This is a genomic window from Streptomyces sp. AM25 (assembly GCF_058146165.1).
The window spans coordinates 1-56390 of record NZ_JBKIWN010000004.1 but is presented as its reverse complement, the minus strand read 5'-3'; the positions used below and the strand labels follow the sequence as shown (position 1 = coordinate 56390).

At 73.0% G+C, this 56390-nt stretch carries 51 protein-coding genes (1 of these 51 running past the window's edge); 23 read left to right on the top strand and 28 right to left on the bottom strand.

Annotated features, from left to right (window positions below; translation table 11 throughout):
* Positions 1-919: the 3' portion of a phosphotransferase family protein gene (locus tag ACLHRZ_RS06355; protein ID WP_490417276.1), read on the top strand. It extends 122 nt beyond the left edge of the window; 919 of the gene's 1041 nt are visible here — the last part of the coding sequence; the start codon falls outside the window, past its left edge; the stop codon is at positions 917-919.
* Positions 920-922: 3 nt separating this feature from the next.
* Positions 923-2137, top strand: coding sequence for an acyl-CoA dehydrogenase family protein (locus ACLHRZ_RS06350; RefSeq protein ID WP_490417275.1), 1215 nt, complete (start codon positions 923-925; stop codon positions 2135-2137).
* Positions 2138-2182: 45 nt separating this feature from the next.
* Here ACLHRZ_RS06350 and ACLHRZ_RS06345 read toward each other — a convergent pair whose 3' ends face one another.
* On the bottom strand, positions 2183-2767 hold the full coding sequence (locus tag ACLHRZ_RS06345) for a TetR/AcrR family transcriptional regulator (protein ID WP_490417480.1): 585 nt from the start codon (positions 2765-2767) through the stop codon (positions 2183-2185).
* Between the two features lie 8 nt (positions 2768-2775).
* Entirely contained in the window at positions 2776-3534 is a 759-nt protein-coding gene (locus ACLHRZ_RS06340) for an SDR family NAD(P)-dependent oxidoreductase (RefSeq protein WP_490417274.1), read from the bottom strand.
* 176 nt (positions 3535-3710) lie between these two features.
* On the opposite strand from ACLHRZ_RS06340, the gene ACLHRZ_RS06335 reads away from it, so the two are divergent.
* Both ACLHRZ_RS06335 and ACLHRZ_RS06330 read left to right on the top strand, forming a co-directional pair.
* Positions 3711-5045 (top strand): serine-threonine protein kinase, encoded by a 1335-nt coding sequence (locus ACLHRZ_RS06335; RefSeq protein ID WP_490417273.1) that lies wholly within the window; start codon positions 3711-3713, stop codon positions 5043-5045.
* A 399-nt stretch (positions 5046-5444) separates the two neighbouring features.
* Positions 5445-6056 carry a hypothetical protein gene (locus ACLHRZ_RS06330; protein WP_490417272.1) on the top strand — a complete coding sequence of 204 codons (612 nt, stop codon included), beginning with the start codon at positions 5445-5447 and terminating at the stop codon, positions 6054-6056.
* A gap of 68 nt (positions 6057-6124) precedes the next feature.
* Here the strand turns inward: ACLHRZ_RS06330 and soxR are convergent, their stop codons facing one another.
* Complete coding sequence (soxR, locus tag ACLHRZ_RS06325; RefSeq protein WP_490417271.1) at positions 6125-6586, bottom strand: redox-sensitive transcriptional activator SoxR; 462 nt, start codon at positions 6584-6586, stop codon at positions 6125-6127.
* 56 nt (positions 6587-6642) lie between these two features.
* Here soxR and ACLHRZ_RS06320 point away from each other — a divergent pair, with 56 nt between their 5' ends.
* Positions 6643-7107 (top strand): MaoC family dehydratase, encoded by a 465-nt coding sequence (locus tag ACLHRZ_RS06320; RefSeq protein WP_490417270.1) that lies wholly within the window; start codon positions 6643-6645, stop codon positions 7105-7107.
* Here the strand turns inward: ACLHRZ_RS06320 and ACLHRZ_RS06315 are convergent.
* Positions 7092-7721 (bottom strand): TetR/AcrR family transcriptional regulator, encoded by a 630-nt coding sequence (locus ACLHRZ_RS06315; RefSeq protein WP_490417269.1) that lies wholly within the window; start codon positions 7719-7721, stop codon positions 7092-7094. The genes ACLHRZ_RS06320 and ACLHRZ_RS06315 overlap by 16 nt on opposite strands.
* A 147-nt stretch (positions 7722-7868) precedes the next feature.
* Between ACLHRZ_RS06315 and ACLHRZ_RS06310 the strand changes: the two genes are divergently transcribed.
* From ACLHRZ_RS06310 to ACLHRZ_RS06300, 3 genes are all read left to right on the top strand, one after another.
* Positions 7869-8417, top strand: a complete 549-nt coding sequence (locus ACLHRZ_RS06310; RefSeq protein ID WP_490417268.1) for a DUF2165 domain-containing protein — start codon at positions 7869-7871, stop codon at positions 8415-8417.
* 74 nt (positions 8418-8491) lie between these two features.
* Complete coding sequence (gene hmgA, locus ACLHRZ_RS06305) at positions 8492-9841, top strand: homogentisate 1,2-dioxygenase (RefSeq protein WP_490417267.1); 1350 nt, start codon at positions 8492-8494, stop codon at positions 9839-9841.
* Positions 9842-10038: 197 nt separating this feature from the next.
* Positions 10039-10788, top strand: a complete 750-nt coding sequence (locus ACLHRZ_RS06300; protein WP_490417266.1) for a GntR family transcriptional regulator — start codon at positions 10039-10041, stop codon at positions 10786-10788.
* An 87-nt stretch (positions 10789-10875) separates the two neighbouring features.
* On the opposite strand, the gene ACLHRZ_RS06295 is transcribed toward ACLHRZ_RS06300, so the two are convergent.
* Positions 10876-11157 (bottom strand): hypothetical protein, encoded by a 282-nt coding sequence (locus ACLHRZ_RS06295; protein ID WP_490417265.1) that lies wholly within the window; start codon positions 11155-11157, stop codon positions 10876-10878.
* A 238-nt stretch (positions 11158-11395) separates the two neighbouring features.
* Between ACLHRZ_RS06295 and ACLHRZ_RS06290 the strand changes: the two genes are divergently transcribed.
* A complete protein-coding gene (locus ACLHRZ_RS06290; RefSeq protein WP_490417264.1) occupies positions 11396-12985 on the top strand; it encodes a serine/threonine-protein kinase in 1590 nt (529 codons plus the stop codon).
* Here ACLHRZ_RS06290 and ACLHRZ_RS06285 read toward each other — a convergent pair.
* Positions 12971-13774, bottom strand: coding sequence for an SGNH/GDSL hydrolase family protein (locus ACLHRZ_RS06285; protein ID WP_490417263.1), 804 nt, complete (start codon positions 13772-13774; stop codon positions 12971-12973). The genes ACLHRZ_RS06290 and ACLHRZ_RS06285 overlap by 15 nt on opposite strands.
* A 235-nt stretch (positions 13775-14009) precedes the next feature.
* Between ACLHRZ_RS06285 and ACLHRZ_RS06280 the strand changes: the two genes are divergently transcribed.
* The 6 genes from ACLHRZ_RS06280 (at position 14010) to ACLHRZ_RS06255 (ending at position 22286) form a co-directional block, all read left to right on the top strand.
* Positions 14010-14456: a hypothetical protein gene (locus ACLHRZ_RS06280; RefSeq protein WP_490417262.1), complete on the top strand. Its 447-nt coding sequence runs from the start codon at positions 14010-14012 to the stop codon at positions 14454-14456.
* Between the two features lies 1 nt (position 14457).
* A complete protein-coding gene (locus ACLHRZ_RS06275; RefSeq protein WP_490417261.1) occupies positions 14458-15552 on the top strand; it encodes a GNAT family N-acetyltransferase in 1095 nt (364 codons plus the stop codon).
* Between the two features lie 405 nt (positions 15553-15957).
* The gene (locus ACLHRZ_RS06270) at positions 15958-16794 is read left to right on the top strand and encodes a glycosyltransferase family 2 protein (RefSeq protein WP_490417260.1); all 837 of its coding nucleotides are present in this window, start codon (positions 15958-15960) and stop codon (positions 16792-16794) included.
* Positions 16791-17825 (top strand): glycosyltransferase family 2 protein, encoded by a 1035-nt coding sequence (locus ACLHRZ_RS06265; RefSeq protein ID WP_490417259.1) that lies wholly within the window; start codon positions 16791-16793, stop codon positions 17823-17825. Before ACLHRZ_RS06270 ends, ACLHRZ_RS06265 begins: the two co-directional genes overlap by 4 nt.
* Positions 17822-18622 carry a polysaccharide deacetylase family protein gene (locus ACLHRZ_RS06260; RefSeq protein ID WP_490417258.1) on the top strand — a complete coding sequence of 267 codons (801 nt, stop codon included), beginning with the start codon at positions 17822-17824 and terminating at the stop codon, positions 18620-18622. Before ACLHRZ_RS06265 ends, ACLHRZ_RS06260 begins: the two co-directional genes overlap by 4 nt.
* Positions 18615-22286, top strand: a complete 3672-nt coding sequence (locus ACLHRZ_RS06255) for a lipopolysaccharide biosynthesis protein (protein WP_490417257.1) — start codon at positions 18615-18617, stop codon at positions 22284-22286. The genes ACLHRZ_RS06260 and ACLHRZ_RS06255 overlap by 8 nt, the downstream gene beginning before the upstream one ends.
* An 80-nt stretch (positions 22287-22366) precedes the next feature.
* Here ACLHRZ_RS06255 and ACLHRZ_RS06250 read toward each other — a convergent pair whose 3' ends face one another.
* The 5 genes from ACLHRZ_RS06250 to asnB form a co-directional block, all read right to left on the bottom strand.
* On the bottom strand, positions 22367-22969 hold the full coding sequence (locus tag ACLHRZ_RS06250) for a hypothetical protein (RefSeq protein ID WP_490417256.1): 603 nt from the start codon (positions 22967-22969) through the stop codon (positions 22367-22369).
* A complete protein-coding gene (locus tag ACLHRZ_RS06245) occupies positions 22966-23223 on the bottom strand; it encodes a hypothetical protein (RefSeq protein ID WP_490417255.1) in 258 nt (85 codons plus the stop codon). Before ACLHRZ_RS06245 ends, ACLHRZ_RS06250 begins: the two co-directional genes overlap by 4 nt.
* A gap of 123 nt (positions 23224-23346) precedes the next feature.
* On the bottom strand, positions 23347-24708 hold the full coding sequence (locus ACLHRZ_RS06240) for a xylan 1,4-beta-xylosidase (RefSeq protein WP_490417254.1): 1362 nt from the start codon (positions 24706-24708) through the stop codon (positions 23347-23349).
* Between the two features lie 117 nt (positions 24709-24825).
* Entirely contained in the window at positions 24826-25200 is a 375-nt protein-coding gene (locus tag ACLHRZ_RS06235) for a GntR family transcriptional regulator (protein ID WP_490417253.1), read from the bottom strand.
* A 51-nt stretch (positions 25201-25251) separates the two neighbouring features.
* Entirely contained in the window at positions 25252-27105 is a 1854-nt protein-coding gene (asnB, locus tag ACLHRZ_RS06230; protein WP_490417252.1) for an asparagine synthase (glutamine-hydrolyzing), read from the bottom strand.
* A 120-nt stretch (positions 27106-27225) separates the two neighbouring features.
* Here asnB and ACLHRZ_RS06225 point away from each other — a divergent pair, with 120 nt between their 5' ends.
* On the top strand, positions 27226-28167 hold the full coding sequence (locus ACLHRZ_RS06225; protein ID WP_490417251.1) for a GNAT family N-acetyltransferase: 942 nt from the start codon (positions 27226-27228) through the stop codon (positions 28165-28167).
* 314 nt (positions 28168-28481) lie between these two features.
* Here ACLHRZ_RS06225 and ACLHRZ_RS06220 read toward each other — a convergent pair whose 3' ends face one another.
* From ACLHRZ_RS06220 to ACLHRZ_RS06185, 8 genes are all read right to left on the bottom strand, one after another.
* Positions 28482-29966: a carboxyl transferase domain-containing protein gene (locus ACLHRZ_RS06220; protein WP_490417250.1), complete on the bottom strand. Its 1485-nt coding sequence runs from the start codon at positions 29964-29966 to the stop codon at positions 28482-28484.
* Between the two features lie 4 nt (positions 29967-29970).
* Positions 29971-30462 carry a ribonuclease FAU-1 family protein gene (locus ACLHRZ_RS06215; protein ID WP_490417249.1) on the bottom strand — a complete coding sequence of 164 codons (492 nt, stop codon included), beginning with the start codon at positions 30460-30462 and terminating at the stop codon, positions 29971-29973.
* 110 nt (positions 30463-30572) lie between these two features.
* Positions 30573-31466: a lipase family alpha/beta hydrolase gene (locus ACLHRZ_RS06210; RefSeq protein WP_490417479.1), complete on the bottom strand. Its 894-nt coding sequence runs from the start codon at positions 31464-31466 to the stop codon at positions 30573-30575.
* 221 nt (positions 31467-31687) lie between these two features.
* On the bottom strand, positions 31688-32767 hold the full coding sequence (locus tag ACLHRZ_RS06205) for a DNA polymerase Y family protein (RefSeq protein WP_490417248.1): 1080 nt from the start codon (positions 32765-32767) through the stop codon (positions 31688-31690).
* Complete coding sequence (locus ACLHRZ_RS06200) at positions 32764-36222, bottom strand: DNA polymerase III subunit alpha (protein WP_490417247.1); 3459 nt, start codon at positions 36220-36222, stop codon at positions 32764-32766. The genes ACLHRZ_RS06205 and ACLHRZ_RS06200 overlap by 4 nt, the downstream gene beginning before the upstream one ends.
* Before the next feature lie 165 nt (positions 36223-36387).
* Positions 36388-37257 (bottom strand): S41 family peptidase, encoded by an 870-nt coding sequence (locus ACLHRZ_RS06195; RefSeq protein ID WP_490417246.1) that lies wholly within the window; start codon positions 37255-37257, stop codon positions 36388-36390.
* A 145-nt stretch (positions 37258-37402) separates the two neighbouring features.
* Positions 37403-38311, bottom strand: coding sequence for a DMT family transporter (locus ACLHRZ_RS06190; protein WP_490417245.1), 909 nt, complete (start codon positions 38309-38311; stop codon positions 37403-37405).
* A 148-nt stretch (positions 38312-38459) separates the two neighbouring features.
* Positions 38460-39752 (bottom strand): MFS transporter, encoded by a 1293-nt coding sequence (locus ACLHRZ_RS06185; protein ID WP_490417244.1) that lies wholly within the window; start codon positions 39750-39752, stop codon positions 38460-38462.
* A 79-nt stretch (positions 39753-39831) separates the two neighbouring features.
* On the opposite strand from ACLHRZ_RS06185, the gene ACLHRZ_RS06180 reads away from it, so the two are divergent.
* The 6 genes from ACLHRZ_RS06180 to ACLHRZ_RS06155 all read left to right on the top strand — a co-directional run bounded on the left by ACLHRZ_RS06180 (position 39832) and on the right by ACLHRZ_RS06155 (position 44176).
* A complete protein-coding gene (locus ACLHRZ_RS06180; RefSeq protein ID WP_490417243.1) occupies positions 39832-40710 on the top strand; it encodes a LysR family transcriptional regulator in 879 nt (292 codons plus the stop codon).
* A 4-nt stretch (positions 40711-40714) separates the two neighbouring features.
* Positions 40715-41533, top strand: a complete 819-nt coding sequence (locus ACLHRZ_RS06175; RefSeq protein WP_490417242.1) for a maleylpyruvate isomerase family mycothiol-dependent enzyme — start codon at positions 40715-40717, stop codon at positions 41531-41533.
* A gap of 91 nt (positions 41534-41624) precedes the next feature.
* Positions 41625-41987 (top strand): ArsR/SmtB family transcription factor, encoded by a 363-nt coding sequence (locus ACLHRZ_RS06170; protein WP_490417241.1) that lies wholly within the window; start codon positions 41625-41627, stop codon positions 41985-41987.
* Positions 41984-42118: a DUF6126 family protein gene (locus tag ACLHRZ_RS06165; RefSeq protein WP_490417240.1), complete on the top strand. Its 135-nt coding sequence runs from the start codon at positions 41984-41986 to the stop codon at positions 42116-42118. The genes ACLHRZ_RS06170 and ACLHRZ_RS06165 overlap by 4 nt, the downstream gene beginning before the upstream one ends.
* Before the next feature lie 67 nt (positions 42119-42185).
* Positions 42186-43181: a DUF3533 domain-containing protein gene (locus ACLHRZ_RS06160; RefSeq protein ID WP_490417239.1), complete on the top strand. Its 996-nt coding sequence runs from the start codon at positions 42186-42188 to the stop codon at positions 43179-43181.
* 545 nt (positions 43182-43726) lie between these two features.
* The gene (locus ACLHRZ_RS06155; RefSeq protein WP_490417238.1) at positions 43727-44176 is read left to right on the top strand and encodes a subtilase-type protease inhibitor; all 450 of its coding nucleotides are present in this window, start codon (positions 43727-43729) and stop codon (positions 44174-44176) included.
* 93 nt (positions 44177-44269) lie between these two features.
* On the opposite strand, the gene ACLHRZ_RS06150 is transcribed toward ACLHRZ_RS06155, so the two are convergent.
* The 8 genes from ACLHRZ_RS06150 to ACLHRZ_RS06115 form a co-directional block, all read right to left on the bottom strand.
* Complete coding sequence (locus ACLHRZ_RS06150) at positions 44270-45370, bottom strand: S1 family peptidase (protein ID WP_490417237.1); 1101 nt, start codon at positions 45368-45370, stop codon at positions 44270-44272.
* A gap of 240 nt (positions 45371-45610) precedes the next feature.
* Positions 45611-46468: a slipin family protein gene (locus tag ACLHRZ_RS06145; RefSeq protein ID WP_490417236.1), complete on the bottom strand. Its 858-nt coding sequence runs from the start codon at positions 46466-46468 to the stop codon at positions 45611-45613.
* A 168-nt stretch (positions 46469-46636) separates the two neighbouring features.
* The gene (locus tag ACLHRZ_RS06140) at positions 46637-47515 is read right to left on the bottom strand and encodes a S1 family peptidase (RefSeq protein WP_490417235.1); all 879 of its coding nucleotides are present in this window, start codon (positions 47513-47515) and stop codon (positions 46637-46639) included.
* A gap of 208 nt (positions 47516-47723) precedes the next feature.
* Complete coding sequence (locus ACLHRZ_RS06135; RefSeq protein ID WP_490417234.1) at positions 47724-48515, bottom strand: DUF1684 domain-containing protein; 792 nt, start codon at positions 48513-48515, stop codon at positions 47724-47726.
* A gap of 5 nt (positions 48516-48520) precedes the next feature.
* On the bottom strand, positions 48521-49825 hold the full coding sequence (locus ACLHRZ_RS06130) for an NtaA/DmoA family FMN-dependent monooxygenase (protein ID WP_490417233.1): 1305 nt from the start codon (positions 49823-49825) through the stop codon (positions 48521-48523).
* Complete coding sequence (locus ACLHRZ_RS06125) at positions 49822-50832, bottom strand: LLM class flavin-dependent oxidoreductase (protein WP_490417232.1); 1011 nt, start codon at positions 50830-50832, stop codon at positions 49822-49824. The genes ACLHRZ_RS06130 and ACLHRZ_RS06125 overlap by 4 nt, the downstream gene beginning before the upstream one ends.
* A gap of 27 nt (positions 50833-50859) precedes the next feature.
* Positions 50860-52719 (bottom strand): FAD/NAD(P)-binding protein, encoded by a 1860-nt coding sequence (locus ACLHRZ_RS06120; protein WP_490417231.1) that lies wholly within the window; start codon positions 52717-52719, stop codon positions 50860-50862.
* Between the two features lie 286 nt (positions 52720-53005).
* A complete protein-coding gene (locus ACLHRZ_RS06115; protein WP_490417230.1) occupies positions 53006-54190 on the bottom strand; it encodes a DUF5685 family protein in 1185 nt (394 codons plus the stop codon).
* A gap of 346 nt (positions 54191-54536) precedes the next feature.
* Between ACLHRZ_RS06115 and ACLHRZ_RS06110 the strand changes: the two genes are divergently transcribed.
* The gene (locus ACLHRZ_RS06110; protein ID WP_490417229.1) at positions 54537-54971 is read left to right on the top strand and encodes a cell division protein SepF; all 435 of its coding nucleotides are present in this window, start codon (positions 54537-54539) and stop codon (positions 54969-54971) included.
* A 90-nt stretch (positions 54972-55061) separates the two neighbouring features.
* On the opposite strand, the gene ACLHRZ_RS06105 is transcribed toward ACLHRZ_RS06110, so the two are convergent.
* Positions 55062-56240, bottom strand: a complete 1179-nt coding sequence (locus ACLHRZ_RS06105) for an acyl-CoA dehydrogenase family protein (protein ID WP_490417228.1) — start codon at positions 56238-56240, stop codon at positions 55062-55064.
* Positions 56241-56390 lie beyond the last annotated feature (150 nt).

Sequence of the window (56390 nt, the reverse complement as noted above, 5' to 3'; positions counted from 1 at the left end):
CCAGGGCGGGCGGTCCAACCTCACGTACAGCGTCACCGACGGCACCGGCCGCTGGGCGGTGCGCCGGCCCCCGCTGGGCCATGTGCTCGCCACCGCCCACGACATGGCGCGCGAACACCGGGTGATCAGCGCCCTGCACGGCACCGCCGTGCCCGTGCCGGAGCCGCTGCTGCTGTGCGAGGACGAGGACGTCATCGGGGCGCCCTTCTACGTCATGGAGTTCGTGACGGGCACCCCGTACCGCTCGGCCGCGGAGCTCGCCGCGATCGGGCCCGACCGGACGCGGAAGGTGGTGCTGCAGCTCGCCGACACGCTCGCGGATCTGCACGCCGTCGACCCGGCGGCCGCCGGGCTCGGGGACTTCGGGCGGCCGGAGGGGTTCCTGGAGCGCCAGCTGCGGCGCTGGGAGAAGCAGTTGGAGTCCTCCCGGAGCCGCGAGCTGCCCGGCATCGAGGAACTGCACGCCGGCCTGGCCGAGGCGCTGCCCGACTCCCCGGCGCCCACGGTCGTGCACGGCGACTACCGGCTCGACAACGTGCTCGTCGGGCCCGACGACACCGTACGGGCCGTCCTGGACTGGGAGATGTCCACCCTCGGCGACCCGCTCACCGACCTCGGCCTGCTGGTGATGTACAGCGAGCAGCGGAACGTCCCCGGCTCGCCGCTCGCCACCACGCGCGAGGCGCCCGGCCACCCGGAGACCGCCGAACTCGTCGAGCGCTACGCCGCGTTGTCCGGCCGCGACGTCTCCGCGCTGCCCTGGTACACGGCCTTCGCCTACTTCAAGCTCGCCGTGATCCTGGAGGGCATCCACTACCGCTACACCCTCGGCCGCACGGTCGGCCCCGGCTTCGGGGGCATCGGGGCGCTGGTGCCGCTCTTCGTGGGCAACGGCCTGACCATACTCAAGAAGGGCTGAGCCGTGGACTTCGCCTTCGACGCACGCACCGAGGAACTGCGCGGCAGACTGCTGGCGTTCATGGACGAGCACGTGTACCCGGCGGAAGCCGTGGCCGACGAGCAGCGGGCCGCGCTCGCCTCGCCGTGGCAGACCCCGCCGGTCGTCGAGGAACTCAAGGCGGAGGCGCGGCGGCGGGGGTTGTGGAACCTCTTCTTGCCGGATACGGAGTACGGGGCCGGGCTGACCAACCTCCAGTACGCACCCCTCGCCGAGATCACCGGCCGCAGCCCGCAGCTCGCCCCCACCGCGCTCAACTGCGCCGCCCCCGACACCGGGAACATGGAGCTGCTCGCCCAGTTCGGCACCGACGAGCAGCGCAAGCAGTGGCTGGAGCCGCTGCTCGACGGCCGCATCCGGTCCGCCTTCGCGATGACCGAACCGGAGGTGGCGTCGTCCGACGCCACCAACATCGGGACGCGCATCGAGCGGGACGGCGACGCCTACGTGATCACCGGCCGCAAGTGGTACATCTCCGGGGCGATGAACCCCGACTGCGCGGTCTTCATCGTCATGGGCAAGACGGACCCGGACGCGGAGGACGTGCGCCGGCAGCAGTCGATGGTGCTGGTGCCGCGGGACACCCCCGGCGTCGAAGTGCGCCGCGCCATGCGGGTGTACGGCTACGAGGACCACTACCACGGCGGCCACGCCGAGGTCGTCCTCGACCGGGCCCGGGTGCCGGTGTCGCACCTGGTCGGCGAGGAGGGCGGCGGCTTCGCCATCGCCCAGGCCCGCCTGGGCCCCGGGCGCATCCACCACTGCATGCGGCTGATCGGCATGGCGGAACGCGCGATCGAGCTGATGTGCCGCAGGGCGCTGACCCGGGAGGCGTTCGGCAAGCCGCTGGCCCACCAGGGCGTGGTGCAGGAGTGGATCGCGGACTCCCGGGTGGCCGTGGAGCAGTTGCGGCTGCTGGTGCTCAAGACGGCGTGGCTGATGGACACGGTGGGGAACCGCGGGGCGCACACCGAGATCCAGGCCATCAAGATCGCGACGCCGCGGACGGTGGTGGGGATCATCGACCGGGCCGTGCAGCTGCACGGGGCGGGCGGGGTGAGCCAGGACTTCCCGCTGGCGGAGCTGTGGGCCGCGGCGCGGACGCTGCGGTTGGCGGACGGCCCGGACGAGGTGCACCAACGGTCGCTGGCGCGGAGGGAGTTGCGGAGGTACGCGTAGGGCGGCGTCGGGGCCCGGGGGCAGAGCCCCCGGGCCTCACCACCCCTACGGCCGCAGCGCCCGCAGCAGCAAGTCGGCCAGGTGCGCCGCCACTTCCTCGGCCCCCAGCGGGCCCCCCGGCCGGTACCACGCGCTCAAGTGGTGCACCGACCCGAAGTGGTAGTCCACCACCAGGTCCGCGGGGGTCGCCGCGCTGAAGACCCCCGTGCGCTGCCCCTCCTCGACGAGCGCGCGGAAGCGCTCGTGGTAGCGGCGCCGTTCCGCGCGCACCTGCTTGAGCTTCTCCTGGCCCAGGTGGTGCATCGACCGGAAGAAGATCGTCGTGTCGTCGAGGTTCTCGATCGTCGTCACCACGACGTCCGCCGCCGCTTCCCGCAGCCTCCGCTCCACCGGTGCGTCCGAGCGCGCGAACGCGTCGAGCCGCTCCTGCTGGAGGCGCAGGACGCGCCCGTAGACCTCGTGCAGCAGGTCGTCCTTCGAGCCGAAGTAGTGGTAGAGCGCGCCCTTGGTGACGCCGGCCGCCTCCACGATCTCCTGGACGGAGGTCCGGTCGTAGCCCTGCTCGGCGAACAGCCGGGTGGCGGCGGCCAGGAGGCGCCTGGGGACGGGACGTACGCAGTCGTCCGTCATGGCGGCGTTCACGAAGCCTCCAGCGTGCGCTGCAGCTTGTTCATGCCGGTGAGCCAGCGGTCCGGGTCGGCGGCCCGGCCCGCGTAGTAGGCCGCGGCCTCGGGGTGCGGGAGGATCAGGAAGCGGTCGGCGGCCATCCCCTCGAAGAGGGCGTCGGCCACCTGCTCCGGCTCGACGGCCGTGGGGACCAGCAGCGCCTCGCCGATCGCCCCGGTGGCGCGCAGCATGTCCGTGCGCACGCCCAGCGGGCAGACGGCGTGGACGGCGATGCCCCGGTGGCGGTACGTCGCCGAGAGCCACTCGGCGAAGGCGAACGCGGCGTGCTTGGAGACGCTGTAGGGCGCCGAGCCGAGCATGGTGAGGAGCCCGGCGGCGGAGACGGTGGCGACGAAGCGGCCGTCGCCGCGCTCCAGCCAGTCGGGCAGCAGGGCGCGGGCGGCGCGGACGTGCGCCATGACGTTGACGTCCCACGCGGAGGCCCAGGCGTCCTCGGGCGCCTCGGGGCCGCCGGAGGGGGCGACGCCGGCGTTGGCGCAGTAGATGTCGATCGTGCCGCCGAGCGCCGCGCGGGCGGCCGGCACCACCTCGGAGGCGTCGCCCGGGACGGCGGTCGCGCCGGTCTCCGCGGCGACGGCCGCGGCCTTGTCCGCATCGAGGTCGTTGACCACGACGCGGGCACCCTCGGCCGCGAAGCGCCGGGCGAGCGCGGCTCCGATGCCGCCCCCCGCTCCCGTGACCACAACTCCCGCGTCCCGCACGGCATTCACTGTCGGCCTCCTCGGCTCGGCTGCACCGGCACACCAACCATTCGGTATGTGAGGGTGCTTAGCACACGCGTACCCCTCAGGCCGAGCGAACACATGAACCCGTCACAGAAAGGCTGGACGCACCCCCTTGACGGCAGGACGATGCGCGCACATCTGACCTTCTCCAGGGGGACGCCATGGCGGGCACAGGCGTGCAGCCGTACTGGGAGCTGACCTTCGACGCGGAAGGGGACGTCGATCCCCACGAGCACGAACGACTGGTCCAGGGCGTCCTGGAGCACAATCTCACCGATCTGGTGGTCTTCGCGCACGGCTGGAACAACGACCGCTCGTCGGCCACCGGCCTGTACCGCCATTTCTACGCCCCCTTCCCCGGCCTGCTCGGCCACGCCTCCCACGACGTCCGGTTCGGCTACTGCGGAATCATCTGGCCGTCGATGCGATTCACCGACGAGCCCATCCCCCACTTCCCGCAGCAGGCGTCCGGCGCGGCCGCCGGTCCCGGGCTCCCTCCGGGCACCCGGGAGGCCCTGCTCAAGGTCTTCCCCGGCAGCCGGGCCGCGGTGACCCGGCTGGCCGAACTGGCCGAGGAGCAGCCGGAGGACGCGGCGCGGCTGGAGGAGTTCGTCGCCCTCGTGCGCACCCTGGTCTTCGAGCAGCGGCGCCGGGTCGCGGTGGCGGGCGCCGCGCCCGACGCGTTCGTCCCCGACCTGGAGCCGCCCGCCGCCGAACCGCCGGGCGCGGAGCCGCTGATGCTCACCGAGGACGCGGAGCGGGTGTGCGCCCGGTTCGCCGACGCCCTGGAGCGGACGGGGGCGCGGACGGCCGCCGTGTTCGGCAGCGCGCTGAAGCGGCTGTGGGGCGGGGCCCTCGAGGTGCTGCGCCAGGGCTCGTACTGGGAGATGAAGCGGCGGGCCGGCACGGTCGGCCAGGCCGGGCTGGGCCCGGCGCTCGCGGCGCTCGTGCACACGGCTCCGGGGGTGCGCGTGCACCTCGCGGGGCACAGTTTCGGCGCCCGGCTCGTGTCGTTCGCGCTGCGCGGCCTGCCGGACGGTGCGGGCGCCGTCCGCTCCGTCACTCTGCTCCAAGGCGCCTTCTCGCACTACGTCTTCACGCCCCGGCTGCCCTTCGACCACGGCCGGGCCGGCGTGCTGCACGGGCTGGAGCGCCGGGTCGGCGGGCCGCTGGTGTGCTGCTATTCGCGCCACGACACCGCGCTCGGGGTGTTCTATCCGCTCGCCTCGATGATGGTGGACGACACGGCCTCGCTGTTCGGCCGGGACGACGACCGCTGGGGGGCGCTGGGCCACGACGGCATCCTGTCCGTGACGCCCGTCTCCCGGATCTCCCTGGACCGGGCGCTGGCGGGTGCATTGCCGTCGCACGGCTTCGCCAGCGTCGACACCTCCGCAGTCGTCCGGCACGGGGGCCCGCCGACGGGTGCGCACGGCGACATCTGCCACCCCGAACTGGCCCGTCTCATTCTGGTCGCCGGGGGGATCGTGGGCTGAGCGGAGGGTAGGCCGTGTCCGACGGGTCAGTACGGGCCCCGCGGCGTCTGGTGCTGGGGGCACCTCCTGGGGGCACCCCCAGCGGTAGCTGGGGCAGGTAGCTGGGGGAGGATCGCAAGGCGGAGCATTACCCGCGTACTGGGCGTACTCGGGTGATGCGACAACGCGGCGAGGCGCCGTACCAGACGCCGCGGGGCCCGTGCTGACCCGTCGGACACGGCCGAGGATCCGCCAGGTTCCTGTGTATCTCACATCGCCGCGCGCAACGGGGGTAGCAGAGCGGAGTCGGCCGTGACCGCGGCGGCGGCCGACGGGTCCGAATTTCCGATGGATCCGATTGGCGACGTCTTACGTCCCTTCCATGTCGATCCGAGTCCGCGCTGCCGGAGGTGGGATGCAGTGGCAGGTTTCAGAGCTCTGGCCCGAGAGGTGCGCAATCCACGGAACACGATCGCTCTGCGACGTACCTCTTTGCGCAAGTGTCTCGAGCGTTTCGCCCCGTACGGGCACCGCGCCACCTGGCGCCATCTGTGCACCCGGGCCGGACTGGCCCCCGACGACCGGTCCCCGGACCCGGAGCGGCTCGTCGCGGCGCTGGCCGAGCTCGAGGAGGCCCGTGAGGTCTGGCTGGCCTACGAGGTCGAATTCGCCGTACGGCGCCGGCGCGAGAAGCACGACGGCATCCGCCAGCCCAGCGCCGTGGACGACTGGCACCGCAACACCTGGGGCGGCTGCGACATCGTGCCGTGCGCGTCCCCCGACGTGCAGCCGGCCGCGAGCCTCGCGGAGGTGCTGCGCCGGGTGATCCGGGCCATGGAGTCCGCACCGGGCATCGCCTGCCCGGTCTGCGCGCAGGAGCGCATCGAATGGCGCTCCGACCTGGAGCGCTACCCGCTGCAGGGACCCGTCTGCACCGACTGCGGCATCGTCGTGCCGGAGTCCGTGCTCACCACCGCCGCCCTGTCGGCGGCCCGCCGCTACGCCCTGGCCGGACGGTACGCGGCGGTGTGAGAAGAGAGCGCCGGGGGCTTGCGGGCGTTCCGCCGAGGCTCCCCGGCGCGCAGTGCCGGCCCGTGTCCTCAGGAACCCGGTTCGCTGTAGAGCCGCGAGCCGGTGACGAGGCCGCCGAAGCGGTCGTCCGGGTTGGAGAGGGCGCACTTGTCGAGCGAGAGGCAGCCGCAGCCGATGCACTGGTCGAGGCTGTCGCGCAGCCGGCCGAGCTGCTCGATCCGCCGGTCCAGCTCCGCGCGCCAGCTCTCCGAGAGCCGTGCCCAGTCCGCGCGGTTGGGGGTGCGCTCGTCGGGCAGCCCGGCCAGCGCCTCGCGGATCGTGGCGAGCGGGATGCCGACGCGCTGGGCGGCCCGTATGAAGGCGACCCGGCGCAGCGCGTCGCGGTCGTAGCGGCGCTGGTTGCCGGAGGTCCTGCGGCTGCTGATGAGGCCCTTGGACTCGTAGAAGTGCAGTGCGGACACTGCCGCCCCGCTGCGGGCGGAGAGCTGGCCCACGGTGAGTTCCTGGACCTTCTGGGGGATCTGCGGCACGTGCCGACTGTACGCTCTCGGGCGATGTGCCCAGGCGAGCAGGAGGCGACACGGACATGACCGAGCCCCGGATCTTCACTTCGCCCGAGGCCCTGCGGGCCGCCGTCGGCGAGGAGCTCGGCCCGAGCGGCTGGCTGGAGGTGGACCAGCGGCGGATCGACCTCTTCGCGGAGGCGACCGGGGACCACCAGTGGATCCACGTGGACCCCGCGCGGGCGGCCGCCGGCCCGTTCGGCACCACGATCGCGCACGGCTATCTGACACTGTCGCTGCTGCCGTCGTTCGTGCCGATGCTGCTGCGGGTGGAGAACGTCCGGATGGGCATCAACTACGGCGTGAACAAGGTCCGTTTCCCCGCCCCCGTCCCGGTGGGCTCGCGGCTGCGGGCGCGGGCCCGGCTCGCGGAGGTGACGGAGACCGAGGGCGGAGTGCAGCTGACGGCCGTGGTGACCGTCGAGCGCGAGGGCGGCGGGAAGCCGGTGTGCGTGGCGGAGTCGGTCAGCCGCTATCTCTGGGCGTAGCCGACCATGCGCAGGGCGAGGCCGGCGTAGAGCTCGCCCACCTCGCCGGGGGTGTGCTTGCCGTCCTCGCGGAACCAGCGGGCCACGTCGATGCACAGGGAGAGCACGGCGCGGGTGGTGCCGCGGACGTCCGGGACGTCGAACTCCCCCGCCGCGACGCCGTCCTCGACGATCGAGCGGACCGCGGCGTCGGTCTCCCGGCGCAGGGCGGTGATCTCGGCGTGGTGCTCCTCGCCGAGCGCGCCGAGCTCGTACTGCACGACGCGTGCGGTGGTGTGGTGCTCGGCGTGCCAGCGCACGAAGGCCTGCACGGCGGCGGACAGCCGGCCGGCCGGGTCTCCCCCGCCGTCGCGGGCCCGGCTCACGATGTCGAGGGCGAGGCGGTGGCCGATGCCGCTGATGCGGTAGAGGAGTTCTTCCTTGGTGCGGTAGTGGATGTAGAGCGCGGCGGGGCTCATGCCGGCGCGGCCGGCGATGTCCCGGGTGGTGGTGGCGTGGTAGCCGCGCTCGGCGAAGGCCTGTACGGCGGCGGTCAGCAGCCGCCGGGCGGCGTCGGGGGTGACGTCCGCCCACTCCTCGGACCGGCCCGCGTCCCGCTGCGTCCGCTCGTCCATCCCGCGCCCTGCCCTCCCGGCCCGTCGCGGGCCCTCCGCCGACAGAACGACCACCATACCGCCGAAGGTGAGCAAGCGCTTAGGGGGAGTGGCGGACCGATCCCCCGGGCAGCATTCCCGCAGGTCCGGAGCACAGGAGGTCCTCGCATGCCCGACAAACAACCCGGCGCCCTGCCCGTGGCGGCCGCCGCGCTGACCGCGACGGTGGCGCTCTACACATCTCTCGTCGTCTTCGGCAACATCACCGACTTCGACACCAACCGGCAGTTCGTGCGGCACGTGCTGGCGATGGACACCACGTTCCAGGACAAGGCCCTGATGTGGCGGGCGATCACGAACCATGTGCTGCAGGACATCGCGTACGTCGCCGTGATCGTCTGGGAGGCGGTGACGGCCCTGGCGCTCCTCCGGGCGACGGAGCTGTGGGCCAGGGCACTGCGGCGTGCGCGGCGCGGGGGCACGGCGGAGTACGGTGCGGCGCGCCGGGCGAGCACCCTGGGGCTGCTGCTGCTGATGCTGCTGTTCGGGGCGGGGTTCATCGCCATCGGCGGCGAGTGGTTCGCCATGTGGCAGTCGGCGAAGTGGAACGGGCTGACGGCGGCCGCGCGGAACTTCTTCGTGGCCGGATTCGTGCTGGTCCTGGTGCAGCTGCCGTCGCCGCAGTGGGGAGGGAAGCGGGCCGCCGAACGCGTCTGATCCGATCCATTGACTCGCACCGCCGCGAATCCTACGGTCATGCATAGGAATCCTCGGCGGGTGGGAGTCGTGCCATGACCAGTACGGGCAGCGAGCAGGTACGCAAGACGGCGGAGGGGCTGGAGTACCTGTCCGGCTTCGGCAACGAGCACAGCAGCGAGGCCGTTCCGGGGGCCCTTCCGCACGGGCGCAACTCGCCGCAGCGCGCTCCTCTCGGGCTGTACGCGGAGCAGCTGAGCGGCACCGCCTTCACCGAGCCCCGGCACAGCAACCGCAGGTCGTGGCTGTACCGCATCCGCCCCTCGGCGGCGCACCCGGCGTTCGCACGCATCGGCAACGGGGCGCTGGGCAGCGCCCCGTTCGCGGACGGCCCGGCCGACCCCAACCGGCTGCGCTGGAACCCGCTGCCCGAGCCCGCCGGGGGCACGGACTTCCTGGCCGGCCTGTGGACCCTGGGCGGCAACGGCGACGCCGCCCAGCGCTCGGGCATGGCCGTGCACCTGTACGCCGCCAACACCTCCATGGCCGGGCGGGTGTTCAGCGACTCCGACGGCGAGCTGCTGATCGTGCCCGAGCGCGGCGGGCTGCTGCTGCGCACCGAGTTCGGGCTGCTGCGCGCCGAGCCGGGGCACGTGGCGCTGATACCGCGCGGGGTGCGCTTCCGGGTGGAACTGCTGGAGGCGGTGTCAGATGGCGGGCAGAGCCCGACGGCCCGCGGCTACGTCTGCGAGAACTACGGTCAGCCCTTCGTCCTGCCCGAACTGGGGCCGATCGGCGCCAACGGGCTGGCCAACGCGCGGGACTTCCTCGCCCCGGTCGCCGCCTACGAGGATGTCGAGGGACCGGTCGAGGTGGTCACCAAGTACTGCGGCAACCTCTGGTCGGCCACGTACGACCACTCGCCGCTGGACGTCGTCGCCTGGCACGGCAATCTGGTCCCGTACGTCTACGACCTGCGCCGTTTCAATGTCATCGGCTCGATCAGCTACGACCACCCCGACCCGTCGGTCTTCACCGTGCTGACCTCGCCGTCGGACACCCCGGGGCTGGCCGGCGTCGACTTCGTGGTCTTCGCGCCGCGCTGGCTGGTCGGCGAGGACACCTTCCGGCCGCCGTACTTCCACCGGAACGTGATGAGCGAATACATGGGCCTGATCGAGGGCGCCTATGACGCGAAGGCCGAAGGCTTCGTGCCCGGCGGCGGCTCGCTGCACAACATGATGTCGGCGCACGGCCCGGACCGGGACACCTTCGAGAAGGCGAGCGCGGCCGAGCTGCGGCCGCAGAAGCTGGACGACGGGCTGGCCTTCATGTTCGAGACCCGCTGGCCGGTGACGCTGACCGCGCAGGCGGCGCAGGCGGGTCACCTTCAGCGGGACTACGACGGTGTGTGGCAGGGTCTGGAGCGTCACTTCCGGGCCTAGAGCCACGACGCGCCCGCACCGGGCGCCCCGTCAGGGGCGCGGGGAACTGCGCGACCAGCCACGGCCGGCCCGCATCCGACGCGCCACCCCAGGGGTCCGGGGCGGAGCCCCGGGATCTCGACTGCAGGCGCATCGTGGCTGAGCGCGCAGTTCCCCGCGCCCCTGACGGGGCGCATGACCCCATAGGATCCCTCGCCGTGAGCACCTTCGCCCCCGACTCCCTCACGCTCAACCGCAAGCTGCCGCTGTGGTACCAGGTGTCGCAGTCGCTGCGCGCCTCGATACTCGGCCGCCGGCCCGAGGACCCGCTGCGGCTGCCCACCGAGGACGCCCTCGCCGCGCACTACGGCGTCAGCGTCCTCACCATGCGGCAGGCGCTCAAGGAGCTGGAGGCGGAGGGGCTCATCACCCGGCACCGGCGGCGCGGCACCTTCATCGAGCCGAGCGCGCGCAGCGGTGCGCCCGTGCGGCTGCTGGGGTCGGTGGACGCGATCGTCGCCCAGCAGTCCGGGGAGCGCACGGAGGTGCTGAGCCACGGGCCGGTCGCGGTGCCGGGCGCGCTGGCCGAGTACTTCCCCGGCCTGCCCGAGGCGGTGCACTACCGGCGGCTGCGCTGCGACGAGACGACCGGCGAGCCGGTGAACTGGGCGGAGAACTTCGTCCGCCCCGAACTGGCCGGGCGCATCGGCCCCGCGGACCTGGAGCGCTGGCCGATGACCAAGGTGCTGCGGGACGTGGCGGGCGTGCGCATCGGCCGGATCACCGACACGGTGCAGGCGCGGCTGGCGGACCCGGAGACGGCGCGGCTGCTCCAGGTGCCGCTGCTCAGCCCGATCCTGCACTACACGGGCGTCACGAGGGACGAGAGCGGCCGGGTGGTCGACGTCGCCCTGATCCGCTACCGCGGGGACCGGTTCTCCTTCAGCGTCACCGTCGAGGCGCAGTAGCGACGACGGTCGCGTGGGCGGGTGTGCCGGAGGATCCGGCCGACCCCGGGGAAAGGGCAGGCCGTGCCGTACGGGCCGGGGCCGGGCTCAGGCGGTGTGGCTGCTGCGGCTGCCGAAGAGCGAGCGCCGCAGCCGGCGCAGCGGGGCCAGCAGGGAGACCCGGGCGGTACGGCCCCGGCTCTTCGCGGCACGGGCGTGATCACGTGACGTGATCTCGCGCATCAGCACGGTCGCACCCTCGACCTCCCGCTGCGGCAGGGCGGGACCGCCCAGTACCGCGAGATGACGGTCGAGGCGCGCACTGGACGCACTGCTCCCGTAGCTGATCGCAGGCACACGCGGCCTGCTGCGCATTGCTATCTGGTCCATTGAGACTCCCCACCCGTACGAGGCACCCGGCCAAGGCAGAGTAACCCTATCGCCCCATCGCGTCACCCGCGCATCGGCGGGGTGGATTCACCACCCCGTCAAGGGCGTTGACGTACCTGGCGTGAACCTGACGCAACGGACGGCGAGTTGGCCGGTACGAACAGAAACCGGAGAGGAGGCAATCACGCTCCGTTGCGGTACATTCACCCCGAATTGCTCTCTCGGCGGAGGGACGCACATGAGCGGGGAACCGGGTGCCGGGCGGCTTCTGGCGGGCCGTTACCGGCTGCTGGACGGACTCGGACAGGGCGGGATGGGGACGGTCTGGCGGGCGCGGGACGAGGTCCTGGACCGCGACGTGGCCGTCAAGGAGGTCCGGGCGCCGGACGGAATGCCTGGTGAGGAGGTACGCACCCTCTACGTCCGGCTGGAGCGGGAGGGGCGCGCGGCGGCCCGCGTGGCACACCGCAACGTCGTCGGCGTGCACGACGTGATCACCGAGGACGGCCGGCCCTGGATCGTCATGGAGCTGGTGCGCGGGCTCTCGCTCGCACAGATCCTGGACATGGAGGGCCCGCTCACGCCCGCGCGCACCGCGCACATCGGCGCAGAGGTGCTCGCCGCGCTCCGGGCGGCGCACGCCGTGGGCGTGCTGCACCGGGACGTAAAACCGGGAAACGTACTCGTCTCCAACGACGGGCGTGTCGTCCTCACCGACTTCGGCATCGCGACGGTCGCCGGCACCTCCACGCTGACGTCGGCCGGACAGCTCCTCGGCTCGCCGGAGTTCCTGGCCCCCGAGCGCGCGCTGGGCGGCCCGCCGGGAGCGGAGTCGGACCTGTGGTCGCTGGGGGTGACGCTGTACGCGGCGGTGGAGGGCTACTCGCCGTTCCGTCAGGACACCGCGCTGAGCACGCTGCGCGCCGTGGTGGACCAGGAGCTGCCGCCGCCGCGCCGGGCCGGCGGGCTCGCGCCCGTCCTGGAGGGCCTGCTGCGCAAGGACCCGCAGCTGCGCATGGGGGCCGAGGAGGCGACGCACCTGCTGCGGACCGCGGCCGCGGGCGGTGCGCCGCGCGCGGTGCCGGCCGCCTACGCCCCGACGGTGGCCGCGCCGCCCCCGGAGCCCCCGCAGGAACCCGGGCCGGCCACCACGGCCGCCGTTCCGGAGCAGCCGCGCCGGGGGCGGGCGGCGCTGATCGTGGCCGGCGTGCTCGTCGCGGCACTCGCGGTGGGCGGGCTGGTGTGGGCGCTGGCGGACCGCGGAAGTTCGGAGAACAAGGGCAGCACCTCCTCGTCGGGCAGCTCGGCGCCGGCCGACGACGGGAAGAAGGCGACGCCGTCGGGCGGCACCCCGGAGACGGGCGGGGAGTCCGCCGCCCCCGGCGGCCCCGCCTCCGTCGACGTCACCCTCACCGCGGTGCGCGACCACTACAACGGACCCTGCCCGCCGCCGGACGCCGCCGCCCCCTCCTTCACCGCGGCCCTCACGGTGACCCACGCCCCGGCGGACGTGGTCTACCGCTGGGTGACGAACAGCGGGTACGGCGACTGGCAGACCGTCAGGTTCACGGACACCCGGCCCCGGATCGTGCAGCACGCGGAGACGGGCACGGACTCGGGCAGGGGCTGGGTCGCCGTCGAGGTGAAGAGCCCGCGGACGACGACGTCCCACCACATCCCCTTCACGCTGACGTGCCGGGCGACGCCGCCGAGCAGCCCCCCGGCGTCCGGTACGCCCTCGGGGTCGTCGGGCCCGACGAGTTCGGCGTCCCCCTCACCGGGCCCGGCGACCGCTTACCACGGCGCGTACGGATCAGGCGACCGATGAGAACACCGGCAGGTATCCGCCGGACTGCCCGTCGGCGGTGGGGTGGTAGGACTCGTCGACGGGGAAGGTCAGGCTGTTGAGCCAGGGGTTGTCGGAGCAGATCTCGTGCCCGGCGAAGGCGGAGTTGACGTCGCCGTAGGCGAAGCCGTGGTCGGCGGCGTGCTTGGCGATGACGGAGTCGAGGAAGTCGGCCGCGTCGTTGATGGCCGACCTCTTGGTGTCGCTCAGCCCGACGCAGTCACCTCCGGTTCTGTAGAAGCGGGGGTAGCCGAGGACGACCACGTGCGCCGCGGGGGCCTTGGCGCTGATCGCGGAGTAGACGCTGTCGAGCTGTGCGGGCAGCTGGTTCTGGACATATGTGCGGGCCTGGTCGATCCGGTCCAGGCAGGAGCTGTCGGAGCCCAGCACACAGCTGGACATGACGTCCGAGAAGCCCGCGTCGTTGCCGCCGATCGTGATGCTGACGAGCCCGGTGGAGGTGGAGAGCGGGCCCAGCTGACCACTGAGGACGTCACCCGTCCGGGCTCCCGAACAGGCGGTGAAGGCGAAGTCCGCGGGGGAGTTCGCGGCGGCCCAGAGCGCGGGGTAGGCCTTGGTGCTGCGCTTGCAGTCGCCGCTGCCGGAGTCGTAGTCGCCCGCTCCGACGCCGGACGAATACGAGTCACCGAGGGCCACGTAGGCGGGAGTTGCGTCCTGCCCCGCAGCGTGTGCGGTGCCGGCCCCGCCGAGGGCGAGGGCGGCGGTCAGGGCCAGGGCGGTGAGGGCGCCCTGGAGCCGGGACGGATTCATGGAACCTCCTCTACCAGGCTTTTCTCCTACCTCGGTGGTAGCAGCGACCTGGTGTCGCTGGAAGTGTCCATGCCAAAAGTAATCCTTGATCTCTCCCCCGGGAGGCAGGCGTTTAACGGGAGTTGACGGTTCGGTGTCCGGAAGCCGCTTACGTGGTCTTCACACCTTGACGGGCCTCCGGCGACTGCGCGACATTGAAGCCCGGCATCCGGCGCTTCGGGGGGCAAAGTCGCCAATGCAGAGCTTCACGGAACTCCACGGTCCCGCCGAACCGGCAGAATCCGGCGGCACGGACGAGCGCACCGGGAGGAGGCCGCCGCTCGGGGACTCCCTCCCCGTGGTCGCGGGGGCCGCCGCGGCCATCGCGGGAGCGGGCTGGGCCCTGGCCCTCGCCGACATCGGCTCGCCGCTGCGCGCACCCTTCACCCTGTTCTTCCTGATCGTGGCGCCGGCGTGCGCCGTGGGGGCCGCGCTGCACGACCTCGACCCGCTGAGCCGGTCGGTGGTGGCCGCCGGCGGGGCCGTCGCCGTGGACCTGCTGGTCGCGCAGACCATGCTCGCGCTGCACGCCTGGACCGTGCGGGGCGGTGTCGCCGCGGTCGCGGCCGTCAGCCTCCTCGTGTTCCTGCTGGCCCACGTGCGGCGCCACCGGAGCCGCTCGGCGAGAAGTCGGGCTTCCTGACGTGGACATCAGCGTGTACCGGCCCGGTGATCTCACGGCGGCCGACCGAGCTGCGTGGTCCGCCCTGCAGTCGCAGGCGGTCGAGGACGGCTCCCCGCAGCTCGCGAATCCTTTCCTCGCACCCGAGTTCGCCCTCGCGGTGGGGCGCACCCGGCACGGCACCCGCATCGCGGCCGTGCGGGAGGACGGCGAACCGGTGGCGTACTTCCCCTTCCAGCGCTCGCGGCTGGGCGTGGGCCGGGCCGTGGGGCTGGGCGTGTCGGACGCCCAGGGGCTGGTGCACCGGCCGGGCTTCCAGTGGGACAGCCGTGAACTGCTGCACGCCTGCGGGCTGTCGCTGTGGGAGTTCGACCACCTGGTGGAGGGCCAGAAGCCGTTCGAGGTCGCGGCCTCCGGCTCCTTCGCCTCCCCCGTCATCGACGTCGACCAGGGCTTCGCCCACTATCTGCAGGCGCTGCGCAAGCAGTCGCCGAAGTTCACCCGCACCACCCTGGCCAAGGAACGCCGGCTCGGCCGGGACGTGGGCGAGGTGCGCTACGTGCACGACGAGCGCGATCCGGCCGTTCTGCGCGTCCTGACGGGCTGGAAGTCGGCGCAGTACCGAAGAACGGGACGCAGCGACCGCTTCGCCCGGCCCTGGATATCCCACCTCGTCGAGCAGCTCTTCCACACCCGCACGGCGTCCTTCTCCGGGCTGCTGTCCGTGCTCTACGCGGGTGGCCGGCCGGTCGCCGCGCACTTCGGGCTGCGCACGCCGACGGTGCTGGCCTGCTGGTTCCCCGCGTACGACCCGCGGTTCGCCCGGTACTCGCCGGGGCTGGTGCTGCACCTGCGGATGGCCGAGGGGGCGGCCGCCGCGGGAACGGCCTATCTGGACCTGGGCCGGGGCGGCAAGGCGTACAAGGACTCCCTGAAGACCCGTGAACTCTGCGTCTCCGAGGGCTGGGTGACGAGGCGTCATCCCGTCGCCCTGGGCTACCGGGCACGCCGCGCGCCGGTGCGTGCGCTGCGCAACACCGTGCTCGCGCGGCCCGGGCTCTTCGACCCCGCCGACCGACTGCTCAAGCGCGTGGGGCGCATCCGCGAGGGCGGCTGAACCCCCTCGGGTGCCCTGTTCCACGCCCAACTGCCCGTGCAACCATGGGTGGTTGCATCGGGCATAAACACACCAAAGGAGGAGTCTCCGCCTCAGCTCTTGCCATTCAGTCTCAAGCTTCAATACCGTCGTACATCTACCCGCATCGGCCCATCATGTCCAAGCGGCTCGGGGAGGGCTCACAGCGTCGCCATGATGTCCGGCGCGGGGCGCGGCAGGGGGTGCCGCGCTCGGCCGTCAGCACTGCCGAGTCGCGTGCCGCGCGGCCGTAACACTTGCCAACTCGCCCAGGACCGACGGCGGTTCCCCGCCGGGCGGACGGGGCGGGTACCCCCTTTTCGAACCGGACAACCACCGGACCGCCCTTGGGCGGGCGGTCCCCCGGACGAGAGGGAAACAGGACTCATGAGTGCGTTCCTGCGCCCGGCGGCGAGTCAGGACCAGGATCCCGACCCGGAGCCATCCGGACGCCGATACCGCCCGGTGACCTCGCAGATCGCTATAAGGCCACCGGTGAGCGTGGTGATTCCCGCCATGAACGAGGCGGAGAACCTTCCGTACGTCTTCAAGACGCTTCCCGACTGGATCCATGAAGTGGTCCTGGTCGACGGCAACTCCACCGACGACACCGTCCAGGTCGCCCGCGACCTGTGCCCGGACGTCAAGGTGGTCCAGCAGCTGGGCAAGGGCAAGGGCGATGCCCTGATCACCGGCTTCGCCGCCTGCACCGGCGAGATCATCGTCATGGTCGACGCCGACGGCTCCGCGGACGGGGGCGAGATCCTGCGCTACGTCTCCGCCCTCGTCGGGGGCGCCGACTTCGCCAAGGGATCCCGCTTCGCCAACGGCGGCGGCACCGACGACATGACGCTCATCCGCAAGCTCGGCAACCGTGTGCTGTGCTCCATCGTCAATCACAAATTCGGGGCCCGCTACACCGACCTTTGCTACGGCTACAACGCGTTCTGGAAGCGCTGCCTGGACGAGATCGCCCTGGACTGCGCCGGGTTCGAGGTCGAGACGCTGATGAACATCAGAGTGGTCAAAGCGGGCCTGCGGGTCCAGGAGATTCCCAGCCATGAGTTCGTCAGGATCCACGGCACCAGCAATCTGCGGGCCGTGCGCGACGGACTGCGGGTGCTGAAGGTGATCCTCCGCGAGCGCGGCGACCGCCGGGGCCGGCCCCGTCCGCAGCCCCGGCTCGCGATCGCACCGGCCGCCAACCGCGGGGACGTCTCTTGACCACCGCGGGCGCGGACCCGTCCGTCTCGGTGGTCATCTGCGTCTACACCGAGGACCGCTGGGGCGACATCCTCGCCGCGGTGGCCTCGGTGCGCGGCCAGTCCCACCCGGCGCTGGAGACACTGGTCGTCGTCGACCACAACCCGGCCCTGCTGCGCCGCCTGGCCAAGGCCTTCGGCGACGACGGCGCAGGTGCGGAGGCGGGCCGGGTGCGCATCCTCGCCAACACCGGCCCGCGCGGCCTGTCCGCCGGGCGCAACACCGGCACGGAAGCCGCCGAGGGCGAGGTGATCGCCTTCCTCGACGACGACGCGGTGGCCGAGCGGGACTGGCTGCTGCACTTCGCCGAGGGTTACGCCGACCCCCGGGTCATGGCGGTCGGCGGGCGCACCATGCCCGTCTGGGCGTCCAGGCAGAGGCCCGCCTGGTTCCCCGAGGAGTTCGACTGGGTCGTGGGCTGCACCTATCGCGGCCTGCCCCCCGGCCGGGTGCAGGTGCGCAACGTCCTCGGCGGCAACGCCTCCTTCCGCAAGTCGGCCCTCACCGCGGTCGGCGGCTTCGCCAGCGGCATCGGGCGCGACGGCCAGCGGCTGCCGCTGGGCGGCGAGGAGACCGAGCTGTGCATCCGGCTGACCAGGGCCGTGCCCGACGCGGTGCTGCTCATCGACGACCGCTCGGTGATCCACCACCGGGTGCCCGCCGCCCGCGAGCGGTTCGGCTACTTCCGCACCCGGGCCTACGCCGAGGGCCTCTCCAAGGCGCTCGTGGCGCGAAGTGTCGGCCCACAGAAGGGACTTGCCTCCGAGCGCCGCTACACCACGCGGGTGCTGCCCGCGGGCGTGGCCCGCGGGCTGCGGGACGCCCTGCTGGGCCGGCCCGGGGGCGCGGGCCGGGCCGGGGCCATCGTGGCCGGGCTGGCCGTCACCACCGGCGGCTACGCCCTGGGCAGCCTCCGGGCGCGCCGCGGGCAGCGGTTCGCGGTGGCACGGCCGGTGCCGCCGGGGGCGAGAGCCGGGGAGGCGGGAGCATGAGCGGCGGCCCCGTCCCGATCCTGATGTACCACGCCGTGGGCCACGCGCCGGCCCGCGCGGCCTACGGCCTGTCGGTCTCCCCGGAGGCCTTCGCCGAACAGATGCGGCTGCTGCACGGTTTCGGATTCACCCCGGTGACGGCCGCACAGCTGGCCGCCGCCTGGCGCGAGGGGCGCGCGTTGCCGCCCAAGCCGGTACTCATCACCTTCGACGACGGTTATGAGGGCGTGCACCGCCACGCCCTCCCCGCCCTCGTCGAACACGGCTTCCCCGCCACGCTGTTCGCCTCCACGGGCTGGCTGCGCGGCGAGCACGACACGGGCGGCGCGCTCGACCTCATGCTCGACTGGGAGCAGATCCGCGAACTCGCGGCGGCCGGCGTCGAGATAGGCGGCCACAGTCACACGCATCCGCAACTCGACCAGCTGTCCGAGGAGAAGCTGGCGTTCGAGGTGGAGCGCTGCCACGAGCTGATCACCGCCGAACTCGGCCGCCCGCCGGTGTCGTTCGCCTATCCGTACGGGTATTCCACCCGGCGGGTGCGCGGGGCGGTGCGGGCGGCCGGCTTCTCCGTCTCGCTCGCCGTGGGCAACGGCATGGCCGTGCGCCGGCAGGGGCCGTACGCGCTGCAGCGGGTGACGGTGCGGCGCACGACGGGTATAGCCGACTTCGAGCGCATGGTGGAGGGCCGGTCCGTGGGGCGGCTGTTCGCCAGGGACCGGGCTCTGACGAAGGGGTACGCCATCGTCCGCAGGAGCCGCCAGGCCGTCAGGAAGGCAAGCGAAGCGCGTGTCTGACACGTCCACCCGGACCGAGGAGCGGGCAGTGGAGCCGAGCGGTCGCAGGCTGCGGCTGCCCGGGAGAGGAGGCGGCAGCCCGCTGTTCCGCAACGCCTTCGCGCTGATGCTCAACACCGGCATCAGCGCCGTCCTCGGTCTGGGCTACTGGCTCGTGGCCGCGCGCTACTACACGGAGTCGGCCGTCGGCCAGGGGTCGGCGGCCATCGCCGCGATGAAGCTCCTCGCGGGGATCACCGCGGTGACGCTCACCGGCGCGCTGGCCCGCTTCATCCCGGTCGCGGGGCGCACCACGGGCCGGCTCGTCTTCCGCACGTACGCGGCCAGTTCGCTGGTGGTGGCCACCGCGGCGGGCGTCTTCCTGCTCACGCTGGGGCTGTGGGGCCCGTCCTACCGGTCCCTGCAGGGGCTGCTGCCCGGGCTCGGCTTCGTCGTGGCCGTCGTGGCCTGGTCGGTCCTGACCCTGCAGGACGGGGTGCTGACGGGGCTGCGCAGCGCGCCGTGGGTGCCGGTGGGCAACACCGCCTTCTCGGCGGTGAAGCTGGCGCTGCTGGTCGGGCTGGCGACGGTGCTCCCGGTGTCCGGGGTGTTCGTCTCGTGGGTCGTCTCGATCGCCGTGTCGGTGCTGCCGCTGGGCTGGCTGGTCTTCCGGCGGCTGGTGCCCGCGCACGTACGGGCCACCGAGCAGACGGCCCGGCCCGCCTCCTACCGGGAGATGGGCCGCTTCCTCGCCGGGGACTGCACCGGCTCGCTGTTCTCCCTGGCCGTGGTCTATCTGATCCCGGTGATCGTCGCCGCGCAGGTGAGCTCTACCAACAACGCCTACTTCTACATCACCTCCACCATCGGCGGCACCGTCAACCTGCTCGCGATCAACATGGGCGCCTCGCTGACCGTCGAGGGCTCGCACGACCCGGCGCGGCTGGCGGAGAACTGCCGGGCCGCGCTGCGCCGGATGGCCAAGATCATGATCCCGGTCTGTCTGGTGATGTTCTTCCTCGCGCCGTACATCCTGGGGGTGTTCGGCGCGGGGTACGCCCATGCCGCGACGCCGCTGCTGCGCTGGTACGCGGTCGGGGCGGCGCTGCGCGTGGTGATGGAGGTCTACTTCGCGGTGCTGCGGGCGCAGAGCCGCACCGCCGGGCTCGCCTATCTGCAGGGGCTGCTCTGTGCGCTGGTGCTCGGGCTGACGCTGCTGCTGCTCCCCCGGATGGGGCTGACGGGCGAGGGCGTCGCGGAGGTCTCCAGCCTGGCGGTGATCTGCTCGGTCGCCGCGGTGCGGCTGCGGGCCGTGCTGCGGGGCTCCTCCCCCGCACCGGACGCCGCGGAGCGCGCCGACGGGGCCGCTCCCGACGGCGACCTGGCGGACCTGGCGGTGGACGGCGACCGCGCGGCCGCGCGGCACGAGGCACGCCGGGAGGCCGCGGAGGAGGAACCGCCCGCCGAGCGGGAGCGGTTGCGCGACAGCACCGTCCGGGTGCTGCGCGCCGCACTCGACGTGGACACCATCCCGCTGGGCGTCCGGGTGGACTTCGACCACCCGGAACGGCGCCCGGACATCCGCCGGATGCCGCCGTCCGACCCTCCACCGTCCCCTCCGCCCGCCCCGGTGCCCGAGCAGGCGGCCGCGCCGCCCTCCCCGGCCGGGGAGCGGCGCCCCCGGCGCCGGATCCGGCCCGGGGCCGCCCTCTGGGGGCTGCTCGTCGCCGCCCTGGCACTGTACTGGGTGCCGCTGTGGGCGGCGGGCACGGTGGACCTGGACGGCATGGGCGGGCTCGGGCTGATCTCCGTCCTGCCGGTGGCGACGCTCGTGGGCGCGGCGCTGCTGGTGCTCTCGTTCGCCTCCGCCCTGTGGACGGCCCGGCCGCACACCCGGCTGCTGACGGCCGTCCTGCTGCTGACGGTCGTCTCGCTGCACGCGGTGCCCGCCCTGCTGGAGGGGCAGCCGCGGTTCGCCACGGCCTGGCAGCACGCGGGCTTCATGGACTACATCGACCGCACCGGGGTGGCCGCCCCCGATCTCGACGCGCGCTGGAGCTGGCCCGGCTTCTTCGCCCTCGCCGCGTTCGCGGCCCGCGCCTGCGGCGTCACCGACCTCACCGAGGTGCTGCGCTGGTGGCCGCTGGCGATGCAGCTGCTGTGCCTCGCGCCGCTGGCGCTGCTGCTGCGGGCGGTGCGCGCGGACTGGCGGGCGAAGTGGACGGCGCTGTGGCTGTTCGTGCTGTGCGGCTGGGTCGGGCAGGACTACTTCTCGCCGCAGTCGCTCAACTACGTGTTCTACCTGCTGTTCGTGGCCGTGCTGCTGGTGTGGTTCCGCTGGCCCGGCCAGCTGCGCGGGAAGCGGCTGCCCGGCGAGCAGGAGACCGCCCCCCTCGGACACGGGCAGCAGGCGGTGCTGCTGGCGCTGCTGGTCGCCCTGTTCGCCGCGTCGGTCTCCAGCCACCAGCTGACGCCGTTCGTGATGCTGGGCGTGCTCACCGTGCTGGTGCTGGTGCGCCGTTCGACCCTGCGCGGGCTGCCGCTGCTGTGCGGCGTGATGCTGGCGGTCTGGATCGGCTTCCTGGCCGAGCCCTACTGGTCGGGCCACTTCAAGGAGCTGTTCGGCGGCATCGGTTCGCTCGGCGGCAACGTCTCCTCGTCCGTCTCGGGCCGCATCCAGGGCGGCAGCAGCACACACAAACTGGTGCTGTACGTACGGGTCCTGCTCGCCGGCGGCGTGCTGGCCTTCGCCGCCCTCGGCTGGTGGCGGCGGCGCCGCTCCGGGGTCGGCGACCTGTCGCTGCTGGTGCTGACCTGCGTGCCGTTCCTCGCCTTCGGCATGCAGTCCTACGGCGGCGAAGTCGCCCTGCGCGTCTTCCTGTTCGCCCTGCCCGGCGCGTGCATCCTCGCCGCGCTGGCCCTCTTCCCACGCGCGTACCCGGCGCAGGGCCGCGGCCCGGCCCTCCCGGTGGCGGCGGCGCTGCTCGCCGGGCTCGTCCTCGTCTTCGGCTTCCTCGTGGCCCGCTGGGGCAACGAGTCCTTCGAACAGGTCCGCCCCGGCGAGGTCGCCGCCATGAACTACGTCTACGCCCACGACAAGCCGACCGTGCGGCTGCTGTGGATGAGCAGCGACACCGTCAACGACGTCACCCCCGCCATGCCCTGGGGCTCGCGCGACATGGAACGGGTCTTCTACGACCCTGTCCTGGCGCCCCGCACGCCGGTCGACGCCCCCGGGGTGGTGACACGGCTGCGCGAGGCCGGGCCGAACGCGTACCTCATGATCAGCACCGGGCAGTCGATATACCTCGAAATGAGCGCCGGATACTCCCCCGACTGGGAGCAGAAGATGCGCAGCACCTTCGACAAGCGGCCGGAGCTGCGGCGGGTGCTGTCCAACGACGACGCGGTGCTGTACGAGCTGAAGCAGAAGCCGTCGGGTGAGGCGGCCCAGCCACGTCCGGGGCCGGCGGGGCCGCGGGTGACATGGACCCCGGCGTCGGTGATCGGCGGCCTCGCCGCGGTGGCCTTGCTGGTGCTGCTGACGGTACGCGAACTGGTACGGGTCGGCGCACGGCCGGGGGTGCGCCAACTGCACTGGATGCAGGGGTCGTTCTGGTTTGCGCTGCCGTTGCTGGGGGTGCTGGTGGCGGTGCTGGTGCAGCGGTTGGTGACGATGTCGTAGACGGTGCGGGGCGCCCCGTACCTGATGCGGCTCCGCCGCGTGGGCGCGACCGGCCACGACGCACCCGCAGATCGGCACGCTCAGTAGAGCGCGCGGTAGCAAAGCGCGGCCACCGCGTTCAGCCCCGGTGCCGGCCGGCCCGGACGGTGGTGCGGGACGGCGTTCCCCCTGAGGGCCGCAACCCCGGCCGCCGGGTAGCGGACGGGAGTCCCTCCGGCGCGGTCCCACCGCGGATCGCTCTCCAGCGCACCGAGCTCCGCCGGGCTCCGGCCGGCCAGATCCGGGTGGACGTGCAGCGGGCCGACCCCGCCGCAGGCCGTGGTGAGCAGCGTCAGGTCGCACTGTGCGGTATCGGTGTGCAGATACACCGCATCGTCACCCTCGTAGTAGCCGTAGGCCGCAAAGGTGGGCACCAGGAGCCGCCCGCTCAGGGCCCGTGCCGTGCCGGTCAGGGCCAGGTGCAGGCGGGCGAGCAGCGGGCCGGTGGCGGCCGGGGTGCCGGGACGCTGCCGGGCGGTGACGGGGGTGCGGGGTCCGTTCTCGGGTATCCGGGCGTGGGGGCGGCGCGCGCGGGCCTCCGCGGCGAGCCCGGCGGCCAGACCGCGGTCCCACAGGCCGGGGAGGCAGACGAATCCGTCGGCGACGAGGGCGCGTTGAGTGGCTCGGGTGACGGTGACCGTCACGTGGCGTCGGCGGCGTTCGGCCAGGACACGTCCGGCGTGTAGTGGGCCAGTTCGCCCTCGGCCGGGACGGTCAGCACGCCCGCGAAGCAATAGCCTTCGGCGAGCGGCACCTTGGCGTGGTCGGCCAGGCGCTCGGCTATCGCGTCCTTGGCCTCGGGGGCCGCTTTGGCCAGGGAGATGACCTCACCGGGCAGGACGTAGTAGTTGTCTTCCGCATCGACGATGACCAGCGCCTTGGTCGCGCTTTCGCACATGGGTGGAGCCTTTCGGACACAGCGGGGAGACGGGGCGATCCGGACGCCGCTCGCAGTGTTGCGGCGCCCGGGGGCGGAAGGCAACCGCCGGGACGGAGCCCCACCCGGCGCACGGGAGGCGCCCTAGGTCAGCCAGCGGACCTCGTACGCCCCCAGCCCGACGGCGTGCCCGTCCACCGTGGCGGTGACGGGCCGGTCCAGCGTGTTGACGACGAGCACCGTCCGGTCCGAGGCGAGGGTGCGCAGGTGGTCGGCGTCGGGCCCGCCGACGTCGGGCGTGCGCAGGTGTGTGCCGGGGTGGAAGGCCGCGGCGAAGCGCTGCAGCAGGTCCATCATCGGCAACTTGTCGCCACCGTTGGCGAGTTGGGTGGGGGTCCACAGGCAGCCCGGACAGTCGGCGGCCTCCTCCTCGGGGTTCCAGTAGAAGGCGCCGGCCACGCCGGCCCCGGCCAGCTCCATCATGGCCGTGGCCTGGACGGCGACGCGGTGCGGCTCGGTCCAGCCGCGGCGGTTGTCCTGGGCGTCGGGCGGCTCGACGTACCACTCGGCCCACCACACGGGCAGCCCCGTGGTCTTCGTCAGCCAGATGCTGACGTCGGCGAACTTGCGGGTGGCCGCGAACTCGTCGGGCAGCATCCGGTTGCCGTCGCGCGTGTAGCTGGAGCCGTCGACCACGACGAAGTCGGCCCCCGCCTTGTGCTTGTCCCAGTACTCCAGGGCGTCGACGGCCCGTTGGTCCACCACCCCCCAAGGCCCTTGCAGCGACGAGGCGTTGGAGGCGTTGCCGGGCGTCTCGGTGTCCATGACGACATACGGACCGCCGACGAGGGCGTTCTTGTTCTGTTTCTTGATCTCCGCGTAGACGAGGTTGTAGAGATCGGTGTACCCCTCGTAGTCCCAGCGCTTCCTGGAATCGTCGTAGAAGCCCTTGAACTCGTTCCACACGATGAAGTGCCGGACGTCCGGGTAGCGCTTGGCGATCACGCCCGCGAGGTCGGCGAAGTCCTTGTAGTGGGCCCGGTCGGGCGCCGTCTCCAGGGACTTCTGGGACCAGTTGGTGCTGTCCCCGCCGCCCTTCATCCAGTCCGGGGCGCAGCACAGCGTGAGCACCGGCGTGGCACGGGTGCTGCGCATGAGGGCGACGCGGCGGTCGAGGTCGCCGAAGTTGTAGGACCCCGGTCTGGGCTCGGGGTTGTCGGCGCCCCAGCCCATGATGTGCTGGTTCTGCGGCATGGGGTCGGCGGAGAGCACACCGGCGGCCGTCCTGCGGGCGCCGTCGTTGCCGAGGTCGGCGCTGTACTGGGTGTGTGTGAACCCGAAGCCGAGGTAGGCGGGGGTGCCCCCGCCGCCGTTCGGCACGCCCTGGGCACCACGGGCACGGCCGCCGGACTGACAGCCACCGGCGCAGAGCAGCAGCAAGAACGCGGCGACGACGGCCGCGACCAGGGCGACCAGGCGCGCCCGTTTTCCGTCATGACGTCCCATCACGGGCCAGGGTATCGCTCGCGCTTCCGGTGCCGGGCACAATCGCGCCCCGTGAGGGGCGCGGGGAACTGCGCGACAAGCCACGACGAACCCGCAGCCGAAAGACCACGAGGGCGGTCAGCCCTCGTAAACGGCCCGCAACGCGTCCTCGACCGCAGCGAGGGCGGCCGGCTTGTCCAGCCCCAGCCGGAGAGCCCGCTCCGCAAACGCCCGCGCGGCGTCCGCAGCCGCGCGGGCCCCCGCATCGCCCCGGGCCGCAATGAACGTCCCATTGCGGCCCCGGGTCTCGATCACCCCGTCCGCCTCCAGCGCCCGGTACGCCTTGGCCACCGTGTTCGCCGCGAGCCCCAGGTCCTCCGCGAACCCCCGTACCGTCGGGAGCTTGTAGCCGACGGGCAGTTCGCCGGAGCGGGCGCGCTCCGCGATGCGGGCGCGGATCTGCTCGTAGGGCGGTTCGGCCGCTTCCGGGTCGACGGTCAGGTGCAACGCCACGGTGGAACTCCAGGCTGAGGGGTGTGGTCGCACCTATTGTGCGTCAGGACGCTACAGCTCGAGCGCCGTTTCGTACGAGGCGAGCCACGTGTTGAGCCCCAGTACGAGCTCGGTGCCCGTCCGGAAGGCCTCCCCCGCGCCGGCGGAGAGGGCCTGGGCGACGGCGGAGGTGTCCAGCAGCGGCCGGACGGGGGCGTTCTTGTCGTCGAGCACCCGCCGCAGCTCCGCGCCGAGCGCGTCCGCGTACCGCGGGTCCTGGGTGCTGGGGTACGGGCTCTTGACGCGGTCCGCCACGATGTCGGGGAGCACGTCGCGCACGGCCGCGCGCAGCAGGGACTTCTCGCGCCCGTCGAAGGTCTTCATCGCCCAGGGGGTGTTGTAGACGTACTCGACCAGCCGGTGGTCGCAGAACGGCACCCGGACCTCCAGTCCGACGGCCATGCTGGTGCGGTCCTTGCGGTCGAGCAGCAGCTGCACGAAGCGGGTCAGGTGCAGATAACTGACCTCGCGCATGCGCCGCTGCAGCCCGCTCTCGCCGGGCAGGTACGAGATCTCGGCGAGGGCCTCCCGGTAGCGGGCGTCCTGGTAGCCGGGGACGTCGAGCTTGGCGAGGAAGCCCGGGTCGAAGAGGGCGGAGCTGCCGCCGCTCTGCTCCCCGGCGAACCGGTCGAAGGCGGCGCCCGCGACCCACGGGAAGGTGTCGGCGTGCACGGCCTCGGGGTCGTGGAACCACCGGTAGCCGCCGAAGACCTCGTCCGCGGACTCCCCGGACAGCGCGACCGTGGTCTGTTCGCGGATCGCCTTGAAGAGAAGGTAGAGCGAGGTGTCCCCGTCGCCGAAGCCCATCGGCAGGTCACGGGCGGTCAGGACGGCGTCGCGGTGGGCCCGCTCCATCAGCGCGGCGGTGTCGAGCACGATGTCGCTGTGGTCGGAGCGCACGTGCTCGGCGAGGGCGTGGGCGTACGGTCCGTCGGGGGTGGGCCGCAGCGTGTCGGCCTTGAAGTTCTCGGTGTAGCCGGTGAAGTCGACCGAGAAGGACCGCACCGGGCCTCTGCCCGCGTCGGCCAGGCCCTTGGCGGCGAGGGCGGTGATGGCGGAGGAGTCGAGTCCGCCGGAGAGCAGGGTGCACAGCGGGACGTCGGCTATCAGCTGGCGGGCGACGATGTCGTCGAGCAGCTCGCGGACGTGCCGGACGGTGGTGGCGGTGTCGTCGGTGTGCTCGCGGGCCTCGAGGGACCAGTAGCGCCGGACGGCCAGCCCGGAGCGCCGCACGCGGACGGTGTGGCCGGGGCGCAGTTCGTACATGCCCCGGTAGACGGCGTGGCCGGGCGTCTTGGTCCAGCCGACGAGCTCGGCGAGGCCCTCCGCGTCGACGGCGGGGCGCACGGCGGGGTGGGCGAGGATGGCCTTGGGCTCGGATCCGAAGAGCACGCCGTCCGAAGTGGGCCAGTAGTAGAGGGGCTTGATGCCCATGCGGTCGCGGACCAGGAGCAGTTCCTCGGTGCGCGGGTCCCATAACGCGAAGGCGTACATGCCGTTGAGGCGCTCGGTGAAGTCCTCGCCCCATTCGAGATAGGCGTGCAGCACCACTTCGGTGTCGCTGCTGGTGCGGAAGGCGTGGCCGTGGGACTCCAGTTCGGCGCGCAGCTCGCGGTAGTTGTAGACCTCGCCGCTGTAGGTGGTGGCGAGCAGCGTGCGCCCGTCGTGCTCGACGAGCATCGGCTGCTTGCCGCCCTCGATGTCGATGACGGCCAGCCGGCGGTGCCCGAAGGCGGCGTGGGTGTCGAGCCAGATGCCTGCGGCGTCCGGGCCGCGGCAGGACATGGTCTGTGTCATTGCATCAAGGGTGCCGCGCTCGGTGGTGAGGTCCCGGTCGTAGGAAATCCATCCCGCGATACCGCACATTGCCGTACCCCTCTCGTCAACGGATCGGGCCAGACGCTACGCCGATATAGATGCACACACCATCTATGAGGAGGTAAAACCTTTTGAAACAGGCCAGTTGGGCGGCCTACGGTTCCCGCCATGACATCGACGACCCACATCCTCATCCGGGACTTGCACACCGACAACCCCGAGGACGCGGCGGCCGCGGCCGAAACGCGGCGCGCGGCCCTGCCGTTCATGCTGGTCACGCCCGAACTGCTGGCCTGGGAGGCGGAGCACTCGCCCGCCGAGGCGCACTACCGGCTGCTGGTGGCCGAGCTGGACGGCAGGGTCGTGGGCACCGCCCGGACGGGCCTGTTCTTCGACAGCCCCGAGCCCGGGAAGGCCTACTGCAACCTGTACATCCATCCGGACGCGACCGGCCGGGGCGCCGGATCGGCGCTCCTGGCGGCGGCCGAGGAGCACCTGGCCGGGCTGGGCGCCCGGTCCGTGTACGCGTGGGCCCTGGAGGACGGCCGCTCCGTGGCCTGGGCCGGACGCAGGGGCTACGAACCCCGCCGCCGGGCCCGCTTCCTGCGCCTCGACCTCGCCGTGCTCCCGCCGGAGACGGCACCGCCGGCCGGGATCGAGCTGCGGACGGTCGCGGATTTCGCGGCCGATCCGCGGCCGTTGTACGAGCTGGACGCGACGGTGTCGCTCGACGAGCCGGGCGAGGTGGAGAGGGAGCCGATCCCGTACGAGGCCTGGCTGGCGGCCCACTGGGAGCGGCCGGGGCTGGACCGCGACCTGTCCGTGGTCGCGGTGACGGTGGACGGCGGGGTGCCGGTGGCGTTCTCGCTGGCGCGGACGGACGGGCGGGGTCGGTACATGTCGGCGATGACCGGTGCCCTCCGGGCCTGGCGGGGACAGGGGCTGGCGCGGTCGGTGAAGAACCGCTCACTCCACCTGGCGCGCGAGGCGGGGTGTGTGGAGGCGTTCACCGGCAACGATGCCGGGAACGTGCCGATGTTGGCCGTGAACCGCTGGTTCGGTTACGAACCGGCGGCGGACGAATGGCATTGCGTGCGGGTACTGGGGTGACCGCGGGGTGGTTGCTGCCCGGTGGTCGGGTTGTGCCCACCCTCCCCCAGCTACCGCTGGGAGGTGCCCCCAGCCCTGCGGAACGCCTGCCCACAGCCAAGATGGGGGGGCGCGCCCCGTAAGGGGCGCGGGGAACTGCGCGACCAGCCGCAAACGGCCCGCGCCCGACGAACCGAGGGTGGCGCCCCGTCAGGGGCGCGGGGCTGTGTCTCCCCCAGCTACCTCCCCCAGCTACCGCTGGGGGTGCCCCCAGGGGGTGCCCCCAGCGGCTCCGCCGCGTGGGCGCGAGCAACCACAAACGGCCCGCACCCGGGTCACAGGCGCCGGTACCGCGCCCTCCGCTCGGCGCGCAGCGCCTCCGGCGCGCGCGCCCGGAGTGCGCTCAGTTCCGCACCGGCCACCCACCCCAACCGCGGCAGGAAGCCGTCCCCCTCCTCGACGATCCGGTCCACGATCCCCCGCCCCAACAGGTCGGCAGACCTCACCCCTTGGCGGTCCGCCACCTCGAACGCCCGCTCCGTGGAGCGATGAAGAATCGCCGCGGCCCCCTCCGGCGGCAGCGGCGACAGCCACGCGTGCCGCGCCGCGATCACCCGGTCGGCCGGAAGCAGGGCGAGCGCGGCACCGCCCGCGCCCTGCCCCAGCAGCAGGCACACGGTCGGCGCGTCGAGCGTCACCATGTCGGCGAGGCACCGCGCGATCTCGCCCGCGAGACCGCCCTCTTCGGCCTCGCGGGACAGCGCGGCCCCGGCCGTGTCGACGACGGTGAGCAGCGGCAGCCCCAGTTCGGCCGCGATGCGCATGCCCCGCCGCGCCGCCCGCAGCCCGGCGGGCCCGAGCGCCTGCCCGTGCTCCGGGAGGCCCGCGGCGGGCGTGGCCCGGCTGCCGCGGTCGTGACCGAGGACGACGCAGGCGGTGCCGCCGACCCGGGCGAGGGCGAGCAGCAGCCCCGGGTCGCGCTCCCCGGCGCCCGTACCGCTGAGAAGCGTGACGTCGACAGCGGCCGCCGCCAAGAACTCCCGCACACCGGGCCGTTCGGGCCGCCGCGACCGCCGGATCGACTCGGCGGTGGACGGCGGCTCCCCAACGGCAGGCTCCACCGGCGCGGGAAGCGCCGCCGGCTCCGCCCCGTCGTCGCACAGCACCGACAGCGCCCGCGCCGCAACCCCGCCCAGGCGTGCCGCAGGCAGCACCGCATCGACCAGCCCGTTCGCCAGCAGGTTCTCCGCGACCTGTACCCCTTGCGGGAACTCCTCGCCGTACAGCGCCTCGTGGACCCGGGGTCCCAGGAAGCCGATGAGCGCGCCGGGTTCGGCGGAGGTGAGGTGGCCGAGGGAGCCCCACGAGGCGAGGACGCCGCCGGTCGTGGGGTGCCGGAGGTGGACCAGGTACGGCAGTCCGGCGGCCTTGTGCTCGGTGATCGCGGCGGCGACCTTCACCATCTGCAGGAAGGCGATGGTGCCCTCCTGCATGCGGGTGCCGCCGGAGGCGGGCGCGGCCAGCAGCGGCAGCCGCTCGGCCGTCGCCCGCTCCACGGCCCGTACGAGCCGTTCCCCGGCCGCGACCCCGATCGACCCGGCCAGGAAGCGGAATTCGCAGGCCACGACGGCCACCCGGCGTCCGTGCAGCAGTCCTTCGCCGGTGACGACGGACTCGTCGAGCCCGGTGCGCCCGCGTGCGGCGAGCAGGTCGGCGCGGTAGTCCGGGTCGTCCTCGGTCAGCGCGAGGGGCTCGTCCCAGCAGCGCCAGCTGCCGGGGTCGACGGCGGCGGCGATGAGGTCGAGTGCGGGGGTGTGCATGGGTTCACCCTGCCACGGGGAGGCGGAGCAGCTTCTCGAACCCGTCCGCGGTGCGGGCGAGGTCCTCCAGTTCGTCGAGCGCCGCGACGGCCCGCGCCGCTGCGACGGGGTCGCGCTCGGCGAGGCCACTCTCGGCGAACTCGTCCTCGTCGAGGCGGAGGACGGCGGTGCCGTCCGCGGAGCGCCACAGGTCGAGGTCGAGGTCGGTCACGACGAGCGTGCCGTCCTCGACCCGGGCGGGCCGGGTGATGTCGCAGTACCAGCCCTTGAGCGTGCCGTGGGCGTCGCGGACCTCCTTGACGGAGTACCAGCGGTCGCGCCAGTAGTGCTCGGTGAACACGTCGCCCTCCTCGAAGCGGACGAACCCGAAGTCCCGGGCGGTGGCGCCGGCCCAGGGGGCGCGGACGACGACGCGGGTGCCGTCGTCGTGAACGAGGGTTGCGGGGTAACGGGTCTCGGGGCGGGGGTCTTTGACGAGCCGGACGCTAGTGATCATGGGTGCAGCGTCTCTCGCCCCCGACCGACCGAGCCAGCGATTTTCGGCAACCCCGCGCCCCAAAGGGGCGCGGGGAACTGCGCGATCAGCCACAAACGACCCGCACCCGACTACCCCCGGATCATCGCCGAGCAATCGGACGGCGTCGCGTTCTCAGGATCAAGCGCATTGGCCGCCTCGTGGAACGCCACCCGGTCGATCGTCCCGATCGCCAGGTGCTCCGAGATGTCCACCGGACACAGGTCCTGCAGCAGCACGTTCCGCACGTTCGGTCCGGACAGGAACTGCGTCTTGTACGGCGTGACGACCTCGTCCCACCTGGTGGCGATCACGGTGTAGCGGATGCCGGGCAGCGTGTCCCCGCCCTCGTTGAGCTTCTGCATGAACGGCGATCCCACCACCTGGTCCGTCAGGCCGGGTGCGGTCGCGTTGATGAGCTTCCGCGCGGCGGGGCCGATGCCGGGGACCACGTCCATCAGCTTGGCGATGCCGGACAGCGTCGTCCCGTGGCTGTTGGGCGCGATGCCGACGATCGCGTTCACCTTGTCGGCGCCACCGAGGAACTTCGTGTAGTAGCGCGGCAGCATGCCGCCCTGCGAGTGCCCGACCATGTCGACCTTCGACGCGCCGGTCGCGGCGAGCACCTTGTCGACGTACGCGGCGAGTTGCTCGCCCGACTTCTCGATCGGGCCGAGCCCGTAGAAGACCGGCACGCCCGGAAGTTGGCCGTAGTCGAAGGAGAAGACGCAGTAGCCGCGGCTCGTGAGGTAGGGGGCGAAGGAGAACCAGTTGGTGGAGCCGTTCTCCATGGTGCCGTGCACGAGGACGACGGGGCGCGGGTGCGCGGCGGACGGCTTGCAGGAGTAGTTGTTCCAGCCGCTGGTGACGGCGGCGGTGCTGCTCTGCGGGGCCGCCACGGCCTCCGGTGCGGCGACGGCCATCGTCGTCAGGGCGACGACGGGCAGCAGGGCACGGAGGGATCTCCAGCGCGGTTTCGGGCGCAGCTTCACAGGGACTCCTTGCGGTGGGGGAATCGGTGGGGAAATCAGTGGGGAAGGCATGGCGGAGCAGCGGAGTGAGTGGGGTCACCCGCGCATGAAGAGTTCGTTAACTTACCTGTGGGTAGGTTGCGGGTGATCTTTGCTTGCGTCAAGGAAAATTGCAGGGATTCCGCCCCGGAACGTGCGGGGGTGCTTCAGGTTGACGTCGCCGAACTCCGGACATTTCAGGCCACGTTGCTCCAGCCCTGGTCCAGGGCCGCCGCGGGACCCGCCGCACCCGGGCCGAAGAGCTCCCGCACCTTGTCGACCGCCTCCTCGACGCGGCGCGCCTTCTCGTCGGCGGGGTCGAACGTCAGCTGGTGCGCGGCACTCGCGGCGTCCGTCAGCCCCTCGGCGCGCAGCGCCACGGCCCGTACCCGCGCCCGCTGCAGACCGAGCGCACCGTGCAAGGTATAGGCCGCCGCGGTCAGTTCGGGCGTGTGCGCGGTCGGCTCGGCGAAGGCCCGCGCGCGGGTGGTCGACGAGCCGTCCGCGTACCGGACGGTGAGCTTCAGGCCGTGCGCGACCTGCCCGCTCTCCCGCAGCCGGGTGCCGAGCCCGTCGGCGAGCGTGAGCAGCGCACGGCGCCGGTACTCCGGGTCCAGTTCGTCGGCCGCGAAGCGGTGTTCCGCGCCCATCGAACGGGCCTGCGCGGCCGGGCCGACGGGGGTGGGGTCGATGCCGTGCGCCAGTTCGTGGATCCGCCGCCCGGCGGCCGCACCGAGGATGCGCTGCAGCACGGGCAGCGGTGCGGCGGCGATCCGGCCGACGCTGTCCAGCCCGTAGGCGCACAGCGTACGGGCGGTGGCGGGCCCGACCCCGTACAGCGCGGCGGCCGGTCTGCGGGCCAGGAAGGCGGCCGCCGCCCCCGGCCCGGCCGGAACCGTCCGCACGCCCCCGGCCGGCCCGTCCTGGGCGGCCATCCGCGCCAGCATCGGGTTCCCGCCGATCCCCACCGTGCAGTCGGCCCCGTACCGGGCGAGCGCGCGCACCCGCAGCAGCGCGGCGAGTTCCTGCGGGCCGTGGCCGAAATACCGCAGGGCACCGCGCACTTCGGCGAGCGCGGCGTCCGGCGGCAGCGCCTGCACCAGCGGCGTCAGCCCGCCGAGCAGGGCGAGCAGCCCGTCGTAGGCGCCCTCCCCCAGGGAGCCGCCCGCGACGGGGTGGAAGTGGACGTAGAGCACGGTGGGGGCCGGCGGCTCCGGTTCGTATACCGCCGGGGCCGGCACCGCCGGGACCGCGGAGAGGTGCGCTCTGCCGTTCATCCCGCGCTCCCCGGGCTCGCGTGCCACAACTTGCGCCCGGTGGCCGGGCCTTCGCCCGCGGGCTGCAGGTCGGACCAGGGGTGCAGGGCATAGCCGGTGGACAGTTCGATGCGGCGGCCGGCCACGGCGGCCGGCTCCGCCGCGAGCGGCCGTGCCAGCTCCGCGGCCACCGCGTCGAGCCCGCCCTCCGCCCGCAGCCGGGTCAGCTCCCCGAGGTCCCAGGCCGCCGAGCCGACCACGCTGAGGCTGCGGGGGCCGCGGCGCTGCACGACGCCGCGGACGAGCAGCAGCCAGGAGTGGAAGACGGTGTGCGCGCAGGCCGCGTGGCTGTCGTCGAAGAAGGCGCAGTCGACCAGGCCCGTGCCGTCGTCGAGGGTGGTGAAGATGACGCGCCGGCCCGACCGGACCGGCGGCGTCTGGGTGGCCGCCTTGGCGCCCGCCACCAGCACCGTCTCGCCGTGCCGCGCCTCGCGCAGCCGGCGGGCCGGGATCGCGCCCAGCTCGGCCAGGAACGCCCGGTGGTCGGACATCAGGTGGCGCGAGGCGTCCATGCCGAGCACGCTCAGCTCCGCGCCGAGCCGCTCGGCCGCGTCGAGGTCGGGCAGGCCGATCGGCTCGGCGCGGGCGCTGTCGACCAGCGTGGGCTGGGCCGGGGACACCGTCCCGCGCTGCCGCCGGTGCAGCTCCGCGATGTGCAGCAGCAGGTCGCGGCGGTTGGCGCCGAAGGCGTCCAACGCGCCGACGCGCGCGAGCCGTTCGGCGACGGGCCTGCGGGGGCGGCCGCGCTGCCACAGGTCCTGGAGCGAGGTGTACGGGCGCCCGTCGACGATGCGCCGGGTCTCGGCCTCGGTGATGCCCTGCACCTCGGAGAGGGCGAGCCGGATGCCCGGAACCCCGTCACCGGACACCAGTTCGATTCGATAGGCGGCGTCCGAGCGGTTCACGTCCAGCGGCAGGATCGGCACCCCGCGCCGCCGCGCGTCCGCGAGCAGCAGCCGCTTGGGGTACATCCCCGGGTCGTGCGTGAGCAGCCCGGCGTAGAAGGCCGCCGGATGGTGGGCCTTGAGCCAGGCCGACTGGTAGGTCGGCACCGCGAAGGCCACCGCGTGCGCCTTGCAGAACCCGTACGAACCGAACGCCGCGACGATCTCCCAGGTGCGGCGCACGACGTCGTCGTCGTACCCCCGGGCGGCCGCGCGCTCCGCGAACCAGGCCCGTACCCGGCCGACCAGTCCGGGGTCCGACAGGGCGCGCCGGGTCTCGTCCGCGAAGCCGCGGTCGCAGCCGGTCATGATCCGCAGGATCTCGATGATCTGCTCGTGGAAGACGACCACGCCGTACGTCTCGCGCAGGGTGTCCGCCAGGTCCGGGTGCGGGAGGCGGACGGGCGCGCGGCCGTGCCGGGCCTCGATGAAGGGCCGCACCATGTCGGCCGCGACCGGTCCGGGCCGGAAGAGCGAGATGTCGACGACGAGGTCGTGGAAGCCGGCCGGCTGGAGCCGCCCGATCAGGTCGCGCTGGCCCGGCGACTCGATCTGGAAGCAGCCGAGCGTCTCGGCGGACCGGATCAGCTCGTACGTGGCCCGGTCCCCCGGCGGCACCTGCGCGGGGTCGTCCAGGTCGAGACGGCGGCCGGTGGCCCGCTCGATCTCGCCCACCGCGTGGGCCATCGCGGACTGCATCCGTACGCCGAGCACGTCGAGTTTGAGCAGTCCGAGCCGTTCGACGTCCTCCTTGTCGAACTGCGACATCGCGAAGCCCTCGCCGCTGGTCGGCACGACGGGCGTACGGGCCCGCAGCGAGGCGTCCGACAGCAGCACCCCGCACGGGTGCATGGCGACCCCGCGCGGCAGCGCGTCCAGCGCCTCGACCAGCTCCCACATCCGCCGCCCGTAGCGCGCCGCGTCGATGCCGCGCAGCTCGGGCAGTTCGGCCAGCGCGGCCCGGGCGTCGCGGGCCCGGATGTGCGGGAAGGCCTTGGCGAGCCGGTCCACCTCGGCCGGGTCCATGCCGAGGGCGGCGCCCACGTCGCGGATCGCGTGCCGCACCCGGTAGGTCTCGGGCATGGCGACGGTAGCCACCCGCTCCTCGCCGAAGCGGGCGAAGACCGCGCGGTAGACCTCCAGGCGGCGCGCGGACTCGACGTCGATGTCGATGTCGGGCAGCGCGCGGCGCTGCGGCGACAGGAAGCGTTCCATCAGCAGGCCGTGCTCGACGGGGTCGGCGTGCGCGATGCCCAGCAGGTGGTTGACCAGGGAGCCCGCGCCGGAGCCGCGGGCGGTGACGCGGATGCCGAGCGCGCGGGTGTCGTCGACGACCTGCGCGACGGTGAGGAAGTACGAGGCGAAGCCGTGCCCGTCGATGCCGTGCCCGTTGATGATCTGCAGCTCCTCGTCCAGCCGGTCCCAGTACGCGCGGTCGCGGTCGTGGCCGCGCAGCACCAGGGCCGCCGCGCAGCGGGACCGCAGCACCCGCGCCGCGGTGCGGGGCCCGGCGCCGACCAGGTGCGGCTCGGGGAAGTGGACGGTGCCGAGGCCCAGGTCGCGCTTCGGGTCGACGCGGCACTCGGCCGCGGTCTCCTCGGTGGCGGCCAGCAGCCGGAAGGCGGCGTCCCGCCGGAAACCGGCGGCCTCCGCGACCCGCCCGGCAACGTCCGCCATGTCCCGCGCCCCCTTGAGCCACCGCTCCCCGCTGTCGCGGGCCTCGGGCCGGCGGCGGTCGACGGGCACCAGCAGGCGGGCCGCGTCGAGCACGTCGGCGACGGGCCCCTGCCCCGGGTCGGCGTAGCGCACGGCGTTGCCGAGCACGGCCCGCACGCCCTGCTCGGCGGCGAACCCGACCGTGCGCGCGGCGAGCCGCAGCGACCCCGGCCCCGTGCCGGTGCGCCCGTGACAGACGGCTTCCAGCCGCAGCGCCGCATCACCGAACATTTCACGCCAGGGCACGAGCAGTCGCGCGGCCCGGTCCGCCCGCCCGGCTGCGAGCGCCCGCCCGACCTCGGAGTCCGGTCCGAGCAGCACGGTCAGCGGGGCTCGGATCCCGGCGGCGGCGTGCGCGAGATCCTCCGGGGTCAGCGCGGGCTGCCTGCCGCCTCCCGCGTGGGCGGCGGATACGAGCCCGCACAGGGCGGCCCAGGCGGGGGCGCCGTCGCGGGCGAGGAAGACGGCACGGGGCGCGGACTCGTCGACGAAGGCCCCGCCGCGGACGGGGGTGCGCGGACGGGACGCCTGCGGCTCCTGCCCCCGCACGGCCAGGTCCACCCCGAACACCGGCCGCACCCCGGCCTCCGCCGCGGCGTCGGCGAACCGTATCGCCCCGGCGAGGGTGTCGCGGTCGGTGAGGGCGAGCGCGCCCATGCCCCGCTCGGCGGCCCGGGCCGCCAGCTGCTCCGGGTGCGTGGCGCCGTACCGCATCGAGAAGCCCGATGCGGTGTGCAGGTGCGTGAACGCCGCCATCGCACCTCCTGCGCTTGCCGTGCTGTTGTCTGCCGCTCCCCCCATGGCCGGATTTCGACCCTCCGGGGTCCACGATAGACCACTTCTCGAATATTCGTTCGAGTGTGCGTTCGAGCAAGCTGCTCTTCAGGCGGCGCAGCCCGGGGAAGCCGTGACTCCGCAGGCTCAAGCGCAAGAAGGCTGCTTGAGAAGCCAGCCCTGTGCCGCCTCCAAGGCTCCGTCGTCGGCGGGGATGTCCTCGTCGGGAGGAATGGGCCCGTCATAGATGCGCCCGGTGCGGTCGGCCTCCTTCACCTGGGTGAGGATCAGCGCGGCCCCGTCGGAGAGGTAATGGGCGGCGTTTCCCGTGGGAACACCGCGGGTGGGCCGCCCGAAGAACCGCGTGTCCGGCCGCCCCCGGAAGGCCACCGCAACCGCTTCGCCCGCACTGGCCGTCGCCCCGCCGGTCAGCACGGCGACCGGCGCGTCGGGGTGGGCCACCGGGGCGCCGTTCCCCCAGGACGCCTCACTGTCGCGAGTCCATGCGGACCTCTTGCCGTCGGGGTCGACGAACATGCCGACGCTCCCGTCCCCCAGGATCGGGCGCACGACGGCGAGGGGCGCCTCCATGCCTCCGCCGTCTTCTCCGCGCAGGTCCACCACCCACCCGCAGGCCCGGTCCCGGTCCGCCTCCGCCATTGCCTCGCGGCCTTGCCGCACGTACGACGCGAACGCCTCCTCGGACCGCACCCCGGGCAGGGATATGTAGCCGATGCGGCCTTCCAGCGGCCGGCCTTGCAGGCCGTCGAAAGTCTTGGCGGGAGCTTCGAGTTCCCCTTTCACCCGCTGCGGTTCGAAGAACTGACTGTGCTTGTCGCCCAGGGAATTGACGGCGAAGCGGATCGCCCCGTAGGTGTCTTCCGGCTTCTGCGCGGACCGCGCCAGCGAGAACGCGGTGCGGCGCACCCGGGGCCAGTCGATCTCGTGGCGCCGCAAGGAGTTCTTCTCCATGATGTCCAGCGTCGTCGACAAGTAGGACCGGGCATGGGGTGCCATGCCCGGCCCCGAGCCCTGCTCCGCCGACTGCGTGCATCCGGTTCCGGCCACGAGGACACCGGCCAGCCCGGTGCAGGCAACCCAACGTGACGCGCGTCCTCGCCCCACCGCTCCCCCGAACTTCACGGCCGATGAGGCACCTTACTCAACTCCCCGCCCGCGACTCCGCCACCCCGAGCCCCGCGACAGCAGCGAGCAGCACCCCCGCGCCCACCACCGATGCCACGGTGAGCCGTTCGCCGAGCAGCAGGGCAGCCAGTGCCGCCGCGCTGACCGGCTCGATCAGCATCACCACCGAGGCCGTGGCCGCCCGGACCGCCGCGGCCCCGGCGAAGTACAGCGGGTAGGCGAGGGCGGTCGTGACGGCGGCGACGTACAGCAGCATCAGCACCACCCGGCCGGGGTGGGCCGTGTGCGGCACGAGCCCCTCGCCGCAGGCGAACGGCAGGAGTGCCGCCGCTCCGATGCCGAACGACCACAGCGTGAGGGTGTACGGGTCCTCCCCGGTGCCGTGCCGTCCGGCCCACCGGCCCAGGAGGCCGGCCGCGGCGAATCCGGTGGCGGACAGCAGTGCCAGCCCGGTCCCGAGCGGGCGTACCGCGCTCTGCTGGTTGCCCAGCACCAGTACCGCGAGGCCGGTCAGCGCGCCGCCGACCGCCAACAGGCCGCCGCGCCCGATGCGTTCCCCGAGGAACAGCCGGCCCCCGGCGGCGGTGAGGACCGGGGCCGCCCCCAGGGCGACGATGGTGGCGACAGCCAGTCCCGTGTCCTCGACCGCGCCGAAGTAGGCGGTCTGGAACACGGCCAGGGCGATGCCGGTGCCCGTGGGCAGCCGCATCCGCCGCGGCGCACGGCGCGTGCGGCGGGCGGGGCGCAGTGCGGAGCCCGCGATCAGCAGTGCCATTCCGCCGAGGAAGCGCCAGAACGATACGGCCATCGGCCCGAAGTCGCTCGACCGGTAGACGACTTCCACGGCGGCGCCGGTCGTCCCCCAGGTGATGCCGGCCAGTGCCAGACAGGCGAGTCCGCGCACGGCAGGAGTGGATACGGACACAGTGCGTTCTCCGGATGGTGTGGAGGAGTTGGTCGTGGTCTCCCTTGCGCGGGCACAACCAAGAAGCGCATCGGCCCCCTTGAGGGCCGATGCGCCGGCGTCCCGCCCTAGACGGCGGGAGGCGCGAGCACTGTTGAACGCATGGTCACTACTGTACGGACGACCCGGTGAGCGTGGGGCTTTCGGGCTGCGTCACAGTGCGAGGCACGGGAATCCGGCGGTTCCGGTAACGGCGTTCCGCCAGCCACGTCGCGGTGAGGACGGCCGACAGGGCGGCGCCCAGCGTGCACACCCCGGTCCAGCCCGCCGCGCCCCACGTCGCCGAGGTGAGGGCGGAGCCGAGCGCGCCGCCCGCGAAGTAGCTGGTCATGTAGGCCGAGTTGAGGCGGTTCCGGGCCTCGGGGCGCACCGCGTACACCAGGTTCTGGTTGCTGATCTGCACGCCCTGCACCGCGGCGTCGAGCACGAGGATGCCGGCCAGCAGTGCGGCCAGCGACCAGTGGCCGCCGGAGCCGCCCAGGGCGAGCAGGGCCCAGGACCCCAGGAGCAGGAAGGCGCCGGCGCCGGTCACGTGGTGGACGAGCCCGCGGTCGGCCAGGCGTCCGGTGACGGACGCCGCGAGCGAGCCTGCCGCGCCCAGCAGTCCGAGGAGTCCGATCGCGGATTCGGACCAGCCGTAGGCGGGGCCGGAGAGCAGGAAGGCCAGGGCCGTCCAGAGCACGCTGAACGTGGCGAAGGACAGGGCGCCCAGCGCGCCCCGCCACCGCAGCACCGGTTCGCGGGCGAAGAGCGCGACGGTCGAGGCGAGCAGCCGGGGGTAGCCGAGGCCGGCGTCGGTGCGCAGGCGGGGGAGGGCGCAGCGCAGCAGGACCGCCATGGCCGCCATGAGCACGGCGTTCACCCAGTACACGGTGCGCCAGCTGCCGAGGTCGCTGAGCAGTCCGGCGGCCGTGCGGGCGAGCAGGATGCCCAGCAGCAGGCCCGTCATGACCGTGCCGACGGTGCGGCCGCGCTTCTCGGGAGCGGCGAGCGTCGCCGCGTAGGGGACGATGACCTGCGCGGCGACCGAGGTCAGCCCGGTGAGGGCGGTTCCGACGAGCAGCACCGCGGTGTTGGTGGCGCTCGCCGTGACCAGCAGGAAGACGGCGGTGGCCGCGCACAGCGTCACGGCGAGCCGGCGCCGCTCGAAGAGGTCGCCGAGGGGCAGGAGCAGGATCAGCCCGAGGGCGTAGCCGGTCTGGGCGGCCGTGACGACCAGACCGGAGACGGCCGTGCTCATGTGCAGCTCGCGGCCCATCACCCCGAGCAGGGGCTGCGCGAAGTAGTTGCCCGCGACGGACAGTCCGCAGGCGACCGCCATCACGAGGAGCGTGCCGCGGCCCAGTTCGCCGTTCCCGGCCGGTCCGCCGCCCGATCCGTCGTTTTTCCGTACGTGCGTCATGGAAACAAGTGTCCCGGTCAAGGCGCTCATGAAGCCAATGCATTGTTTTCATCGAGTCATCGCGTTCTACGATGGATGTATGGAGCTGCAACAGATGCGCTATGTCGTCGCGGTGGCGGAGACCGGTGGCTTCACGCGTGCGGCCGAGCGCTGCCACGTGGTGCAGTCGGCGCTCAGCCACCAGATCGCCCGCCTGGAGAAGGAGCTGGGAACACGGCTGTTCGACCGCACGAGCCGTGCGGTGCGGCTCACGGCGGCGGGTGCGGCCTTCGTCCCCGTCGCGCGGCAGGCGCTGGACGCCGCCGAACGCGCCCGCGCCGAGGTCCGGGCCGCGACCGGCAAGGTCTCCGGGAGGCTGGCCGTCGGCGCCATCTCCACCGTCGCCGCGGTCGACCTGGCCGACGCGCTGCGCCGGTACCAGGCCCGTTATCCGGAAGTGCGGATCCGCCTGGTCGGCGGCGCCAGCGAAGAGCTGATCGAGCGCGTGCGGGACAGCTCGCTCGACGTGGCCTTCACCGGCATGGACCCGGGAACCGTGCCGAAGGGCGTCCGCCACCGGGAGCTGGCCCGTGGGGAGTTGGTGGCCATCGTGGCGCCGGAGCACCCGCTCGCCGGGCGGAGGCGGACGGATCTGCGCCGGCTGGCCCGCGAGCCCTTCGTCGACTTCCCGGCCGGTTCGGCGGCCAGGCGGCAGCGCCAGGCGGCCTTCGAGGCCGAGGGCCTGACCGCCGATGCGCCGTTCGAGGTCACCACCGTGGAGTTCCTCGCCCGGCTGGTGCGCGCCGGCCTGGGCGTCGGCATGGTGCCGGAGGCCATCGCGGCCGAACTGCCGGGCGTGCACATCCTGAAGGTGAAGACCCCGCCGACCCGCGTGGAGATGCTGGTGTGGGGCAAGCTCGGCCCCTCCCCCGCCGCCGCGGCGTTCCTGTCCCAACTCGGCGTCGGCACTGCACAGTAGACCCATGGAGTCCATGGACCGCATCGCCCAATTCCACAGCGACGCACGCGCGTTCGCGTCCGCCGTCCGCCGGGCCGCCACCGGCGGCACGGCCGCGCCCCCGGTGCCGTCCTGCCCCGGCTGGTCGGTCTCCGACCTCGTCGTGCATCTGGCCACCGTGCAGCGGTACGTGGCCCGGCTCCTCAGGGAACGGCTCACCGAGCAGCCGGACCACTCCGACCTCTCCTTCCTCCGGCTCCCCGCGGACACCGACGGCTGGCCCCACCCGGACAACGCGCCGAACCACACCCCGCTCCCGGCGACCCTGCTCGACTGGTTCACGGACGGGGCCGCCGACCTGGAAGAACTGTTCCGGAGCAGCGCACCGGACGAACCGGTGTGGACCTGGGCACCGGACCGGACCGCCGGTTTCTGGATGCGGATCCAGGCCATCGAGGCCGCCGTGCACCGCTGGGACGCCGAGCACGCCATCGGTGCCGCCCGGCCGGTCGCCGCCGCGCTCGCGGCCGATGCCGTCGGCCAGAACTTCCAGGTGATGGCACCGTTCCGGCGGGCCCTGCGGCAGGCGCCGCCCGGCGCGGGCGAGTGCTTCCGGTTCCGCCGCACCGACGGCACGGACATCTGGACCGTGCACTTCGACGGCGACACCGTCCGGCTCGACGAGGACGGGAACAGCGACGGCCCGTGCGACGTCGAGCTCGCCGGCACCGCCTCGGACCTGATGCTGTTCCTCTGGCAGCGCATCCCCGCCGAGCAGCTCGACACCGTGACAGGGGACCGGAACGTCCTCGACCGTTACTTCACCCTCGTCCCGCCCGTCTGAGCCCCTCGCAGGCGTCACTCCGACCACCGGCTAGAATTGCAAAGTTCTTCAATTCGTGATGTGCAGGAACGGCCGTGGAGGAGGGTGGAGAGTGGCGGGGAAGCCGGTTCCGCTGTACCAGGCGAAGGCGGAGTTCTTCCGGATGCTCGGACATCCGGTGCGCATCCGGGTGCTGGAGCTGCTGCAGGACGGGCCGATGCCCGTACGCGATCTGCTGGCCGCGATAGAGATCGAGCCCTCCAGCCTGTCGCAGCAGCTGGCCGTGCTGCGCCGCTCCGGGATCGTCGCCTCCACCCGCACCGGGTCGACGGTCGTCTACGAGCTCGCCGGGGGCGACGTCACCGAGCTCATGCGCGCCGCGCGCCGCATCCTCACGCAGGTGCTCAGCGGGCAGAACGAGCTGCTGGAGGAACTCCTCGAAACCGAGAACGAGAACGAGGCGGTGCGGCGATGACCGAGAAGACCAGTGAGCGGTGGGCCGAGAAGCAGCTCGCCCTCCGCGTCGGCGTCTACGTCTTCGTCACCCACCTCATCGCCGGGTTCATCTGGCTGCTGTTCTACCTCGGCGACCACGCCCCCAAGTAACCCCGGCCGGTAGCCCGAACGGCCCGCACCGCCTGCGGCCGTCCCCGGCACCCCGCACGCTCGGGGCATGCCCTCCTTCCCCGACGAGGTCAGAAGCGCGGTGACCGGCCGCGCCGCACTCCTGGTGATCGGCGCGCTCGTCCTCCAGCTCGCCTTCATCACGTCGTACGTCGGCGCGTTCCACGACCCCAGGCCCAGCGGCATCCGCCTCGGCGTCGTCGCTCCCCCGCAGGTCCGCGACACCCTCGTCGGCCGGCTGGGCAGCCTGCCCGGGGGTCCGCTGGATGCGCGCGCGACGGACGGCCGGGCCGCGGGCGAACGGCAGCTCCGGGAGCGCGAGCTGGACGCCGTGCTGGTGACCGACCCGCGAGGCACCACCGACACCCTGCTCACCGCGGGCGCCGCGGGGGCCTCGCTGGGGCAGGCCGCCGAGGCGGTGCTCGTCCGCGCCGAGGCGGCGGAGAAGCGGTCGTTGAAGGTGACCGACGTGGTCCCGGCGAGCGGCGGCGACGCCCGCGGGCTGAGCTCGTTCTACCTGGTCGTGGGGTGGTGCGTGGGCGGCTATCTGTGCGCGGCGATCCTCGCCGTCAGCGCCGGCGCGCGGCCCGCCAACCCGCACCGGGCCGTCATCCGGCTCGGCGCGATCGCCGTCTGTGCTGCCGTCGCCGGGCTGCTCGGCGCCGTCGTCGCGGGCCCGGTGCTCGGGGCGCTGCCCGGCAGCGTCGCGGGGCTGTGGGGGCTGGGCGCCCTGGTGGTGTTCGCGGTCGGGGCCACGACGCTGGCGCTGCAGGGCCTGGCCGGTGTCGTCGGGATCGGGCTGGCCATCGCGATCGTCGTGGTCCTCGGCAACCCGAGCGCGGGCGGCGCCTACCCGTATCCGCTGCTGCCGCCGTTCTGGCGCGCCATCGGCCCGTACCTGCCGCCGGGCGCGGGCACCTGGTCCGCGCGTTCCATCGCCTATTTCACGGGCAACGCCCTGACCGGCCCGCTCCTCGTGCTGTCCGCGTGGGCGGTGGCGGGTGCGGCGGTCGCCGTCGCGTCCGCGGTGCGGAAGACCCCGTAAGGGGCGCCGCCCTGCGGCGCCCCGTCCCGCGTTGCCGCCCGTCCCCTCCACGGGCGGCAACGCGGACGTCTCCTGTGACGGAGGGGACTCCGGCCCACAGACCGACCGTTCGGTCTGAGAAGGGTTCGGCCATTGCTGCCGCCCTTCCGGATCGCCCCACCCGTCGTGCGCACGCACGGCAGGCCGCTTTTCGGCCGGACCGCGGGGCCGCTCGGGCCACACACAGGGGTCATTAGATCCAATGGTCATCGACCACGCAAATCATAATTTCGAAGGCTCGTTTGATATTTCAACGATGAATCCACGGCATATCCGCTGGTCAACACTCCCGTAACATCAATTCCCCCTTTTCCCATACAAGTCGGGCGCCGATGTAAGCACGATGTTTCACGGCACCCCCTTCCGGGACATTCCGCCCCCCACTTCGAGCCAATTACCGAGAGCTTTCACTCGGCGACTGAAAGTGCTCGATCGGCGTGCGTTCATGCCCAACTTGGGCAAGACTGCCGTCCGTTATCTGACCCGCAAACAAGGGAGTGTTCGGAATGCGGTACATCACTCGGGGGATCGCGCTGAGCGCCGCGCTGGCACTGGGCGGCGGCCTGGTGGCGGCCGGTACGACGGCCGCGAGCGCAGCGCCCGCCACCGGGGCGCACACCCAGAGCCTGTACGCACCGTCCGCTCTGGTCCTGACCGTCGGCCAGGGCGACAACGCGGCCACCGCCGGCGTCCAGCGCGCGGTCACCCTCAACTGCACGCCGGGCCCCAGCGGCACCCACCCGGCCGCCAGGGCCGCCTGCGCCGATCTGCGGTCCGCCGGCGGCGACTTCGAGAAGCTGACGACGGTCAAGGAGGGCGTGCTCTGCACCATGGAGTGGAACCCGGTCGTCGTCACCGCTCAGGGCGTGTGGGAAGGCCAGCGTGTGAACTTCGAGAAGGTCTTCGGCAACCCGTGCGAGATGAAGGCGGCGAAGGGCACGGTCTTCGAGTTCTGACCGGTCCCGCACACGCGGCGGCCCGCACGAGCAGCGGCCCCCGGACACCGTGGAGGTGTGTCCGGGGGCCGCGTCCATGGGGCCGGGGCGTGCTCAGGGGATCTGCACGCCGTACGCGGCCAGGGCCGCCGTCACCGGCTGGTAGTAAGTCGTCCCGCCCATCGTGCAGTTGCCGCTGCCGCCCGAGGTGAGACCCAGGGCCTTCGGCTCGTCGTAGAGAGGACCGCCGCTGTCGCCGCCCTCGGCGCAGACATTGGTCTCGATCAGGCCGGTGACCGTACCCTCCTGGTAGTTGACCGTGGCGTCGAGTCCGGTGACCTTGCCGCCGTGCACCCCCGACGTGGAGCCGCTGCGCTGCACGGCCTCGCCGACATAGGCGTCGGCCGCCTGCTTGATGTCCTGGACGCCGCCGGTGCCCAGGAACCCGTGGAGGTTCACCTGGCTCGGGTGGGGGACATCCGCCGTGTACTTGACGAGGGCGTAGTCGTGCCCCGGGAAGGTGTAGGCCTCGGTGGCCCCGGTCTGCCGGCCGCCCTTGCTGTCGGACCAGCTCTTCTCGACCGCCCCGCAGTGCCCCGCCGTGAGGAAGTAGGCCTCTCCCCACTTGGGGGCGGTGCCGCCCTTGGTGACGTTGAACCCCAGCGAGCAGCGGTACTTGGCGCCGTAGATCCCGTCACCGCCCGCGATGAACCGGGTGAGCCTGGTGGCCGTTCTGCGCACGACGGCCTTCTCGCCGAGCCCGGAGACGGCCCGGTTCAGCTGCGCCATCCGGTCGCCCGTGACCGTGGGGTCGGCGGTCACGACGACCCGGTTCAGTCTGGGGTCCGTCACCCAGGCGGTGCCGGGGATGGCGGCGGACTTGCTCAACTCCAGCCGCGCCGCGTCGAGTTGCGGCAGGGAGAAGCGCACGGCCCGGGCCTCGGCCCCGGCCGCACGGACGGCGTCCCCGGCGCCCGGGTCGAGGACGTCGACGACGAGGCGGTGGGTCTTCGTGTCGTAGTACGAACCCGCCGTCGCACCCTTGAGGCGGCCTGCGAGCACCGTGGCGAGCTGCCCGGCGGAGGTGGCGGAAAGGGTCTCCGGGGCGGAGCGGGGAGCGGCCCCTGCGGGCTGCGGGGCGAGGGTGGCGGCCGCCAGAGCGGCCGCGGCGGCGCCCCCGAGGGCGGCCCGCGCGAGCGGCCAACGATTCTTCAACTCGGCACCTCCAGTGGGGGGTTGGGCCGCACGCGCGGACGCCGGGCCCGGAGGACGAACGACACAGCCGCACCCCCGATAGGAGGTCGCGTCCATGCCAAGTTGTCCGTCGAGTGTCCCGAGCGAAGGAGGGAGTGCACAAGGGCGAATTTCGGTAGCGCGCAAATCTATACGTGCGCCGGTGAAGACATGAGTGAGCCCCGCACACGTGGTGTACGGGGCCGGCAGGGTTGACGGTGCTCAGGCGTGCCCGATACCCGTCTCCTCCTCACCTCCCGCTTCGGCGGGCGGCGCCTCGACAGGGATGTGCTCGCTCTCCACCGAGGACGCACCGTTGCCCTGCCCCGCCCGCTCCAGGAAGCGCAGCAGCTCCACCGGGAAGGGCAGCACCAGCGTCGAATTCTTCTCCGCGGCCACGGCCACGATCGTCTGCAGCAGCCGCAGTTGCAGGGCGGACGGCTGGTCGGACATCGTCGCCGCCGCCTCCGCCAGCTTCTTCGACGCCAGCAGCTCCGCGTCCGCGTTGATGACCCGGGCCCGGCGCTCCCGCTCCGCCTCGGCCTGCCGGGACATCGAGCGCTTCATCGTCTCCGGCAGCGAGACGTCCTTGATCTCGACGCGGTCGATCTGCACGCCCCAGCCGATGGCCGGGCTGTCGAGCATCAGCTCCAGACCCTGGTTGAGCTTCTCCCGGTTGGAGAGCAGATCGTCCAGATCGCTCTTGCCGATGATCGAGCGGAGCGAGGTCTGGGCCATCTGCGAGACCGCGAACCGGTAGTCCTCGACCGCGATCACGGCCTCCGCCGGGTTCACGACCTTGAAGTAGACGACCGCGTCGACGCGCACGGTCACATTGTCCCGGGTGATGCCCTCCTGGGCCGGCACGGGCATGGTCACGATCTGCATGTTGACCTTGCGCAGCCGGTCCACCGCGGGAAGGATCAGCGTGAATCCCGGCTGCCGGACCTCCGGGCGCAGCCGCCCCAGCCGCAGCACCACGCCGCGCTCGTACTGTTTGACCACTCTGGCCGCCGCCATCAGATACACGAGCCCGACGGAGCCCGCGGCCACCACTGCCACCACGAGGTCTTCGACCATCACGGCCCCCTGCCGTCACACGTCAGGTGATACGTCCACGGTATGCCCACGCCCGGGCGTGGTCGAGCCCCCGGCCCCATGGGGCCGGGGGCTCTGTGCTGCTGGCCGCAGGCGATGGGGAAGGGCGGAGCGCGCTCGCGGTCAGACGGCTGAGGGGGGAGCGTGGATTCAGAAGACGCTCACCCCGTAGGCGCTGAGCGCCTTGGTGACAGGCTGGAAGAAGGTCGTCCCGCCGGAGCGGCAGTTGCCGCTGCCGCCGGAGGTCAGGCCGAGGGCGGTGGAGCCGGAGAACAGCGCGCCGCCGCTGTCGCCGGGCTCGGCGCACACGTTGGTCTGGATCAGGCCGCGCACGATCTGTCCGTTGCCGTAGTTGACGGTGGCGTTCAGCCCGGTGACCTTGCCGCCGTGCACTCCGGTGGTGGAGCCGCTGCGCTGGACGCTCTGCCCGACGCGGGCACTGCCCGCGGAGGTGATGCGCTGCGACTTCCCGTTGTAGAGATCGACGGCGCTGGGGTGGGCCAGGGACCCGTTGCTGTACTGCACGATCCCGTAGTCGGTGCCGGGGAAGCTGGTCCCGGTGGTCGGGCCGATGCTCGTGGAGTGGTTCGCGTCGGCGTAGTAGGGCGGCTTCCCCTGGGTGCAGTGCCCTGCGGTGAGGAAGTAATAGCTGTTGCCCTTGCGGACGTTGAAGCCGACGGAGCAACGCCACGAGGGCGCGTAGATCGCATCGCCGCCGGCGAGGAGCGTACGGAGGACCCCGGGGGCACGCTCGACGCGTATCGCCTCCTGGTGTCTGAGTCTGGCCAGGTCACCGGCCGAAACGGTGGAATCGGCCGTCACCACGAGGGTGTTGGTCGACGGGTCCACGGCCCAGGCCGTACCCGCGACGTTCGCGGACTCCACGGCCGCACTGACCGTGGACAGCTGCGCTGCCGAGTGCGCAGCCGTGGAGGCACCGTCGGCGCGGGCGCTGCCGACGGTGAGGACGGAGACGGCGAGCAGGCCGCCGACGACGGCGGCCACCGAGGTCGGGCGCTTGATCCTCACGTTCTTCCTCCCGTGGGGGGTCGGAGGCCCGCCGGTGGGACGGACCGTGAGGCGCAGCCAAAAGGCACACCACGTTCCGTTTTCGCCGTGCCCCTGACAAGCGCTTGTGCTCGGGAGTATTCGGGCCGGAAGCCACGGGGCGCAAGAGCATCTTTCGGACGCGCCCGCGTGCGACCCGACCCGACCCCGCCCACCCCCGGCCGACGAACTACCGCACCACGTCCCGCTCCCCCGCCGGCACGTCGAACGGCAGGGTGTTCCCGGGTGGCGGGAAGGGGCAGATGAAGTGCTCCGCAAAGGCGCACGGCGGCAGGTGAGCACGGTTGAAGTCGACGGTCACGCTGCCGTCCGCCGCCGGCGCGGGCGGCCGCAGGAACCGGAAGCGGTACGTGGACCTTCCGCTGGTGCCGTCGCCGAAGACCGCCCACAACGACCCGTCCTCCTCGGCCCCGGCCTGCAGGGTGTACTCCCCGCCGCCGAAGGCCAGTTCACCGGCCAGGCTCAGGCCCCGTTCGCGCCCGTCGGCGTTCTCCACCGGCACGACCGTGCGCCCACCCGCGTAGGGCCGGAACGTCCCGGGCAGCACCCAGCGTTCGTCGTAGTCGAAGGCGTCGATTCCGGCGAACGTCTGCCGGGCCGCCGACTGCGGGTCGAAGACGCGGACCGCCCACTGCCCCTCGCGCCGCAGCACCAGCAGCCGGCGCTCGCCGTGCGCGACCCACACGGCACCGGCCGAGGAGTCGGGGCCGAGCCGGATCCAGCCCTCGAACGGCTCGCCGTTCACGGTCAGTCCGTCCTCGGCGAGGGCGGTGAGCAGGACGGCGTCACCGGTCCCGGGATCCTCGGTCCAGCGCCCCGGAACGCCAGGGATCCGGCCGTCGGGGGCGTCGGCGAGCCAGTACGTCCCGGTCAGCGAGAGCGGCCCGTAGGGCGCCGACACCGTCCTGGCGCGGTGCTCGCGCCACGCAGCCCACTGCTGTTTCGCATCAGTCGTGCTCATGGCCGTCAACTGTTGCATACGGGGACGGGAAGACCGAGGTGCTCGCGCAGCGTCGTGCCGCTGTACTCCGTACGGAACGCCCCGCGCTCCTGCAGCAGGGGCACCACGCGGCCGACGAAGTCGTCCAGCCCGCCCGGGGTGAGGTGCGGGACGAGGATGAAACCGTCAGCGGCCCCCCGCGTCACGAACTCGTCCATCCGCGCCGCCACCTCCTGCGGCGTGCCGACGAACGACTGCCGGCCGGACGTCTCGATGACGGTCTCCCGAATGGACAGTCCTTTGGCCTCCGACAACGCCCGCCACTGCGCAGCGACAGCCTGCGGATCGCCGATCCGCACACGCCCCTGGGCGAGTTCGCCCCCGGGATCGGGGTCGACGTCGGGCAGCGGCCCGTCGGGATCGTAGCCGGACAGGTCACGGCCCCAGACCTGCTCCAGCGCCAGGATCGCGTTCTGCGGCGAGACCTGCTGCCGGCGGATCTCCGCGGCCCGCTCCTGGGCCTCGGCGGCGGTGTCGCCGAGCACGAAGGTCACCCCCGGCATGACCTTCAACTCGTCCGGCCCGCGCCCGTACGCGCCCAGCCGCCGCTTGACGTCGGCCAGGAAGGCGCGGCCCGACTCCAGGGTGCCGTGCCGGGTGAAGACGATGTCGGCGGCCGAGGCGGCGAACTCGCGGCCCTCGTCCGAGTCGCCCGCCTGGATGACCACGGGGTGGCCCTGCGGACTGCGCCGGACGTCGAACTCCCCCGCGACGGAGAAGTGCGGGCCCTGGTGGGCGACGGGACGCGCGCGCCCGCACGGGGTCCAGGAGCCCCACAGCTCCCGGGCGGTGGCGACGAACTCGGCGGCGCGGGCGTACCGGTCGGCCCGGTCGAGGTAGCCGCCGCGCCGGAAGTTCTCCCCGGTGAACGCGTCGGAGGAGGTCACCACGTTCCAGGCGGCGCGCCCGCCGCTGAGGTGGTCGAGCGAGGCGAGGCGCCGGGCGAGTTCGTAGGGCTCGTTGAAGGTCGCGTTCACCGTGGCGGCCAGGCCGAGCCGTTCGGTGACGGCGGCCAGCGCGCTGAGCACCGTGATCGACTCGGGCCGGCCGACGACGTCCAGGTCGTGGATGCGGCCCTTGTGCTCGCGCAGCCGCAGCCCCTCGGCGAGGAAGAAGAAGTCGAAGAGGCCGCGTTCGGCGGTGCGCGCCAGGTGCTCGAAGGAGGAGAAGTCGATCTGGCTCCCGGAGCGCGGATCCTGCCAGACGGTGGTGCTGTTGACGCCGGGGAAGTGCACGGCGAGGTGCATCTGCCGGCGGGCGGTGCGGGTCATGCGGTCTCCCTTGCCGGTGCGTAACGGTTGGCGGGGCGGGGCAGTCCGAGGTGCTCGCGGAGCGTGCCGCCCGGGTAGAAGCGGCGCAGCAGGCCACGGTGCTGGAGGACGGCCACGGTGCCGTCGACGAGCAACGGCAGGTCGCGGCCGGGCTGTTCGGGCCGGAGGTGGAGGCCGTCGACGACACCGTCCTCGTACCAGCGCGCGGCCAGGTCCGCGAGCGCGACCGCGTCGGCGGCCGCGTGCAGGGCGACGGGCACGGAGGCGAGGACGCGGAGCCGGCGCGGGTCACGCCCGTGGGAGCGGGCGTGGGCCTGCAGTTCGCCGCGGATGGCGGCGAGTTGACGGGCGTCACCGTTCCGCCCGGTCCGCACCAGGGCGACGTCGGCGCGGCGGGCCGCGGTCGCACGCGACGGCCCGGCGGTGGCGTCGACGACGACGACCGGGTGGCCCTGCGGGGGCCGGGGCACGATGGACGGGCCGCGGACGCGGAACCCGGGTCCGTCGAAGTCGACGTAGTGCAGCTTGTCGCGGTCGACGAAGCGGCCGGTGGCCCGGTCGCGGATCTCGGCGTCGTCCTCCCAGCTGTCCCAGAGCCGGGCGACGACGTCGGCGACGGCGTCCGCCTCGCGCCACAGCGCGTCCTCGGGCGCCGCGGGCCGCCGGCCGAAAAGCAGGGCGGCGGTCTCGCCGCCCGACACGTCGACGGCCCAGCCGGCCCGGCCGCGGCTGACCCAGTCGAGGGTGGAGACGGCGGAGGAGACGTGGAAGGGCTCGGTGTGCGTGGTGGTGACGGTGGGGACGAGCCCGATCCGCTCGGTCGCGGGCGCGACGCGGGCCAGCACGGCGAGCGCGTCGATCCGGGACTCCCGCGGGGTGCGCGGCCCGAAGGCGTCCCCGAGCGTGACGAAGTCGAGCCGCCCGCGCTCGGCGAGACGGGCGGCGTGGAGGTAGGGGCGGGGGTCGGTGGTGCCGGGCTGGTCGATGGCGACGGCGAGATGCATCATGCGAACTCCTGTGTAGAAATCGGGGTTTCAGGCCGGCGGCCCCGGGGCGACGCCCCCGGTCAGCACCCCCAGCACCGCCCTCGCCACCGCATCGTTCTGCCGGAACCCGGCCGATCCGCTGCGCGGCCGCGCGAACGCCGGGGCCCGCGCCGTGGTGTGCGGACCCAGGGCGAAGCGCCGCGGGTGCGGCCGTCCGTCCCGGCCCACGACCCGCCCGTCGTCCGGGCCGACGACGAGCAACCCGGAGGCGTCGACGGCCACTTCGCCCGCCGGCCCCCGCAGCAGCGGATCCACCGGTCTCCCTGCGCCGGCCGCAGGCAGCCGCGCCTCGACCAGCGCCCGCGCCTCGACCGCGTGCCCCGGCACGCTCGCGCTCCCGGCCCGGAACACCCCGCGCCCCGCATCGGCGGTGATGCGCACGTCGGCGCCGAGGAAGCGCACCACGCCCGCCCGCGAGAGCGCGAGGAGCTGCCGCAGCCGGGGCCCGGGCGGGCCGGACGCCAGGTAGTCGAACAGGCCGTGCCACTGCTCCCCGGCGTCGCCGAGGCGGGCGAGCTGCCCGTGGACGGAGAGCAGCGCGAGGAAGACGGCCAGGTCCGGGCTGTACCGGGGGTCGTGGCGCCGTGCCAGGTCCGCGGCGATGTGCGCGCGCATGCCGTCCTGCAGCGCTTCCGCATCGGGGAAGCGCAGCCCGGCCAGCGGCAGGTCGAGGGCGTCCAGGTCGAGCCGGTCGGCGGGGTCGGGCACGGAGGAGGCGACGAGGACGTCGAGTTCGGCGCTGCCGGGCTCGCAGGCCGCGTACTTCTCCTCGAAGTCCGGCCAGTTGACGCGCGTGCGCTCCGGATGGGCGGTGAAGAGCCGGTGGTAGTGGGCGAAGCCCAGCTCCTTGGCGACGAGCGGCCGTACGTCGCGCTCGAAGTCCAACGGGCCGGTGCGGTGGCGCAACTGCTCGATCTCGGGCGGTCCGAGGAAGCGGGGCAGCGGGGGCCGCTCCCCCTGCCACCGGTAGCCGGTCTTCGAGCGGTACGGGACCCCGCGGCGCGAGCCGACGTGCAGGACGGGTTCGCGCCCGGAGGGGTGGTACGTCAGGGTGCCGGTGCCGTCGTCGGTGTACCGCCCGCCGCGTCCCTCGGTGAGCAGCACCGTCAGGTCGACGAAGGCGAGCCCCATGCCCCGTACGAGGACGGGCTCCCGGGCCCGTAACCCGCTCAGGTCGCTGTCGGCGGTGAACTCGGGCGGCAGGTGGACGAGTCCGTGTGCGGCGGCGAAGGCGGCGAGCTCCTGCTGTTCCGGGTCCGGCCGGGCGGGGAGGTGGCCGAGGGTGAGGACGACGGCGTCGGCGAGCAGGGGTTCGTCCTGCCCCGCCAGCCACACGCGTTGCCGCCCGTCGCGCGGGCCGGAGAGCCGCACGGCCCGGCGGCGGTGCTCGTGGACGGTGACGCCGGGCGGCAGCGCGGCCACCGCGGACCGGTGGAACCAGCGGAGGTAGGCGCCCTGCAGCCGCCGACCGGCGAAGCTCTGCGGGGTCAACGCACGGGCCTCGGCGGCGACTTCGGTATCGCCCGGGGGTTCGGCGACGCCCGCGCGGACCTGCGCCGCCCACTCGGCGAGCGAGGGGCCGGGGCGGACCGGGCCCACGGTCCCGACGGTGTCGTCGGTGAACATCGTGACGTCCCCGGCCATGGAGTTCATCCACAGCAGCGGCGACTGGCCGTGCCGCCAGATCCGTCCGGAGCCGGGCGGGTACGGGTCGACGAGGTGCAGGTCGAGAGGGCGGTTCCCGAGCAGTTCGGGGGCGTTGGCGGCGATCCGTTCGACGAGACCGGTGCCGCGCGGGCCCGCGCCGACGACGACGAGCGACGGGACGGGCAGGGCGGGAGAAGGCATGCGAAGGCACTCCGTGGATACGGGGATCGAACACGGACGGTGCTGCCTTCGCACGGGTCTCGCGCCCCTCAGCGCGGACCCGTCGTCGAGGCTACGTCGGTTGACGCGGAAACGGAAGGCTGTTCCACTGGGGGCATGGCAACGACGCAGCGGCTGGTGACGCGCAGCCACATCGACTTCGGTCGGGTGTGGTCGGCGTCCTGTACGGGTTGAGGCTTCCCCGCAGCGCTGCCTTCGCCTTGCGGCCGGGGTCGTCGGACCCCGGCGCTGCACTCCCCCTCAGTGCTCAGCAGTCACAGCAGTTGCAGTCACAGTCGCATCCGTCACCACAATTGCTGCAGCATTCACAGCAGTTGCAGCAGTCACCACAGCCCCCGCAGCCATCACAGCTGTCGCAGCAGTCGCACTTGTAGCACCACCCCTCCCGCGGTTGACCCGTCCACGGGTCGAAGTAGGGGTCCTTGCAGCACACCTGGCACGTACAGAACAGCCCCGTCCACACCAGGCACCCCGACAGCAGGTCCCGCTGCGGACCACGGCGCGGCGGCTCCGGCGGGGCGGGTGGCGGCATGACCGGCGGCGGGCCGAAGGAAGCCTGCCGTTCGGAATGATGGGAATGAACCGAATACCCTGAATGCCCGCCATGTCCGCAGGCATTGCCGCCGCCGAACGCCCGGTCCACGGCCCGCTCCAGCTCGTGGACCAGCAGCACGTGCGCCAGCCGGCCCTGCGCCCTGCTCCCGAAGTCGGCCTCGCGCAGCGCCAGCCGCACGCCGTGCACCGCGTCGTCGCACAGCCGCCGCACCTCGGCCAGGTCCGTGCCCGTCGCGGCCACCGGGTTCCACGCGCCCGTGCGCGCGTCCTCCGCCAGGTCCTCGACGGCGTCCAGCAGGTGCGCGAGCCGGCCGAAGAGCCGGCCGGCCTCCTCCAGCGGGGCCTTGTTGGCGGGGCGTCCGGCCAGAACGGCCGTGTGGCCGAAGGCTGCTGCGGTCGCCGTCTCCGTCGGCTCGGTCACCGCCGTCAGCGGCGTGCCGGCACCGGCCAGCGCCTCGATGCCCGACTGCCGTTCGACCGCGTCCACCAGAACGGCCGTGTCGAAACCGAGCGCCGATCCGGTCCGCGCCCCGGCCCTGTCCCACCGGGCCGCCACCCGGCGGGCCGCGGCCGCGACCGGACGCCGCGCCAACAGCCCGTCGCGGTCCGTGACATGGTCGCGCATCTTCGCCGAGGCCAGCACGAGCGAGACGGACGCGGCCAGCCGCGCGCCCTCGCCGTGCGCCACGGACGCGCTGCGCATGCCGCGCAGCGGACACGGACCGGCCGTACGGCGCCAGGCGTTGGCGCCCTCGGCGCGCGGCGACCGCGCCTCCACCAGTATGGATATGACCAGTCCGTCATAGTTTGTGGCGATCCGGGCTGTTTGCCCGTGATCTCCCTTCAACGCCAGGCAGAGGCCGCACAGATGAGCCATCCACTCCGTCCGCATCGCCTCGGACAAGCGGTGCCTGCACGGCCTGATGATCCCGAACAAAATGTGCCCCCGTGGTGTGGCGACGTGTGTGGTGCCGATGTGCCCGGGCATCCTAATCACCGGGGCAGAACACCGGGCCGGGGCCCGCCCGCCCCCCGACGACACCGCATATGCCCAGGTCCAGCGCCTACGGCCGACTCCGGGAGTTTCTGACGCACCGCCAACCGCTTTGCACCAGATGCGTCACGAAATCCCCGCTCGGCGGCCATCCACTTGGCACATCATCCGCATCATGGACGACCATAGAGGGGCGGGCGGAACACACCGCGTGTGAGAGGAGGCGTCCATGGGATCGGTGCGCAAGGCGAGTGCGTGGCTAGGCCTCGTCGACGACAGCGATGAAGAGCGCTACTACGACGACGAGTACGCCGAGGGGCCCGAGCCCGGCGACTCCTGGGTCACCAACCCCAAGGTGCGGGTGGCCGACGAGGTCGCGCAGGAGCAGGGCACCCGGATCGCCACGGTCACCCCGGACGGCTTCCGGGACGCCCGCGGCATCGGCGAGCTCTTCCGCGAGGGCGTCCCGGTCATCGTCAACCTCACCGCCATGGAGCCGAACGACGCCAAGCGCGTCGTGGACTTCGCGGCCGGTCTGACCTTCGGCCTGCGCGGCTCGATCGAGCGCGTGGCCACCCGCGTGTTCCTGCTCACCCCCGCCGACTACCAGGTGGTCAGCGGGGAGCCGGTGGCGCGGCGCGGGGGGTTCTACAACCAGAGCTAGGCAGGACCGGTTGTCGGCCGGGGGTCCGGGGGGTGTCCCCCGGGAAGGCACGGCAACCAGAGCTGACTGCCCCTTACCGGGCCGGGGTGCTCACCGGAACGCGTCGATGCCGGTGAGCGCCTTGCCCAGCACCAACTGGTGCATTTCGACGGTGCCCTCGTACGTGAGCACCGACTCCAGGTTCGTGGCGTGCCGCATCACGGGGTACTCGAGGGAGATGCCGTTGGCGCCCAGGACCGTGCGCGACGTACGGCAGATCTCGATCGCCTCGCGCACGTTGTTGAGCTTCCCGAAGCTCACCTGCTCCGGCCGCAGCCGGCCCGCGTCCATCCGCCGGCCCAGGTGGTGGGCGAGCAGGATCCCCTTGTGCAGCTCGACCGCCATGTCGGCCAGCTTGGCCTGCGTGAGCTGGAAACCGGCGATCGGCCGGCCGAACTGCTCGCGGGTGCCCGCGTAGTCGAGCGCCGTCTCGAAGCACGTGCGCGCCGCGCCCATGGCGCCCCAGACGATGCCGTAGCGGGCATGGCTCAGACAACTGAGCGGACCGCGCAGGCCGGTCGCCCCCGGCAGGACGGCGTCGGCGGGCAGCCGCACTTCGTCCAGGACCAGTTCGCTGGTGACGGACGCGCGCAGCGACCACTTGTGCCGGATCTCCGGAGCCGAGAAGCCCGGGCTGTCGGCCGGGACGACGAAGCCCCGGATGCCCTCGTCGGTCTGCGCCCAGACGACGGCCACCCCGGCGACCGAGCCGTTGGTGATCCACATCTTGCGGCCGGTGAGCACCCAGTCGCCGCCGTCCCGCCGGGCGTGGGTGCGCATGCCGGCCGGGTCCGAGCCGTGGTCGGGCTCGGTGAGCCCGAAGCAGCCGATGACCTGGCCGGAGGCCATCTCCGGCAGCCAGCGCCGCCGTTGCTCCTCCGAGCCGAAGCGGTGGATCGCGTACATGGCGAGGGAGCCCTGCACGGAGACGAGGGAGCGGATGCCTGAGTCGGCGGCCTCCAGCTCCAGGCAGGCCAGCCCGTACTGGACGGCGGTGGCACCGGCGCAGCCGTATCCCTCGAGCTGCATCCCGAGGGCGCCGAGGGCGCCCAGCTCACGGGCGAGTTCACGGACGACGGGGAGCTCGCCGCTCTCGTACCACTCCGCGACGTGCGGCAGCACGCGATCCGCCGCCCATTGCCTGACGGCGTCCCGGATGGCGCGGTCCTCGTCGGAGAGGAGGTCGTCGATCCCGAGCGGATCACGGGGATCGAAGGGGTGCGTGGACATGTGTCTGACGTTACGGGTGAGTAACCCGGCACGTCCAGTGCCGGGTTGCCCCGTAAGGGGCGGCGCGCCCAGGCGCCCCGTAAGGGGCGCGGGGCTGTTTCGATTTGCGACTCCGGCGCGTGCCCTTCAGTTGGAGATCAGGGGCCCTGT

What these genes read in the sequence shown, in the direction of transcription:
- ACLHRZ_RS06345 (WP_490417480.1), bottom strand. Translation starts at nt 2,767, where the DNA reads ATGACGGACGACTGCGTACGTCCCGTCCCCAGGCGCCTCCTGGCCGCC.
- ACLHRZ_RS06335 (WP_490417273.1), top strand. Translation starts at nt 3,711, where the DNA reads ATGGCGGGCACAGGCGTGCAGCCGTACTGGGAGCTGACCTTCGACGCG.
- ACLHRZ_RS06320 (WP_490417270.1), top strand. Translation starts at nt 6,643, where the DNA reads ATGACCGAGCCCCGGATCTTCACTTCGCCCGAGGCCCTGCGGGCCGCC.
- ACLHRZ_RS06315 (WP_490417269.1), bottom strand. Translation starts at nt 7,721, where the DNA reads ATGGACGAGCGGACGCAGCGGGACGCGGGCCGGTCCGAGGAGTGGGCG.
- ACLHRZ_RS06310 (WP_490417268.1), top strand. Translation starts at nt 7,869, where the DNA reads ATGCCCGACAAACAACCCGGCGCCCTGCCCGTGGCGGCCGCCGCGCTG.
- hmgA (WP_490417267.1), top strand. Translation starts at nt 8,492, where the DNA reads ATGACCAGTACGGGCAGCGAGCAGGTACGCAAGACGGCGGAGGGGCTG.
- ACLHRZ_RS06295 (WP_490417265.1), bottom strand. Translation starts at nt 11,157, where the DNA reads ATGGACCAGATAGCAATGCGCAGCAGGCCGCGTGTGCCTGCGATCAGC.
- ACLHRZ_RS06290 (WP_490417264.1), top strand. Translation starts at nt 11,396, where the DNA reads ATGAGCGGGGAACCGGGTGCCGGGCGGCTTCTGGCGGGCCGTTACCGG.
- ACLHRZ_RS06285 (WP_490417263.1), bottom strand. Translation starts at nt 13,774, where the DNA reads ATGAATCCGTCCCGGCTCCAGGGCGCCCTCACCGCCCTGGCCCTGACC.
- ACLHRZ_RS06280 (WP_490417262.1), top strand. Translation starts at nt 14,010, where the DNA reads ATGCAGAGCTTCACGGAACTCCACGGTCCCGCCGAACCGGCAGAATCC.
- ACLHRZ_RS06270 (WP_490417260.1), top strand. Translation starts at nt 15,958, where the DNA reads ATGAGTGCGTTCCTGCGCCCGGCGGCGAGTCAGGACCAGGATCCCGAC.
- ACLHRZ_RS06260 (WP_490417258.1), top strand. Translation starts at nt 17,822, where the DNA reads ATGAGCGGCGGCCCCGTCCCGATCCTGATGTACCACGCCGTGGGCCAC.
- ACLHRZ_RS06245 (WP_490417255.1), bottom strand. Translation starts at nt 23,223, where the DNA reads ATGTGCGAAAGCGCGACCAAGGCGCTGGTCATCGTCGATGCGGAAGAC.
- ACLHRZ_RS06240 (WP_490417254.1), bottom strand. Translation starts at nt 24,708, where the DNA reads ATGGGACGTCATGACGGAAAACGGGCGCGCCTGGTCGCCCTGGTCGCG.
- asnB (WP_490417252.1), bottom strand. Translation starts at nt 27,105, where the DNA reads ATGTGCGGTATCGCGGGATGGATTTCCTACGACCGGGACCTCACCACC.
- ACLHRZ_RS06225 (WP_490417251.1), top strand. Translation starts at nt 27,226, where the DNA reads ATGACATCGACGACCCACATCCTCATCCGGGACTTGCACACCGACAAC.
- ACLHRZ_RS06220 (WP_490417250.1), bottom strand. Translation starts at nt 29,966, where the DNA reads ATGCACACCCCCGCACTCGACCTCATCGCCGCCGCCGTCGACCCCGGC.
- ACLHRZ_RS06215 (WP_490417249.1), bottom strand. Translation starts at nt 30,462, where the DNA reads ATGATCACTAGCGTCCGGCTCGTCAAAGACCCCCGCCCCGAGACCCGT.
- ACLHRZ_RS06205 (WP_490417248.1), bottom strand. Translation starts at nt 32,767, where the DNA reads ATGAACGGCAGAGCGCACCTCTCCGCGGTCCCGGCGGTGCCGGCCCCG.
- ACLHRZ_RS06200 (WP_490417247.1), bottom strand. Translation starts at nt 36,222, where the DNA reads ATGGCGGCGTTCACGCACCTGCACACCGCATCGGGCTTCTCGATGCGG.
- ACLHRZ_RS06195 (WP_490417246.1), bottom strand. Translation starts at nt 37,257, where the DNA reads ATGGCACCCCATGCCCGGTCCTACTTGTCGACGACGCTGGACATCATG.
- ACLHRZ_RS06185 (WP_490417244.1), bottom strand. Translation starts at nt 39,752, where the DNA reads ATGACGCACGTACGGAAAAACGACGGATCGGGCGGCGGACCGGCCGGG.
- ACLHRZ_RS06180 (WP_490417243.1), top strand. Translation starts at nt 39,832, where the DNA reads ATGGAGCTGCAACAGATGCGCTATGTCGTCGCGGTGGCGGAGACCGGT.
- ACLHRZ_RS06175 (WP_490417242.1), top strand. Translation starts at nt 40,715, where the DNA reads ATGGAGTCCATGGACCGCATCGCCCAATTCCACAGCGACGCACGCGCG.
- ACLHRZ_RS06165 (WP_490417240.1), top strand. Translation starts at nt 41,984, where the DNA reads ATGACCGAGAAGACCAGTGAGCGGTGGGCCGAGAAGCAGCTCGCCCTC.
- ACLHRZ_RS06160 (WP_490417239.1), top strand. Translation starts at nt 42,186, where the DNA reads ATGCCCTCCTTCCCCGACGAGGTCAGAAGCGCGGTGACCGGCCGCGCC.
- ACLHRZ_RS06155 (WP_490417238.1), top strand. Translation starts at nt 43,727, where the DNA reads ATGCGGTACATCACTCGGGGGATCGCGCTGAGCGCCGCGCTGGCACTG.
- ACLHRZ_RS06145 (WP_490417236.1), bottom strand. Translation starts at nt 46,468, where the DNA reads ATGGTCGAAGACCTCGTGGTGGCAGTGGTGGCCGCGGGCTCCGTCGGG.
- ACLHRZ_RS06135 (WP_490417234.1), bottom strand. Translation starts at nt 48,515, where the DNA reads ATGAGCACGACTGATGCGAAACAGCAGTGGGCTGCGTGGCGCGAGCAC.
- ACLHRZ_RS06130 (WP_490417233.1), bottom strand. Translation starts at nt 49,825, where the DNA reads ATGACCCGCACCGCCCGCCGGCAGATGCACCTCGCCGTGCACTTCCCC.
- ACLHRZ_RS06125 (WP_490417232.1), bottom strand. Translation starts at nt 50,832, where the DNA reads ATGATGCATCTCGCCGTCGCCATCGACCAGCCCGGCACCACCGACCCC.
- ACLHRZ_RS06120 (WP_490417231.1), bottom strand. Translation starts at nt 52,719, where the DNA reads ATGCCTTCTCCCGCCCTGCCCGTCCCGTCGCTCGTCGTCGTCGGCGCG.
- ACLHRZ_RS06115 (WP_490417230.1), bottom strand. Translation starts at nt 54,190, where the DNA reads ATGGCTCATCTGTGCGGCCTCTGCCTGGCGTTGAAGGGAGATCACGGG.
- ACLHRZ_RS06110 (WP_490417229.1), top strand. Translation starts at nt 54,537, where the DNA reads ATGGGATCGGTGCGCAAGGCGAGTGCGTGGCTAGGCCTCGTCGACGAC.
- ACLHRZ_RS06105 (WP_490417228.1), bottom strand. Translation starts at nt 56,240, where the DNA reads ATGTCCACGCACCCCTTCGATCCCCGTGATCCGCTCGGGATCGACGAC.